Raw genomic sequence first — 56153 nt, 5'->3', positions numbered from 1 at the left:
CTAGATTGACCCACTCACATTCCGATTCAGTCAGAGCACTCGACAAGATCTCAACATTAATGGTTCCAAATTCGTCCCATCCATGAACAACGGTACTGGACGATGTCACTTCAAGAGACACATTGGAATCAAAGCTAAAGACTACTTGCCAAGCTAGGTTCGCCGTCTGCGTAGAGGGAAACCTGCAAGCCAGAAGCCGACGCCCCTGGAGCAGCTGAGCCACTTCACTCGGCTTCGCACCATTCCACTGCATCGGCAAATAACGCGTGCCGTCCGGAAGTACTTCAATCGTAGTGTAGGGTTTCATGTGGCTTGTCACCATTTGCCGGGATGTCGATACTCTTGCCGCCCGAGCTGTTCGTCTGGCGACCAAAGACGCCATTCTCTCCGATCTGTGCTCCAGGAGGAGCGCTGTCCCCGCGAACCGCGGGCCTTGTTTCTCCGGCGAGAGTCTTGAGGTCTTCGTCGTAGTTCCCGGTGCCACCGAACTCCGGCTTCAGATTGCCACTTGTATGCCGCGTGCCGTTCTTATTCGACCCTGCCAAGGGGCTGCTCTGATCACCTACCAGATCCACTGGCAATGCCGGTGGCTTCGTGCCACTGGGGGCTGCTATAGAGCCGGACGGATCAGCCGACTCATTTCGTTGAACCGTATCGATCAGGTTTGAAAGCAACCGACCGCCGTAGGCCACAGTTAGAATGACAGGAAGAGCTAGAGCATCGGCTATGGTATTGACCTCACCAGCACACCGCTTTTCATCGCACGTGACGGCCCGTCCATCAGGATCGGTGAATTTGTAAGGATTCCCGTTGGCATACCGGTACCGATTGAACTGCTCAACCGGTTTCTGATACGCCGTCACCGGATCAACCGACAGGAACACGCCCAACTGCGGATCCATGTACCGCTGCTGCATGTAACTCAGACCAGTGGCCGAGTCGCTCACATGCCCGGTATACCCCGGTCCATCCGTGACCGGACCACCCACCACGGCACCGTAGGGCTCGTAGTCATAGCGCTTGATTACGTTGCCGCTGGCATCGCTCTCGGCCACAACCGAGCCCAAAGCGTCCGTGTGGATGTAGGTGACCGTCGTCTGAGCAACTACGACTGGCGACAGGCCAAGGCCGATCAGCAGCACGCAGCACAGCCAAGCACCTATGGCGCCAAGCTGGCGAATTCGATCTTCAAATCCCCTAAAGCAGGTAGACACGCTGCCTGCAGCTCCCCCAAACCTGCGCATCCTTCCAATCCCTGAAAGAGCCTTGAAGCAAGGCTGGTATTCATGGCACAGGAATGGCCAGCTGCGGTTTCCGGGTCAGGAACAGTGCTAGGAGCTAGGCTCCTGAGAAGCCGGGGGGGGCAGCAGGCCGCGAGGTTCGGGAATCGCGGGCTGCTAGCCATGGGCTGGCACTACTGGGGGGCCGGCCAGCGGCCAGCACTACCAGAGCACAAAAAAAGCCCCAACTAGAGGCCGGGGCTTTTCATTGCAACTGGTGCCGGAAACAGGAGTCGAACCTGCGACCCAGCCGCCTACGACTCCAAATAAACCATTGCCTAGTCGCTGGACGCATCAGTCTGATTAGCGATAGCGCCAACGAAATCGATGATCTCTTCGATCTCGACGCCTCGTTGATTAGGCTCATCGTCAGATCCCAAACCGGTCTCCGAAAACTCTTGCACTAATGCATCGATCAGCGACTCGCGGTCCTGTTTGACAAGGTGCTTGATGCCCTCTTCAGGCAAGTGAAGGCTGTGCTTCGCTGCGATTTCAACCAACAGAGAATGCAGACGGGACGAGATAGACCGTTTCATTTCACTTCACCTTCGGGTCTCTCAACCCATCGCTGCTTCTTGGAATGGCAGTTATGACCTTCCCCTCACCATTCAGGACTACCTTCGCATCTTTCCCGGTGTAAGCAGTCCTGCCACCGACCTGCTCGGCGACCTTCGCAGGGTCTTTTACCGCCGATAGTATGGCCTTTGCAGAAACACCTCTGCCACCATCGCGGGAGATCGCCTGATTCAACCCATGCTTCGTGTACCCGGTGATCTTTCCCGCCACCGCGCCAGAGGTGCCCGTGACACCAGCAGCTCCTGCACCAATTTCGGCTGCCGTGGCAACTGCTCCTGGATTTGCCATTGCGACCAGACCTACCTCGGCCAGCACTGGAGCGGCCAGAACTGCTGTCAGTGCAGCGCCAATTGCCGGCCCGAGTCTGTCGCTTGGATTTTTGGGCGGTGGAGTAATCGGCTGCCCATTCGTGGCGTCGTTGACTACCTTGAAGGCTGCACCACTCTCCCGCCCGTCTGGATCCGTGAACCTGTACGGATTCCCGTTCGCGTACCGATAGCGATTGAACTGCCCAACCGGTTGCTCATACGCCGTCACAGGATCCACCGACAGGAACACACCCAGCTGCGGATCCATGTACCGCTGCTGCATGTAGCTCAGCCCGGTGGCCGCATCGCTCACATGCCCGGTATACCCCGGTCCGTCCGTGACCTGACCACCTACCACGGCGCCGTAGGGCTCGTAGTCATAGCGCTTGATCACGTTGCCGTTGGCATCGCTTTCAGCCTCGACCGAGCCCAACGCGTCCGTGTGGATGTACGTGACCGTCGTCTGGGCAACTGCGGCTGGCGACACGCCAAGGCCGATCAGCAGCACGCAGCACAGCCAAGCGCCTAAGGCACCCAGCTTGTGAATTTGATCTTCAACTCCCCTGAAGCTGGTCGACACACCGCCTGCAGTTCCCCCGAACCTGCGCATCCTTCCAATCCCTGAAAGTGCCTTGAAGCAAGGCCGTGTATTCATAGCACAGGAATGGCCGGGTGCGGTTTCCAGATCGGGAACAGGGCGCGGCGCTAAGCGCCTGGGAAGCCGGGCTGGCCGCGAGATTCGGAAATTAGGGGCTGCCAGCCATGGGCTGCCACTACTGGGGCCGGCATTCCGCCGGGCATGGCCCGGCGCTACCAAAGCACAAAAAAAGCCCCGGCCTAGGCCGGGGCTTTTCATGCAACTGGTGCCGGAAACAGGAGTCGAACCTGCGACCTACGCATTACGAATGCGCCGCTCTACCAACTGAGCTATTCCGGCCAAGCTGGTCATTGTAGTAGGTGCCTGGCACTTTGGTCAATCGCCAGAAGGCGATGCCATGGGGATCTACTGCCCTTCAAGACTTCTGCGGCGATCGAGCCGAACGCCGGCAACGCTCCCGAACCCGCAAACCGAACAGGTGCCGACCGCGCGCTGCACAAGGTGCTCCAACGAACATCAGCGTTGACCTTCAGAGGATACGTCCTCGTGGATCACCACTGGATCCTCCCTTTCCAAAGGGACGACCGGATCTGCAACGCTGAGGCCGCGCATGACGCCAAACCACGGAGCAATCGGGTCATCCGTCAGATGAAACACAGCCCTCAGGCGCACAGTTTTGTACCATTTGCCACTCAACAGAGATAGATCTCCCTCGAGAGCGACGGCGTTGACCACTACGTCATTGAGATATGACTGCTCATCTGGATAGAGCAACGCCACTCCACTTCTCGGCGCCAGATACCCGACAAGCCCAACCTGTCGACCAGCAGCGGACGCCGGATTCAACATAAGCCGCTGGAAACTTGAGTCACATCTCTGAGAATTTTTCACCCTGTAGTAGCAGGCATCCAATTTTGCTGAATCCTGCCCGGCATCATCTGTGCGCCTGCTACATGCAGGCACCGCAGCCAACATCGCGCACACAGCTACTACACCGATCATCAAGCCATGGTTCTTCATATTACTTCCCAATCTGCAACACAGGTGAAGACTCACTACTGAACTCAAATACACCATTAGGGGTTGTAAGGAAATGAGGAACACCAGGTGTAGTCCGATACCAGTTCACATCGCCTGGACTGAAGGGCGAATGGCTTCCTCCGTGGTCCCTCACGAGAGGATGCCCGTGAATAGAGCTTTCGCCACCGGTGGGAGCATTAACCGAACAGTCTATTCCCGACTAAAACATGTGAGGCACCACCACATACGCGCGAGTCAGTTCTCATCGCACTTCGTCCATCTGGGTCAACGAATCGATAAGGGCTTCCGTTCCCATAACGGTATCTATTGAACTGCACCACGGGAGCTTCGTAGGCAGTCACAGGATCCACACTCAGAAACATACCCAGCCCTGGATCCATGTACCGCTGCTGCATGTAGCTCAAGCCCGTCGAAGCATCACTTACATGACCGGTATAACCAGGCCCGTCAGCAACCGGCGTTCCGACCACCGCGCCATACGGCTCATAGACAGTCCGACGGATCACGTTGCCTGCCGCGTCAGTCTCAGCAACCGGCGACCCCAACGCATCGGTATGGATGTAGGTAACCGTTTCCGCAGCAACCTGATTGAACAGCCCACACAGAATCAGTGCAGCACCGGCAGCGGCTCGAACCAGCAGCGTCTTCATTCCTGCGTTCATGGCATCCACCTCAGTTCGACCAGGCCGAGCACGCCTGCGCATTGCAGGCACGCACCTTGTAGCCACCCTGGCAGCGCGTATCGAGGTCATACCCGATGCCTTCCGCCCTATAGGTCGCGCCCCCACTGCTTGAACGCATGTTGTAGTAGGTGGCACCTGGCGACGCGTTCCAGATGACCGAACAGATGTTGGGGCCGCTCTTCAGGATCTTCACACCCGTCGGCACCGGCGGTGCACTGGAAATCGCAACCAAGCCAGCAGCAGTACTGGCGCTGCAACCCGCCGGATTGCAGGAACGCCCGCGGTAGTAGAAGTTGCCGCCAGCGCCCTTGGTCAAGGAAACCGTCCGGTCCCCTGCAATCAGCGACCAGTTGGCGCCGTCAGTGCTCTCGTCGATTTCATAGCGCGTCGCGTCTGCCACTTCCAACAGGGAGATCGAGTACGCCGCGCCGATTCCCACCCCATCGGACACGCGCAGAACGGGGGTGGCCGGAGGCCCAATCACGCGCACGCCCGCAACTGCTGACCACGGCCCGCAACCGGCAACGTTGCAACCGCGCACCTGGTAGTCCCACTGGCCGGGCCAGCGACCACTACGGGCCACCGAGGTCGCGCCGTCGTCCTGCGCGAGGCCGAAGCCGCCACCATTGAGTTGTTCCATCAGCTGATAGCGTGTTGCAGTAGGAATTGCCGCCCACCCCATGCTCACGGTGGAGCTGTAGCTTGTACCGCCAAGGTTGATCCCTGTCGCCTGGACAGGCGGCAATGTCACCAGGATGGCACCTGTGGAACTCGCCGCACTGCACCCCGCGTCATTGCATGCGAAGGCGCGGTAGACATAACTGCCGGCAATTCGCCCGCTGATGGCCAGCTGACTGCCGCTGATCCGGTTGATCTCAGTCCATGCCCCTCCATTGAACTGCTCTTCGATGCGGTAGCTGCTGGCCTGGGCCACGCTCGACAGCGAGAGGATATAGCTGCCGTTGTAGCTTGCAGCAGGTACTGACAACGTCGGCACGGAAGGCGCGTACAGCGCCGTAATCGTCGCTTCGGCCGAGTAGGCCCCGCACCCCTGTGGATTGCACGCTTTGACCCGATAGCGATAGGCGCCCGCCGCCTTGCCGGTTACTTGATAGGTGCGGCCAGAACCATCAAAGGCCACGTTCCAGCCCGCGCCTACGGCTTCTTCAAGCACATAGCGAGCCGCACCCTGCACCACCGACCAGCTCAGCGAGTAGGTTCCGTTGACACCTTGTCCTGGTGCCGTGATCACGGGTGCAGCCGTGGGTGCAAGCTCCACCTGGATGGAGGCTTCCACGCCCCACGCGCCACAGACAGTGCCATTGCAGGCACGCCCTCGGTAGCGATACGCACCGGAGCTGCGCCCGGTCAACGCTACCGTCAACGCCGCTCCCTGATAGACGGTCTGCCACGCTCCCGTCACTGACTCCTGTACTTCGTAGCGCTGTGCACCTGCGACGGCAGTCCATTGCACGGCAAACGCACCGTTGCCGCTGTATCCCGGAACAGTCACCACCAGCGCCGCAGGAGCAATATCCACCGCACGCTTGGCAACTAGGCTGCCGTTGAGCTGGACATAGTCAAATCCCTTGGCCTGGCGCTGATCGTGCTGGTAGCGCAGCACGCCATCCTGTCCATAGAACGAGCGGATGTTGCCATTGGACGCACTGGCCAGGGTGCGACGTCCATGCGCGTCGTACTGATAGGCCTCCTTGCCATCGACCTCGCGCAGGCGATTGCCATAGTCGAAACGGAACGCCACGCCATTGCGCACCTTCAGGTTGCCCTGTGCGTCATACCCGAGCCCGGTCACGGTCGCACCACTGGCGACATCCCGCACGTTCGTCAACCGATTGTTGAAGTCGTACTCGAAGGCCTGCCGCCTTGCGCCCACATTGGCGGCGACGATGTTGTCCAGAACATTGTAGGCATAGCTTGCGTTCCCGAAGCTGGCAGCTGTCACGGCGGTCAGACGATCCAGACCGTCGTAGCGCATGTCGCGGTTTCCCGGAGCTGCTGGCAAGCCGTCGCTGATGGCCGCCACATTGCCATTGGCATCGTAATCGTAGCCATCATCGATGACCTTGCCGCCCGCGCTGCTATCCGTGCTCCTGTCGGGGAGGCCGCGCGCATTCTGCGTCATCTGATGGGCGACGCCGTTGCCATAGGTGAAGCCGCTCATGCCACCGTTCGCGTAGTAGCGCACGTTGGTGGCGTAGGTTCCGGCCCGTGTTGGTTGCCCCAGCGCATTCGGGCTGTAGCTGATCGTCAGGCCAGACGGCTGCACATGGGTGGCCAGGGCACCGTTCGCATCGTAGCCGTAGCCCAGTGCCCATACTTCGCCGCCGTCATACAGCACGCTCTCGGAGGTGGGCAGCCCGCGCAGGTTGTAGCTGTACTCATTGATGGTGCTGGCACCGTTGTTGCGGGTCTGCACGCGCTTCACTTTCCCACCCGGCCAATAACTCCAGTCCTGATCACCCTGGCCATCGGAGAAGCGCAACGTCACCAGGCGGTTCATGCTGTCGTAGCCACGGTCAGCCCGCGAAGGTGACGCATAGGCGCCTTCGCTCTCGCATTGGGGGCCCAGCAGCGCGAGGCCCGAGGCAGACCACAGCAGATTGCCTGCCGCGTCGTAGCCCATGCCGGTTGCACCGGTCTCGGGCTCCATGCTCTTGCACAGCCGCTGGGCGCCGTCATAGACATACTGTCGACGCACACTGATGCTGCCATCGCCATTGCGCCGCAGGATCGACAGCGGCTTGCCCAGCGTGTCGCGCTGGATTTCCGTCACCACGCCCTCGGCGTGGAGAATCCGGATGGGCGTGTCCTGGGCAGGCTTGCCATACATCAGATAGTCGGTGGTGGTGGCAATGCCGCGCGGATTGGTCACCCTTACGCTGCCTCCGCCAAGCTGCTCCGTCGTGGTGACCAGGCGGCCGAGCTCGCTGTCCTGCTCACTGCGGACAGGGCGACCAAGTGCGTCATAACCGGTGTAGGTGCCGGGCAGCGCCGAACGGAAGTCGGATGCCGCGCGCGTGGGATAGGAGGTGAAGATCGGCCGCCCATTGCTGTCATAGCGGGTCACTGTCTGGCGCAGGGTACCGCCGCGGTCCGCGGCGTCGAACGACTCTTCCAGCACCGGTCGCCACAGCCCGTCGTAGTACGTTACCGCGCGTGCATTGCCGGTACTGGACTCGCGTTTCCAGTGTCCTGCTTCCAGCCCGATCTCCGCGCCAGGCACCTGGAAGAACCGGGTAGTTGAAGGATTCCAGGCAACGCTGTCATTGGCAGCCTGGGTCGCCTGTACGATCCGTCCCATCCCGTCGTAATCGAAACTCCGGCTGGCCCCATTGGGCTCCACCGCCGTGCGCACCCAGCCGTTGTCATCGACCTGCAGCGAGGCACTGCTGCCGTCGGGGAAGGCAACACTCTGCGGCAAGCCCCGCTTCCAACTGCCAAGCGCAATGGCATTGCCCTTGCCGTCTGCCACGGAGGCGAGCGTTCCATCCGGGTGATACCCCAGTGTCTGCTGCAGCACGCCGAAGGCATAGGTCCGCTGCGGGCGTGCCAACGAGTCGAAGTCTGTACGTTCGGTCTCGATCTCAGCGCCACCGACGGTCTGCGTGCTGCGCGCGATCTGACCGAGGATCCAGCGACCGGTATCGTCGAAGTACGTGGTCCTCAGCGTCCTCGCGCGTCCCAGCGAATTGCTTTCGGTCTGCACGACCGGCCGAACATGCGCATCGAACTGATCGGTCGTGTTGATGAAGTTGACGCCATCCTGGCTGAGGACGGACTGCTTCACAGGGCGGATCTTGTTGGCGAAGGGGTCATCGGCCGCCGTCAGCGAACCATAGCTGTCAGGGAACGGCCCTCCTTGGACCTCAGCCGAACTCATGTAGGTGTTGGTGGTGACCTGGACGATCTGGCCATTGGGCGCGCGAATCGCCTCCTGCAACAACTGCCCCTCGTTCTCGTCGAACTTTCGTCCAAACACACTGTGGCGACGCGTCCCGTCCGGCTCCACGATCGTCGACACTGCGGAGTTGGCCAGACCCGAGTCGTATCCCCCAGACTCGTATGTCCAGGTCAGATTGCCCAACCCGGGCCCCGTCAGCGTCTTGCTGGTGATCGCGAAGAGGTCGAACGCATTGGAGGCACGCTGTGCGTAGCGCCCACCGCCCATGTCTGCGCAGGCCGTACTTTTTACACCCAGCCGGGTACGGCGCACATACTTGAACTCGAATTGTCCACGCGTTCCCGCTGGGTGGTTCGCGATCAAGGTAAACGCAGACTGCTCGAACATGGGCTTGGTACAGAGCTTGGGCTCTCCGTCCCAGCTCTGATACTCCGGATTCAGCCCCCCGAATCCGCCGTCCTGCCAGCTGTATTCGTAGCCGAATCGCGCGCCATCCGGCTGCTGTACAGCGCGCAGTGCAGGCCAACGCGCAAACCCCATTGCATTGTTGCCGTCGTTGTACTCGTAGCTCCAGGTCCGGCCATTGGCCGTCGCGCTGGCAATGCGGTCCCCGGCATAGGCGATGGAGATGGCGCGACCATCACTGCCGCGAATGCCAACCAGCTTGTCGCCCGAATAGTCATAGGCGACCCAGTTGCCATGGCGATCCTCAACCCGGCTGGCCATGAGCAGCACGCGCACCAGCTGCGAACCGACGCCTTGACCCAGCTCCATGAAGCCGGCCTTTCGCTCAATGCCCACATTGAAGAAGTACCGGTTTCCCGAGGCGTCCACACCCAGGAAGCCCTCCCCTGGATAACCGTTGGCCGTCGACGCCAGGCAGCTTAGGCGCATGTTGCCCCGAGTACCCCAGCGATAGGTTTCGCCATTGGTGGGCTTGGGGTTGGACGCGTTGGCGATCAGCAGCATCTCCTGCTCGCCCTGGTCGGGGACACGTACCTGCACGCCGGTCCAGATCTCGAAGGTGCCTACGCCGGTACGTGTCTTAGGGTAGAACGACTGCGAGCAACGCTGGGTAGCGCCGTTGCCCGACTCGTTCCATTTCCAGATGGAATCGAAGGTCGCATGCATGAAAGGGACTTCGATATCCCAGCTGCCGAATCCCCCCAATGGCTGCCGGTCCTTGAAGGACTGCACAGCGAGGCGACGCTGCAATCGCACCGGCAGCGCGTTGTTTCCTGGCAGGTCAATGTCGGTAACGACAAATTCTGTCGATCCGGAGCTCGGGCTGATGCTGTCCCCGAACAGGCTCGAGGTCAGCGGCGCCAGCCCTTCACCCGTCTTGATCCTCTTGTAGTACTCGGTATGTGGCGTCACCGGGCTGCTCGCCCAGCTCCACCCCGATGACATGACCAATGCCGCGCCCAACAACGCCTGCCACTGCCAGATACGCATGGAACGTCCCTTTGTCCAAATGCGTCGGCAATCACCAGACGTCCGGCAAGCCACCGACGTGTGCTGGCGTCATGTTCCGGCCGAAAAGCAGCTGCGCCGTCCCTTGCGCCCCCTGTACCACCGAGAAGCACAGCCTCCCTTCACGACAGCTTCATACGATATTCACCCAAAGTAAATACCCCTGATGAGCGCTTGGACGGGGTCCGTGTCCACAGCGTTGCCTAGCCGGCTGCCACCCGGTTCGCACACACCCGCCCCGCCGCGAAATCCCGCAGATTCCCCAGCGTGATCGCCGAGATCTCCTGCAGCGCCTCTACGGTGAAGAAGCCCTGGTGGCCGGTCACCAGCACGTTGGGGAAGGTCATCAACCGCTGGAAGGCCTCGTCGTCGATGATCTCTCCGGACAGGTCCTGGAAGAACAGCGCGCTCTCCTGCTCGTACACATCGATGGCCAGATGACCCAGCCGACGCAACTTCAGCGCGCGGATCACCGCATGGGTATCGACCAGCCCGCCGCGCGAGGTATTGACCAGCATCGCGCCCGGCTTCATCCGCACCAGTGAGGTGTCGTTGATCAGATGCTGGGTGTCCGGTGTCAAAGGGCAATGCAGCGACACAATGTCTGCGCGGGCCAGCAGTTCATCCATGCCTACCATCTCGCCCACATCCGCAAAGCCTGCCGACGGATACGGGTCGTGGCCCAGCACGGTGCAGCCCATGCCCTTGAAAATGCGCGCGGTGGCCAAGCCTATCTTGCCGGTGCCGACGATGCCGACCGTGCGGCCATGCAGGGTGCGCCCAAGCAGGCCATCCAGCATGAAATTGCCCTCGCGCACGCGGTTGTAGGCGCGGTGGGTCTGACGGTTGAGGGTCATCACCAGTGCCAGTGCATGCACGGCCACCGCTTCTGGCGAATAGGCCGGCACGCGGGCAACAAACAGGCCAAGCGCCTTTGCCGCTGCAAGATCCACATTGTTGAAGCCCGCGCAGCGCAGCAGCACTGCCCGCACACCCACTGCATGCAGGGCGTACAGCGTCGGTGCATCAAGTCGATCATTGACGAACACACAGACCGCCGCGCAATCCTGGGCCAGAGCAGCTGTAAGCACATCCAAGGCCGCATCGAAGTAGACAAACACGAAGCCTTCTCCAGCGGCGTCGCGCTGGTTGGCTTCCTCAAGGAAACGACGATCGTAAGGGCGGGCGCTGAAGACGGCGATCTGCATGGAAGAGCCTGTGTGGGATGCCACGCCGACCATACCGCAGCAACGCGCCTTCTGGGGACGGCACCGGCGATGTCCACATCGCCGGTGCCGTGTACCGCTTAGAACTTGTAGCCCAGCCCCAGCATCACGCCATTCTGGATCTGCCCGTCGCGGCGCTCGCCTACATAATCGGCCATGATCGAGAGACGCTCGCTGGCCCGGCTGGTCACACCCAGGTTCCAAGCCAGCACCTGCTCGCCCACGGCCTGGCTGCTGGCACCGAACACCAGATCCGGTGCAGCGGCGAAACCGGTGCTGTAACGGGCCTGCGAGTCGCCCAGTTCCTTCTGCCAGACCACGCGGGCGCGCGGCGTGATGCGCTCGCCGTTGTTGCCCTCGAAGGTCTTGAACAGCTGCAGGCCTGCGCCCACGCGGATGCTCTCCAGGCTGCCGCTGCGCCCCACCAAGGCACCCGCGCCCTGGCCTTCATTGAAGCGGGTGGCCGAGGTACGCGCGTAGTCCACCACCGGCAGCAACGGCTGGATCACCAGTCCCTTGCCGGTGGTGAAGGAGAACGCGTGCTCCGCCCGTGCGGAGATCGCATCGTTGCTGTACCTGGCGCGCAGTGGCTGCTGCAGGCCATCGATACCGCCGATGCTGCGGCGGGTATCGTGGCGCAGGTCGGTGTAGCGCACCGCTGCCGACAGGTAGCCCCGCGAGTAGGTCGCATCCAGGTAGCCGCCCACGTCCAGCGCGCGCACATCGCCGGTGAACCCGGCGCCGTCACTGGCCTTGGTCGACATGTCGGCCGCTGCCACGCTGACGCCGAGGGTAACGCGGTCATCGGCCACGCGGGTGTCGGCACCGATCACGATGCCGCCGATGTTGTGGCTGAGCCCCGCCACGCCACCGTCGGCATCGATGCGGCCATGGCTGGCGAAACCGCGGGCCCAGATGCCATGGTTGCGGCCAGCATCACCGCTGCCCGCAGCGCTGCCCGACGCCGGCTCGACCAGATGCATGGCGAGCTGGTTGAACAGGCTGCCATGGCGCATGCCCGGTTGAGATGAGACCGACTGCGCAACCTGCGAGGCCAGGCCGTCGGCATCACCGCCGCTGCGTAGTGCCGACTGGTGCTGCTGCACGACGTTGCCGATGCTGCCCACCAGCGCAGTGTCGGCCAGGCGCAGGCTGGCGTGCGCATCACCGCGCAGGGCTCCGGCCTGCTGTGCGATTACGTCGCGATCAGCGAACTGCAGTGCACCGAGCAGCGACTTCAGGCCTTTGTCCTGGCGATCGGAGGCGGTTGCCAATGCGCGGCCCAAGCCATCGCCCGAAGTGCCGTTGGCGAACAGCCCCACCTGGTCGAAGCCGGGGTTGGCGGTCAACCACAGACCATCGGCGGTCTGCTTCACATTGAAGCTCAACAGCGAGTTGTGGCGCGGGCGGAACACATCACCACCAGTGATGCTGGCACTGTAGCCGGTATCCCCCAAGCGCACGGCTTCTTCGAAACCACCTTGGTAGATCGGTCCTTCCACCAGATCGCGACGGAAGTCCTGGCCGTAGTAGCCCTGTGCCACGTTCAGTTCGAGGAAGGCGCCCTTGGAGATCACCAGCGCGCCGTCGGTCTGTTCGTCATCGAAGAAGGTGTCCACGCGCAGGCGGCCAGTGGCCGTGCCGCCGCCCTCGGTCACATCGAACAGCACCTTGCCGCCCGGCATGATATTGACGTAACCATGGGTGACCAGATCGCCACCGCGCGGCATCAGTGTGCCGAACACGCGCAGGCGATTGAAGCCGTCTTCACGGTAGGAAGGGCCAGTGCCTTCGCCCAGTGCATTGAGATCCATCGCCGTGCCGGCAACGTCGCCGTGGCCAACCAGCATGCCAGCCCCGAGCACGCGCACTTCCGAGGCGCGCAGGGCACCGCCTTCCAGGGCGATGGTGCCGTTGTCCACCAGCATGAAGTCCGCACCCGTGGTAGCGGACGTGCGCCAGGTGGCGCCATTGGTCACGCGGATCACACCCATGGCGTTGTCCAGCGTAGAGGCATCCAGATCCGCCAGACGCAGTTTGGACAGCAGCAGGTCCTGGATATCCGGGTCATTCAGGTAACCCTGCACCGACAGCGGGCCGATGCCCTGCGGACCGCGGCTCGAGGCGTTGTAGATGCTCTGCGCAAGGTTGATGTAGGTGGATTGCCAGTCGGTATTCCAGCGCGCGAAATCATCATCGACGAAGGCCTGCAGCTGGCGTCCGGTACGCAGGTAGCCTGGATTGATATCGCCGCTCACGTTCGCGCTCACATTCAACGTGTCGCCCGGATCGCGGTACCCGTTGGCGGTGATGATCCTGTTGCTGTAGATGTCCTGGCCCGGGAATGATTCCAGCTTGCTGCCGCTGCCATCCGGATCAAAGGTGATGGAGGCCCCCGTGCTGCGGGCTGGATCGCGGAACACCAGCAGCCCGTTCGGCTGTACCACTTCATACATGGCCTTGTGCAGCAGGCCGGCATCCATGCCGCCGCCATAGTTGCCGGTGTAGATCTGGGTCATGCGCGGCGACGGCGTGTAGATCACCTTGCCACCGCTGCTGGCCGCGTGGATCTGCACCGAGTCGATGATCGGCAGGTCGCCGGCCAGATAGCGCTCGACACCACCGGACTGCATGATCGAGCAGGATGAAATGCAGTTGCCGGACACGATGGTGTTGAGGCCGGAGGTGCGGATCACTCCCTGCAGCCACTCGCCGGCGATCAACGCGCCACCATTGGAGGTGCGCAATACCACTTCGCGGATCGGCCGGCCTTCGGCCTGCGCTTTGGCCAGCAGTGCCGGCAGGGACACCACGTCGGCGTAGGTCACATCGCCACTCAGGAAGATGCGATCGCCCAGCACGTGATAATTCATTGCCATGACGTCATCAGCCACGGACATGGTGGCGACACCCATCAGCCCGGCCAGGGCCAGGCTCAACTTCGAATACTTCATGTGTTCTCTCTCCACCCGCAACACGCGGGTAGAACGATCAACGCCGCAGCGGGGCGATCCCCCCCAGTGGATCCGGCGCCGAAAGATGAATACATTCACAATGAGAATTCGATCGATGCACACTCTTCCCCATCCGGTCATCGTCGCGTAAAACTCGATGACGCATCTGCCACCGACACGCGAGGCCTGCCCTGTCCACCCCGTCCCCCCTGCTCCATCGCGCGCCGCAGCTGCCCGCGCCTGCGGATGCCTTCATCGCGTTCGTACGCGAAGAACGCGCGCCGCTGTGCGCGTTCCTGCGCACGCGAGGGGTCGGGCCGGAAGATGCGGAGGACATCGCACAGGACTGCATGGAGCGGTTGATCCGCTATCGCGCGCAGGGCCCGGACGAACTGCGCCTGCTGCTGTATCGTATCGCCCGCAACCGCCTGGCAGACCGCGGCCGTTCGCCGCAGTCGCGGCCGCACCTGCCGCTGGCCGAGCACGATGGCAGCGACGAGCCTTCCAGTACCTCGCCCGATCCATTGCGCCAAGCCGAGTCCGGGCAGATGCTTTCCCTGCTGCGGCAGGCCCTGTTCAAACTGCCCGAGCGCGCGCGCGAGGTGTACCTGCTCAACCGGATCACGGGCATGAGCTATACACAGATTGCGCGGCACTGTGGAATCACTGCCAAGACCGTGGAAAAACATATTGCCCGCGCCCTGCAGGGCCTGCGCCAGGAATTGGGGCCGGATCCACTGCACAACGACAGGGACGCTGAATGAGCCGCCACCGGCACATGGAAGACGCCTCGGTGTTCGAACGCGCCAGCACCTGGGTGGCGCGGCTGGAAGCCCCGGACTGCACAGCGGACGAGCGTGAAGCGTTCGAAGACTGGCTGGCTGAGGACCCTGCCCATGTCAAAGCCTGGGTACAGGCCGAGACCCTGTTCCAGCAGGGCGAAGGGCTGGCCACCGACCCCTGGTTGCGGACCGCCGCAGCGCGCGCCGCGCGACCTGCCCGCCGTCGCCTGCTGCCCGGCCTGGCCGCGGCCGCCGGCATCTGCCTGGCCATCGGCATCGGCTGGATGGTTGCGGTGGATGGCAATCCGACACCGCAGCTGTACGCCAATGACACCCGCCTGCCGCGCCAGTTGACCCTGGCCGATGGCAGCGTGGCCACGCTTGATGCTGGCACCACGCTGCGCGCCAGCTTTGGCTGGCGACATCGCGAACTGGATCTGGAGCGCGGACGCCTGCAGCTGCAGGTGGCGCCATCGAGCAAGGCACTGCGGCTGCAGGCTGGCAACAGCACGATCCGCGACATCGGCACCACCTTCCAGGTCGAGCGCCTGCACGATGGCCTGGTCGAGGTCGCACTGCTGGAGGGCGCAGTGGAAGTCAGCAGCGGCACGGCCCAGCACATGCTGGCACCTGGCCAGCAGCTGCAGGTGCTGCCCTCCGGGCGCATCCAGCCTGGCCCGGCGCTGTCATCCAACGCGGCCGCCGAAGGGTGGCTGCACGGGCAACTGGTCTTTGATGCCACGCCACTGTCCATCGTGGTCGAGCGCATGAACCGCTATGGCCGCACGCCGCTGGTGATCGCCGATCCGGAGATCGCCGATCTGGCGGTAAGTGGCACGTTCCGCGCGGGGGATGCACAGGAGCTGCTGTCCGCACTGGAACTGGGCTGGTCCGTTGCTGGCCAGACGCGCCCGGATGGCGCGCTGGAACTGCGCCGCACGTACTGAGGAGGCCGGCAGTGAAGGCAGGTCCGGGTGCGCTGCAGTGGGGGCTGCTCCGCGCCTTGCTTTATCTGGCAGTGGGTATAGCGGCATTACCGGTGGCCGATGCCAGCGAGCCTGCCGGCACGCTGGAGATCGATGTGGGCGCCGGACCATTGGTCCCGGCATTGCAGCAATGGGCACGGCAGAGCGGTACCGCCCTGCTGTTCGACGCACGTGAGCTGGAGGGGCTGCGCACCAACGGTAGCCATGGCCAGCGTGATACGGCAACCGCACTGAAACAGCTGGTCGGCGGCCTGCCGGTGAACATCCTGCGCACATCCTCAGGCGCCTTTGTCATCCGCCGCGTTCACGCCGAACTACCGGCCAAGGTATCGAAAGCCCCGGCAGCGGCCCACGCCATACGCACCGTGCCCAACGCGCCCGATGCAGCACCGCAGGTGGAACTGGCACCGATCCACGTCACCGGCAGCCGCCTGCCGCGCACCTCGGTGCAGACAACGCTGCCGGTCACCACCATCGACCGCGACGACATCCTGCGCAGCGGCTACGGCAACCTGTTCGACCTGTTGCGGCACCTGCCGGGCATGAACGGCCATCCGGCCATGAGCACCTCGCGCAGCGGCGATTCGCAGTACCTGCCAGTAGGAGCGGCCGCGACAACCAGTCTCGACGGCATGGGACCGCGAGCGACGCTGTTCCTGGTCAATGGCCGGCGCCTGCCCCGCTATCCAATGGTGTCGCTGGAACAAGGCGGACTGACCGATCTGGGCGGCATTCCGCTGAGCTTCGTCGATCGCATCGAACTGGTCCGCGGTGGCGCCTCCGCCATCTACGGTGCCGACGCGATGTCCGGCGTGGTCAACATCATCCTGCGCGACCAGGCCGATGGTCCCGAAGCCATGCTGCAGACCGGGCTCAGCGGCCGCGGCGATGCCGGGCAGTACCGGGTGCAGGCAGCCACCGGTGGCCTGCGCGAGAACGGCGACCGCTGGTTTGCGGGCCTTGACCTGCATCGTGTCGAACATGTGGCCGGTGATCGCCGCGACTGGCATGCGGAAACCTCGCTGTATCCGATCGGCGCGATCTTCGGCAACTGGTACGTGCCGGCCCGGCGCTGCGAGCCCCCGTTGAAGCGCCGCGAGGATGGCTGCTGGTTCGACAGTGCCCGCCCGCGCTCGCTGCAACCGGCCTCGGATACCGCATCGGCCTACCTGCATTACCGGCACGAACGCGGTGAAGGACGCTATGCCTATGTCGAAGCACGCGCCAGCCACAACCGGCAGCGCTTCGACCTGGGTCCAACCGCCATCGCCGTGGTCGCGCGCGGAATCACCTTCAACAGCGTCATGCATGAAGCCGGCAATGTGCGCCCCAGCGTTCGCGCCACCGATACGGATGTCACCTTCGGCATCGGCCGCGACCAAGGCCGGCGCAGCTGGGAAGCGGGAATCAGCGGCCAACGCAGCGGAGTCACGCTGTCCACCGCAGGCACCGTACGTGCGACCCGGTTGCTGGAAGCCACGCAGTCGCGACGGTTCCTGCCCGGCTTCGACGCACCACCTGCCGCCGAAGCAGAGGCATTGTTCCCATCGATCCGCAACCGCGGCAGTACCGAACAATGGCAGGGCTGGTGGGGTATGCAGCGCGAACTGATGCCGCTGCCCGGTGGCCCTGCGCAGCTGGCCACCGGCATCGACCTGCGCCATGAGCGCTGGACATCGCGTCCCGACGCGCTACTCAGCCAGGGTGACCTCGCATTGGGGCTGCCACAGCAGCAACGTCGCCTGTCGCGGCAGAGCAGCGGCGTCTACGCCGAGCTCGGCCTGCCGCTTGCGCCCACGCTGCGCGCGGATCTGGCCGCTCGCTGGGATCGTGATGGCGGTTTCATGGCGTTCTCGCCCCGGGCCGGCCTGCGCTGGAGCCCGACGCCGCAGTGGTCGTTCCTGCTGGCCAGTGGACGCGGCTATCGCGCTCCCAGCCTGTTTGAACAGCGGCGACCGCCCGGCTACTTCGGCTCGATCACGCTGCCCGCCTCCAGCGCGCTGCCGGAATGCGCGATGACCATCAGTGATGGTCGTTGCAGCGTCACCGCCGAGGTGGTGGAGAACGACGCACTGAAAGCCGAGCGCTCGCGCAGTCATTCGCTGGCCGCCACCTGGACACCCAACGACACCTTCTCACTGTCGCTGACCCACAACATCGTCGAACTGCGCAACGAGATCCTGGCCCTGCAGCCATCCGACGCAGCGTGGAACCGCAGCACCTGGCAGCTGGACGAAGACGGCCAGCTGCGCAGCCTGCGCCTGTCCTTCGACAACATCGGGCGCACCACGTCCCGCAACTGGGTGCTGCGCGGCGAGTACCGTATCGATGCCGGCAGCAACGGCCAGTGGCTGTTCTCGCTCGATGCATTGAAGCAGCAGGAACTGCGTCGTCGCCGCGACCATGAGCCTGCGGTGGACCTGCGCGGCCATGTGACGCCGGAGATCGCCGCCGTACTGAACGTGCAATGGCAGAACAGCAATTGGGATATCGCGCTGCGTGGCAACCAGACCGGACGCACGCGTGCGTGGCTGCCCGGTGCCGAGTGCCCGCAGGAGCAGATCGAACTGAGCCACTGCATGAACCCGCGGCAGCTTCGCTGGAACCTGCACCTCGCACGCCGGCTGGGCCCCCGCATTGTCGCCGCGGTGGATGTGCACAACGTGCTCGACACGCAGCCGGTGAACTATCTGGTCGGCAACGGCGGACAGATGCCCGGGCTGGACGACCCACTCGGCCGATACTATCTTCTGACCCTGCAATTCCGCTGAAGCGTAGTAACCTACGCGCCCTGCTCCACCGGTCTGCCACCTCCACCCCATGAAGGCCTATCTCTGGTTCTGGGGCGCGTTCCTGCTGTTCTTCGCGTTGCCTTTTCCCTGCATCCTCTATTTCGGCACGTCATGGCCGGTGGCGCTGGCTGATCGCAGTGCACCGTGGCTGGCAGTGCTGCTGCTGGCGTTGTCGCTGGCCTTGTGGCTGGTCCTGCTGCTCGCCTTCCTGCACTACCTGCTGCTCGGCCCACCACGTGCCCTGCATCGGGTGCGCTCGATCCTCGCCAACGGTGAGCCACGCACTACACTGATCAAGCAGGCCGAACAGACTGGCGTGCATGTGCGTGGCTTCGCGCAGTGGAAGCTGCAGTTGGCCTTCCAGAACCTGTCCGGCACGCCGATCAGCGAGCAGATGCTGGTGGTCGACAGCAAACCCCAGCTGCAGCGCTTCGTCGTCGGCAATCACCTCGATGCACGCCTGAGCCGCACGCCAGGCGAATTCCCCAACGTGGTGCTCGACGGCGCCCATCCCGAGCTGGATGTTGCCAGCCTGTGGCGGCGTGGGATCGGCGGTGGCATCGCCATCGTGGTGGTTGCCAGTGCCTATGTATTCACCTACCGGCTGCAGAGCGAAGGCCTGGGCTGGACCTTCCTGTCGTTCGGCCACCCGTTGCTGGTGTGCCCGCTGGTGCTGTGCGGCTACGCACTGGGCCTGCGCCTGCTCGGCCGACTGCTGCACGCCGATGCACGTGGCGATGCGCTGAAGTACCGTGGCATCGGTGTGGAGGCCAGGGTGCTGAAGGTGCGCCAGACCGGCACATATCTCAACGAACAGCCGCAGGTGGAATTCCAGCTGGAGTACACCGACCGCGAAGGCGCTATGCGGCAGGCCAGCGTGCGTCGCTTCATCCCGCTGATCGAACTGGCCAACATCCCGCGCGAGCACGTGACGCTGCTGTACGACCCGGATGATCGTGGAAACGTACGCATGGAGGAGGTATGAAACAGCCTCCCTCCACCCGACTGGTGTTCTCGCTGGTGCTGCTGGTACTGGCGGGCGTGGCCGTTGCTGGCGGCGGATTGCAGACGATCGGCGAAACGCTGGGCCATTCGGTGCAGCGCGACCGGTTGCCAGCCCCCACCGGTACGCAGCCGTCGCGCGAGAATCCCGCATCACTTGCGCCGATTCCCGATCCACGGCCGATTTCCATTCCCGAACGCAGCAACCGTCTGTTCGATGCGGACTACCTGCAGGCCGCACGCCAGGCGCTGGAGCAGCTGCCGGCGCTGGCCGGACAGCGATTGACCGTGTTCCACAGCATCCACTTCTACGACGACGGGCGCATCAACCTCGATCTGGTCGACCCCCAACAGCCAACCCACGTCGACAGCTACCATTTCGAACGCGGCCAGTGGCGCAAGGGCAATCCCGTGAACCCACAACAGTTCGCTCCCACCATCAGCCTGCAGCGCAGCAGCACGCCTCTGGCCAACATCGATTTCGATGCCGTGCCACGCGTAGCCCAGGCGCTGCAGGAAAAACGCAACGCATTGCAGAACCCAGCCTCCGAAGTCGGCCATGTCTACGTAGTCGTACGCAAGGCGGGCAAGCTGGTGTGGCTGCCGGATGAAATCGCCGGAGACCGCGAATCGGTGCGCCTGCAGTTCGATGCGCAGGGTGCCCTGCGCGGTGTGAGCCGCCGGTAGCCGACGAAAAAAGGGGACGGAGGGGATTAAGTCGTATGTGGCATCAGGTCGTACACGACTTAATCCCCACCGTCCCCTTTCTGCTACTTCACCGAGCGCGCGATGGCGTACTGCGCGCCGTAGTACGTGGACAACACCAGCAGGCTGGCCAACGGCAGGCCGCCGGCGAAGCGGTCCCAGGCCAGCAGTGAATCGCTGGCCACGAACAGCAATGCACCTGCCGCGGCCCAGCGGGCGCTTCGGGCTTCCACGGCATCGGGCTGCGGGCTGCGCCACTGCCGTGCCAGGGCCAGCACCGCCATCGACGCCAGCACCACCACATACGCCAGTACCGGAATGCGCATCGGCGCCGGCAGGTGCGGCCACAGGCCCAGCACGTTGAGCACGGCAAACGCACCGAGCAGCACACCGGCGCCGACCAGCCCACGCCCGGCACGCAGGCCATCGCGGAAGGCGACGATGTAGCAGACGTGCGCCAGCAGGAAGGCGACCAGGCCCGGCACGAACGCGTCCACCGGCAGCATCAGCGCAATGTCGCCCACGCACGAGAGCAGCATGCCGGCCAGCACCGCGCGGCGGTAGAACGGCTGTGCGGGATCGTGCACGCGCCAGGCGATGGCAGCGATCAGCAGCGTGGTGGCCGGCTTGGCCAGCCAGTGCAGCCAGCGCCCATCACCCTGCAGGAAGGCCCCGACGATGGCGAGGATTGCCATCAGCAGGATCAGACCATCGCGGGCGCGCGGTTTCATCGCGCCTTCCACAGCTCTGCGAGGCGGTCAGGCTTGCCGGCAATGCGCTCCAGCACCGGATACTGCAGGCCACCGTGGTAGGCGATGCTCATCGTTTCGATGCGATCGAACTGCTTCACCAGCAACACGATCGGCGCCTTGTCCTTTGCTGCGGCCGCCACTGCATCCTTCAAGCGCTGGCTGCTGTATTCGCGGCCACCAACCGCGATTACCTTCATGCCGGGTGCAAGACCGGCGTTGAACGCCGGGCTGTCCCAGATCACGTCACCGACCGTGCCGTTGTCGAGCACGGTCGCGCCCAGCGAATAGGCCAGCAACGCGGCCTTGGCGCGCTTCTCCTGCGCCTTGTAGGCATCGTTCGGGGCATCGCGATAGACCAGCTTCCAGCCCGCCAGTTCGAGGCCGCCGGTCAACGAACCATGGCCGTCCAGGCGCCCGCGCAGGAACGTGGCCCAGTCATACGGCGCGATGCCGTTCAAGGTCGCGACTACATCATCGAAGGTGTACGGATTGACGTCCCAATCGCCATTACCGACGCCGAAAAACGCACGTGCGAAGTCGTCCAGGCTGCGCCGGTTGCCACTCAGTTCGCGCAGCTTGCCCTCCACTTCCAGCCACAGCATCTGGCCGCCGGAGTAGTAGTCCTCGCTCATCTGGTAGTTGCGATAAGGCAGCGTACGGCGCTGAGCAATGGTCGGGTCGTTGGTGGTGTCCTGCAGCGGGCGCCAGGCCAGGCCCGGACGGCCACGGTCGTAGGTCGCGGCCACGTTGGCCAGCATGTCGCGTGCCTGGTCGGTGGACCACAGCCCCGAGCGTGCGGCCAGCACCTGTCCCCAGAACTGGGTCTGCCCCTCATACACCCACAGCAGGCTGTCGCCCATCGGCACGTTGAAGTTGGCAGTGGCCAAGTCCGCGCCGCGGCGGTACTTGCCGTTCCAGGAGTGGGTGTATTCGTGCGGCAGCAGATCGCGCATCCACGCGCTCTTTTCCCACTCGGTGAAGTAGCCCGGCTCGGCGCTGTTTTCGCTGGAACGGTGGTGTTCCAGACCGATGCCGCCGAGGCGGTCGGTCAACGCCAGCAGGAACTCGTAGTGGTTGTAATGGCGCGCGCCATAGAGCTTGTCGGCCTGCTGCACCAGCGCGCGGTGCAGCTTGATCTGTTCGTCGGTCGGCTTCAGCGACTTGGCGTCGTCGGCGAACACGTTCAGATGCACCGGCACCTTCGCGCCGGGGTCGAGGTCGATGCGCTGGTGGTGCTCGCCGGCAAACAGCGGCGAATCGACCAGGTGGTCATAGGAGATCGGCTTGAACACCACGGTGTCACCGTCGCGGCGCGCGGTCTCCAACGCGGTGGCGAACGACCAGCCCTTGGGCAGGGTCACGCTGGCCTGCGCCTGCAGCTGCCGCGCATCGACACCGGCCGGATACAGCGAGTTGGCGTTCCACTGCAGGTTGAGCATTTCCGGGGTCATCACCACCCGGCCCTGGCTGCCGCCCTGCGAGGACAGGAAATCGAAGTGGGCGACAATCTCGCTCACGCCCTCGGGCACGTTCACCTTGAACGCATAGACGTTGAACTGGTCGCGCTGCCAGGCCAGCGGCTTGCCGTTGGCAGTCACACGCAGGCCGGCCAGCTTGTCGATCGGGCCGGTCGGCGAATGGTTGCCTGGAATCCACTGCGGGTACAGCAGGGTCATCGGGCCGGGCTTGGCCGGCACCGTGGCAGTCACCTTGAAGATGCGCCGGGCCAGATCGCGCGCGTCCACATCGATGCGCAGCAGGCCGGGGGCCGCCGCGTTCGCCTGTGGCGAGGTCTGCGCCAGCGCAGGCGTGGCGGCCAGCGCGAACAGCACGGACATCACCAGGGCACGGATCTTCATCGGGCAGGTTCCAGCAGCGGTAGAACCTTTGATGCTAGGCCTGTCGAGTGCGCGGCCCCATGGCCGAAGGTCATGGTCGGTGGCGCTCCGGCCTGATGTGGCAAAACGCCATCCGGCAGTGCGAACCAAGGTTCGCACCCACCAGAGTCAGGCCCGATCAGTCGACCAGGCGCAGGCGCAGTTCCTTCGGCAGTGCGAACACCATCGATTCCGGCTCGCCATCCAGCTCACCGACGCCGTTGGCACCCAGCTCGGCCAGCCGCGCCAGCACGCCATCGACCAGCACCTGCGGCGCCGAGGCACCAGCGGTCACGCCGATGTGCTGCTTGCCCACCACCCACGCCGGGTCGATCTCGTGCGCACCGTCGATCAGGTACGACTCCACGCCTTCGCGGCGGGCCAGCTCACTCAGGCGGTTGGAGTTGGAGCTGTTCGGCGAACCGACCACCAGCACCAGATCGCAGCGCTTGGCCAGGTCGCGCACGGCATCCTGGCGGTTCTGGGTGGCGTAGCAGATATCGTCGTTCTTCGGCCCTTGCATTGCCGGGAAGCGCTCGCGCAGCGCATCGATGATGCCGCGCGTGTCGTCCACCGACAACGTGGTCTGGGTGGTGTAGGCGAAGTTTTCCGGCTGCTTGATCTGCAGCGTGGCAACCTGCTCCACGTCTTCCACCAGATAGATCTGGCCGGTACCGGCTTCGCGGTTCCACTGGCCCATGGTGCCTTCCACTTCGGGGTGACCGGCGTGGCCGATCAGCACCACGTCACGGCCAGCACGGCAGTGGCGGGCAACTTCGAAGTGGACCTTCGTCACCAGCGGGCAGGTGGCGTCGAACACCTTCAGGCCACGGCGTTCGGCTTCCTGGCGCACGGCCTGGGACACGCCGTGCGCACTGAAGATGACCGTGTTGTTGTCCGGCACTTCATCCAGTTCCTCGACGAAGATCGCGCCGCGCTGCTTCAGGTCATCGACCACGAAGCGGTTGTGCACCACCTCATGGCGGACATAGATGGGCGCGCCCAGCGTTTCGATCGCGCGCTTGACGATCTCGATCGCACGATCGACGCCGGCACAGAATCCACGCGGGTTGGCGAGCAGCACATCCATCAGTTCAGTCTCCCGGCAGCGGCCGGCTTACGGTTTCGGATTGGCATTATCCGCCTTTTTGGCGGACTTGCCGTCGAACAGGCCGAACAGGGCGATGCCGACGGCACCGACCACGATGGCCGAATCGGCGATGTTGAACGAGGGCCAGGTGTAGCTGCCCACGTACCACTGGATGAAATCGACCACGTGGCCGTGCACCTGGCGGTCGATCACGTTTCCGATGGCGCCGCCGATGATCAGCGCATACGGCACCGCCGCCTTCCAGTTGCCACGGGCGGTGCCGCGCAGCCACCAGGCCATCAGGCCACTGATGGCGATCGCCAGCACGGTGAAGAAGTGCTTCTGCCAGCCACCGGCGTCGCTCAGGAAACTGAACGCCGCACCGGTGTTGTAGGTGCGGTACCAGTTCCAGAAGCCGTCGATGACCACCACCGGCTGGAACTCCGGCAGGCTCGACAGGACCCACGCCTTGGACCACTGGTCCAGGCCGATGATGGCCGCCGACAGCAGCAGCCAGACCAGGGCGTTCGGATGCGGACGGGGCGCGGCCATCAGAACCAGCTCCGCACTTCACCGGCGCCGGTGATGTTGCTCACGCAGCGGCCGCACAGTTCCGGATGGTCGGCGTTGCTGCCGACGTCGGCGCGGTGGTGCCAGCAGCGCACGCACTTGGCCTTGGTGGTCGGCTGGGCACTGACGAATACCTCGTCGGTGGTTGCCGGGCGCACCTGCACGTCGCCGCTGATGAACAGGAAACGCAGTTCATCGGCCAGCGGCTGCCAGCGCGCGGCCTGCTCTTCGCTGGCGGCGATGGTGATCTCCGCTTCCAGCGCGGCACCGATGGCGCCGTTGGCACGCATCGGCTCGAGCACCTTGGCCACCTGCTCGCGCACGGCCAGCAGCTGGTCGAAGTCGGCGGCGTTGAGCTGGGCATCGGCCGGCAGCGGCGCCAGGCCGTCGTACCAGGTGGTGAACAGCACATGCTCGGCGCGTTCGCCCGGCAGGTAGCCCCACAGCTCGTCGGCGGTGAAGGTCAGGATCGGCGCGACCCAGCGGGTGAATGCTTCGGCGATGTGGTACATCGCGCTCTGTGCCGAACGGCGACCGCTGGAATCGGTCGGCATCGTGTACAGGCGATCCTTGGTCACGTCCAGGTACAGCGAGCCCAGGTCCACGCTGCAGAAGTTCAGCAGCAGCTGCACGATCTCGGCCATGTTGTAGCCGTCGTAGGCCGCCTTGATCTTCTCCTGCAGCTCCCACGCGCGATGCACGATCCAGCGGTCCAGCGCGACCATCTGGTCCAGCGGTTGCAGGTGCTGGGCCGGATCGAAACCGTCCAGGTTGCCGAGCAGGAAGCGCGCGGTGTTGCGCAGGCGGCGGTAGGCGTCGGCGTTGCGCTTGAGGATTTCCTGCGACAGCGACATCTCGTTGCTGTAGTCGGCCGAGGCGATCCACAGGCGCAGGATGTCCGCGCCCAGCTTGTTCATGATGTCCTGCGGCTCGATGCCGTTGCCCAGCGACTTGGACATCTTGCGGCCGTGCTCGTCCACGGTGAAGCCGTGGGTCAGGCACTGCTTGTACGGCGCGCGTTTGTCGATCGCCACGCCGGTCAGCAGCGAGGACTGGAACCAGCCGCGGTGCTGGTCGGAACCTTCAAGGTACAGGTCGGCCGGCTTGCCGAAGCCACGCGCCGCAAGCACGCCTTCATGGGTCACGCCCGAGTCGAACCAGACATCGAGGATGTCGGTGACCTTCTCGTAGTCGGCCGCTTCAGCGCCCAGCAGTTCGGCGGCATCCAGCGAATACCACACGTCGATGCCCTCGGCTTCGACGCGGTCGGCGACCTGCTGCATCAGCTCCACCGAACGCGGGTGGATCTCGCCGGTCTGGCGATGAGTGAACAGTGCGATCGGCACGCCCCAGGTGCGCTGGCGCGAGATGGTCCAGTCCGGGCGGCCATCGACCATGCTCTGGATGCGTGCCTTGCCCCAGCTCGGGAACCAGCCCACGTTGTCGATGGCGGCCAGCGCATCGTTGCGCAGGTTGGCCTTGTCCATCGAGATGAACCACTGCGGGGTGGCGCGGAACACCACCGGCGTCTTGTGGCGCCAGCAATGCGGGTAGCTGTGGCGGATCGGGTGGAAGGCCAGCAGCGCGCCGTTGTCGCGCAGCACGCCGACGATGGCCTCCTGCGCCTTCCACAGGTGCTGGCCGGCCAGCACCACGTCACCGGCCGGCGGGGTCGATTCCAGGTACACGCCACGGCCATCGATCGGGGTCACCTGGCCGGCGTTGTACTTGTCCAGCAGGCCGTACTTCTGGCTGACCACGTAATCTTCCTGGCCGTGGCCGGGGGCGGTGTGCACCGCACCGGTACCGTCCTCATCGGACACATGCTCGCCGTTGAGCACCAGGATCCCGCGCTCCGGGTAGAACGGGTGCGCCAGCAGCTGGTTTTCCAGCGCCGAACCGTCCGCCTCACCGTGCAGCACCACCGCTTCCACGCCGTAGCGCTGCAGTGCGCGCTCGGCCAGGGCGGCAGCCAGCACCAGCCAGCGGCGCTTGCCGTTGTTGGCCGGGCCTTCGGCCAGCACGTAGCGGATGTCCGCGCCCAGCGAAACGGCCAGCGAAGCCGGCAGCGTCCACGGCGTGGTGGTCCAGATCGGCACAGCCACTTCGACATCGGCCGGCACGCTCACGCCGAACGCCTGGCCGATGGCCTGCGCGTCGCGCGCGGTGTAGGCCACGTCGATCGCCGGCGATTCCTTTTCCTGGTACTCGATCTCGGCCTCGGCCAGCGCCGAGCCACAGTCGAAGCACCAGTACACCGGCTTCGCACCACGCAGCAGGTGGCCGTTGGCCACGACCTTGGCCAGCGCACGGATCTCGTTGGCTTCGAAGTCGAAGCTCAGGGTCTTGTACGGGTTGTCCCAGTCACCGGTCACGCCCAGGCGCTTGAAGTCCACGCGCTGGATGTTGATCTGCTCTTCGGCGAACTCACGGCACTTCTGCCGGAACTCGACGGCGTCGAGCTTGGTGCCGACCTTGCCCCACTTCTTCTCGACCGCGATCTCGATCGGCAGGCCGTGGCAGTCCCAACCCGGCACGTAGGGCGCATCGAAGCCGGCCAGGTAGCGCGACTTGACGATGATGTCCTTCAGGATCTTGTTGACCGCGTGGCCCAGGTGGATGCGGCCGTTGGCGTACGGCGGCCCGTCGTGCAGCACGAACAGCGGGCGGCCGGCGGCGTTGTCGCGCAGCTGCTGGTAGAGCCCCTGCTCTTCCCACCGCGCCAGAATGCCCGGCTCGCGCTTGGGCAGGTCGCCGCGCATCGGGAATTCGGTGGCTGGCAGGTTCAGGGTGGTCTTGTAGTCCTGGCTCACGCAGTGGCTCGCAATCTATGTTCGGAAAGGATGGCGCGCGCCTGTTCGGCGTCACGGTGCATCTGGTCGGTCAGCGCCGCCAGATCATTGAATTTTTCTTCGTCGCGCAGCTTGGCGACGAATTCGACTTCGATGTGGCGCCCGTACAGATCGCCCTGGAAATCGAACAGGTGGGCTTCCAGCAACGGCTCCACACCCTCCACTGTCGGCCGCGTGCCGAAGCTGGATACCGAAGGCCACGGCTGGTCGAACACGCCGTGCACCCAGGTTGCGTAGATGCCCGACAACGCCGGGGTCTTCGGGAAACGCAGGTTGGCAGTGGGGAAGCCCAGCGTACGGCCAAGCTGGCGCCCACGCACCACCCGGCCGCTGATCGCATACGGGCGGCCGAGCAGGTCGCCCGCACGGGCGAAGTCGCCGTCCTGCAGCAACTGGCGGATGCGGGTGCTGGAAATGCGCTCGCCATGCAGGTCGACCGCTTCGATCTCGCCAGCGCTGAAACCGAGCTCGGCGCCGAGCTTCTGCAGCAGGGCCAGGTCGCCGCGACGGCGGTTGCCGAAACAGAACTCCGGACCGATCCAGACCTCACGCGCACTCAGGCGATTGACCAGCAGCTGGCGCACGAACGTCTCGGCCGGCATCGCCGCCATCGCTGCGTCGAAACGCAGCAGGCCGATCGCATCGACGCCGAGCTCGCGCAGGATCTCGACCTTGCTGCGCGCCAGGGTCAGCCGCGGCGGCGGCATGCCCTGGGCGAAGAATTCACGCGGCAACGGCTCGAACGCCACGGCAACCGCGGCCACGCCCAAGGCGCGCGCGCGGGCAACCGCGTGGCGGACCAGCGCACGATGGCCCAGATGGAGGCCGTCGAATGCACCGATACAGACCACGCTTCCGTTGGGGAACAGCTCCCCGCCCTCGACGCTTCTGAACAGCCTGCTCATCAACTCTCGTTCCGGCCCAACCGGGGCCGCCGCTTCAATGGTGTAACCCTGAAGTATAGCCGCCACGGGCCGTGATCAATGCCCGCGCAGGTCGCGCGGGCGGAAGCCCATCGCCACCATGGCCACCGCATAGGTCGCGCCACCGCCACCGACCAGCAGTGCCAGTGCGCCGATCCGCTCCCATGCACCCATTGCCGAGAAGCCCGGCAGCCAGTACAGCAGGGCCAGCAGTACGCCGACCATGGCCGCGCAGGCCAGCAGCAGGCGTACCAGATAGCCGCCCCAACCCGGCCGACGCTGGTAGACATCGGTCTTGCCCAGCCAGTACCAGAGCAGGCCAAGGTTCAGGTAACTGGACAGCGCGCTGGCAATGCCCAGCGCCAGGTGCAGGCCCGGCTGCTTGCCGATGGCGGCCATCACGCCCTGCGCCTTCAGTTCGTCCGGCACCATCACCTGGTACAGCACCGCCAGCAGGGCGAAGTTGAACACCATGTTGGCCACCAGTGCGACCACGCCGGCGCGCACCGGGGTCTTGGTGTCCTGGCGCGCATAGAACGCCGGCAGCACCACCTTCAGCAAGGCGAACGCCGGCAGGCCGAAGCTCAAGCCGTACACCGACAGCGCGGTCATGCGGGTATCGAAGGCGCTGAACTGGCCGTGCTGGAAGATGGTCGCGATCAGCGGTTCAGCCAGCAGCAGCAGGCCCAGCATGGCTGGCACCGAAATCAGCAGGGTCATGCGCAGGCCCCAGTCCAGCGAGCGCGAGAAGCCCTCGCGGTCGGTGCTCACGTGATGACGAGCCAGCGCCGGCAGGATCACCGTACCCAGCGCCACGCCGAACACGCCCAGCGGCAGCTCCAGGAAGCGATCGGCCAGCGACAGCCAGGACTGCGAGCCGTCGGTCAGCTTGGCGGCGATGACGGTGTCCAGCAGCAGGTTGATCTGTGCCACCGAGGAACCAAACAGGGTCGGCACCATCAGCGTCATCACCTTGCGCACGCCCGGATGGGTCCATCCCCAGCGCGGCAGGGTCAACAGGTTGATGCCTTTCAGCGAGGGCAGCTGGAACAGCAGCTGCAGGATGCCTGCGGCCAGCACCGCCCAGCCCAGGGCCAGGATCTGCTTTTCCGGGGTACCGCCCAACCGCGGGGCCAGCCACAGCGCACCGGCGATCATGCACAGGTTGAGGATGACCGGGGTCAGCGCCGGCATGGCGAAGCGCTGGAAGCTGTTCAGCGCACCACCGGCCAGTGCGGTCAGCGAGACAAACAGCAGGAACGGGAAGGTCAGGCGGAACAGGTCGACCAGCAGGCCCTGCTTCACCGGGTCGGTATCAACGCCACTTGAGAAGACCGAGGCCAGCTGCGGGGCGAAGATCAGCGCCAGCGCGGTCACCAGCATCAGGATGCCGCCCAGGGTACCGGCGGTGCGGGCCATCAGTTCGCGCAGCTCGGCGTGGCTGCGGGTTTCCTTCACTTCCGTGAACACCGGCACGAATGCGGTGGCGAAGGAGCCCTCGGCGAACAATCGCCGCAGGAAATTGGGTACCCTGAAGGCAACCCAGAACGCATCGGTGACCGCATTGGTGCCGAACGTGGTGGTGATCACCTGGTCACGGACAAGTCCGAGCACCCGCGAGACCATGGTCATGCTGCTGAACGACAGCAGGCCTCGCAACATCTTCGGTGAACTCACTCAGCGTCCCTCTTGACAATCGACTTGACGTGCATTTCTCGGGCCATCATACTAGCTAGCTAGCTGTTCCCATAACACCGATTTTTTCAGGAAACCACCACCGTGGCCAATATCAAGTCCGCCAAGAAGCGCGCCAAGCAGACCGTCGTGCGCAACGCGCGCAACGTGGCTCAGCGCTCGATGCTGCGCACCGCTGTCAAGAAAGTGATCAAGGCGCTGGACGCCAACGATGCCGCCGGCGCCCAAGCCGCCTTCGCCGTTGCCCAGCCGATCCTGGATCGCTTCAGCGCGCGTGGCCTGATCCACAAGAACAAGGCTGCCCGCCACAAGAGCCGCCTGAATGACCGCATCAAGGCCCTCGCGGCCGCCTGATCCGGTTGGTTGCCGGGGCTTCGGTTCCGGCAGCACGCAAAAGCCCGGCTTCGGCCGGGTTTTTTGTTGCCTGCACGCCCGGGGCCAGATCCCTTTTCCAGCGGAAAAGGGATCTGACCCCAACAACAAAAAAACCCGGCCGAAGCCGGGTTTTTCACGCGGAACCACAACGTCATCGTTACGCGTTGCGGGCAGCTTCCAGCTCATCTTCCTTCTGGCGATCAAAGAACGCCATGATCCGGCTCATGATCGGGAAGGTGCCTTCGCGACCCAGCGCGGAAACCAGGAACCACGGCTCCTTCCAGCCCAGCTCAGCGACGATCTGCTCGGCCGCAGCCTTGGCCTCGTCCTCGAACATCAGGTCAGCCTTGTTCAGCACCAGCCAGCGCGGCTTCTGCAGCAGCTCCGGGTCATGCTTCTCCAGCTCACGCTCGATGGCACGTACCTGCTCGACCGGGGAAATGCCTTCCACGCCGCCTTCCATGGGGGAAATGTCCACCAGGTGCAGCAGCAGGCGGGTGCGCTGCAGATGGCGCAGGAACTGCGCGCCCAGGCCGGCACCGTCGGCGGCGCCTTCGATCAGGCCCGGAATGTCGGCAATCACGAAGCTGCGGTAGTTCTCCACCTTCACCACACCCAGGTTCGGGTACAGCGTGGTGAACGGGTAATCGGCCACCTTAGGCGTCGCCGCCGAAACGGCACGGATCAGGGTGCTCTTGCCAGCGTTGGGGAAACCCAGCAGGCCGACATCGGCCAGCAGCTTCAGCTCCAGCTTCAGCGTGCGCTCTTCGCCCGGCTCGCCCGGCAGCGCCTGGCGCGGCGAGCGGTTGGTCGAGCTCTTGAAGTGCATGTTGCCGAGGCCACCACGACCGCCCTGCGCCACCAGCAGGCGGTCGCCATGCTGGGTCAGGTCGCCGATGACTTCGTCGGTGGCCACGTTGATGATCACGGTGCCAACCGGCACGGTGATGGTCAGGTCTTCGCCACCCTTGCCATAGGCCTGGCGGCCCATGCCGTTCTCGCCGCGCTGCGCCTTGAAGATGCGGTCATGGCGGAAGTCGACCAGGGTGTTCAGGTTTTCGTCGGCGCGGATGTACACGCTGCCGCCCGCACCGCCGTCGCCGCCGTCCGGGCCGCCGAGCGGAATGAACTTCTCGCGACGGAAGCCAATGCAGCCGTTGCCGCCGTTGCCGGCGAACACTTCGATTTCTGCTTCGTCTACCAGTTTCATTGTTTCGATGCCTGCGATGGGCGCGGCCTGCGTGCCGCCGCCTTGCTTGAATGTCGGGCCGGATGTGCTCCGGCTGCCGGGGCCGCGCCCCGCGATCGGGCCGTGCCCGTTGTACCACTGATTCCAACGAAAAGCCCCGCCGAAGCGGGGCTCTTCATGCAGCGTGCGATTCGACCAGCAACACCATGCCGGGGCATGGCAGCCAGCCAAGCCTTATCAGGCTTCGACCGACACGACGCTGACGGTGCGACGCTTCTTGGCGCCCTTGACCGAGAACTCCACCTTGCCGTCCACGAGGGCGAACAGGGTGTGGTCACGGCCCAGGCCAACGCCGGAACCCGGGTGGAACTGGGTGCCGCGCTGACGCACGATGATGTTGCCGGCTTCGATGGCCTGGCCACCGAAGATCTTGACGCCGAGGTACTTCGGGTTGGAGTCGCGACCGTTGCGCGAAGAGCCTACGCCTTTTTTATGTGCCATGACCTATCTCCTTACTTGCTGCCACCGGCAATGCCGGTGATCTCGATTTCGGTGTAGTACTGACGGTGACCCTGACGCTTCATGTGGTGCTTGCGGCGACGGAACTTGATGATCCGGACCTTGTCAGCACGACCCTGGGACAGGACGGTGGCAGTGACCGCAGCGCCGCTCAGGGCGTCGCCGATCTTGATGCCATCGCTGTCGCCGAGCAGCAGGATGTTGTCGAACTTGATCTCGCTGCCGACTTCGACTTCGAGCTTTTCAATGCGGAGCTTTTCGCCCTGCGCCACGCGGTATTGCTTACCGCCGGTGACCAGTACTGCGTACATGACCAGACTTCCTCTGTAGTTATTGTGGTCTATGGACTGCCGCCATCGAGGGCGGACAGGAGCGGAATTGTACGTGGACCACCGGGGACGGGTCAAGTCAACCCCTGAACGGCTCTGGAGGCCGGGCCGGAACGGGGTCAGATCCCTTTTCACCGTGTGAAAAGGGATCTGACCCCCGCCTGTCGGGCGGTCTCAGCAGGTGAGACTCCGGGCTGGCATTGTCGCCCATTGCCCCCATCTGGTCACCTCGGTAGGCTGACCGATTGCCGTTCCCTGCTGGCCCGGCATCCAGCCAACGCCCCCACAACCGGATCCCCCATGGCGATGGATTTCATCCGCATCCGCGGCGCGCGGACGCACAACCTGAAGAACCTCGACCTCGACCTGCCCCGCGACAAGCTGATCGTGATCACCGGCCTGTCCGGTTCGGGCAAGTCCTCGCTGGCGTTCGACACCATCTATGCAGAAGGCCAGCGCCGCTACGTCGAGTCGCTGTCGGCCTATGCGCGCCAGTTCCTGAGCGTGATGGAAAAGCCAGACCTGGACCACATCGAAGGCCTGTCTCCGGCCATCTCGATCGAGCAGAAGTCGACCTCGCACAACCCGCGTTCGACGGTCGGCACGATCACCGAGATCTACGATTACCTGCGCCTGCTGTATGCCCGCGTCGGCACTCCGCGCTGCCCGGACCATGGCTACCCGCTGGAAGCGCAGACGGTCAGCCAGATGGTCGACCACGTGCTGACGCTGGATCCGGAGCAGCGCTACATGCTGCTGGCGCCGGTGATCCGCGACCGCAAGGGCGAGCACGCCCAGGTGTTCGACCAGCTGCGCGCGCAGGGCTTCGTACGCGTGCGCGTGGATGGCGAGCTGTACGAGATCGACGAGGTTCCAGCGCTCGCACTGCGCCAGAAGCACACCATCGAAGCGGTGATCGACCGCTTCCGCCCGCGCGAGGACATCAAGCAGCGCCTGGCCGAGAGCTTCGAGACTGCGCTGAAGCTGGGCGACGGCATGGCCTCGGTGCAGAGCCTGGACACTGCCGACAGCACGCCGACGCTGTTCTCCTCCAAGTATTCCTGCCCGGTCTGCGATTACTCGCTGCCTGAGCTGGAACCGCGCCTGTTCTCGTTCAATGCGCCGATGGGCGCCTGCCCCGGCTGCGATGGCCTGGGCATGGCCGAGTTCTTCGATCCCTCGCGCGTGGTCGTGCACCCGGAGCTGTCGCTGGCCGCCGGCGCCGTGCGTGGCTGGGACCGTCGCAACGCCTATTACTTCCAGCTGATCGCCTCGCTGGCCAAGCACTACAAGTTCGATGTCGACGCGGCGTGGAATTCGTTGCCGGACAGCGTGCAGCAAGCCGTGCTGTATGGCAGCGGCGATGAAGCGATCACCTTCACCTACTTCACCGAAGCCGGTGGCCGTACCCAGCGCAAGCACCGCTTCGAGGGCATCATTCCCAACCTCGAACGCCGCTACAAGGAAACCGAGTCGCCGGCGGTGCGCGAGGAGCTGTCCAAGTACATCAGCGAACGGCCGTGCCCGGAATGCAACGGCGCGCGCCTGAACAAGGCCGCGCGCAACGTGTTCGTGGCCGACCGCCCGCTGCCCGAGCTGGTGGTGCTGCCGATCGACGAGGCACTGAAGTTCTTCAGTGAACTGAGCCTGCCGGGCTGGCGTGGCGAGATCGCCGCGAAGATCGTCAAGGAGATCGGCGAACGCCTCGGCTTCCTGGTCGATGTCGGCCTGGATTACCTGACCCTGGAGCGCAAGGCCGACACCCTGTCCGGTGGCGAGGCACAGCGCATCCGCCTGGCCAGCCAGATCGGTGCCGGCCTGGTCGGCGTGATGTACGTGCTCGACGAGCCATCGATCGGCCTGCACCAGCGCGACAACGAACGCCTGCTCGGTACGCTCACCCGCCTGCGCGACCTGGGCAACACGGTGATCGTGGTCGAGCATGACGAGGACGCGATCCGCCTGGCGGACTACGTGCTGGACATCGGTCCGGGCGCGGGCGTGCACGGTGGTGAGATCGTCGGCCAGGGCACCCTGCAGGACATCCTGGAGGCACCGCGCTCGCTGACCGGCCAGTACCTGTCCGGCAAGCGTGCGATCGAGATCCCCGCGCGCCGGCACAAGCCGAACCCGAAGATGACGCTGCACCTGCGCGGCGCCAGCGGCAACAACCTGAAGGGCGTGGACCTGGCGATTCCGTCGGGCCTGCTGACCTGCGTGACCGGCGTGTCCGGCTCGGGCAAGTCGACCCTGATCAACGACACCCTGTTCTCGCTGGCTGCCAACGAGATCAACGGTGCCTCGCACCCGATCGCCCCCTACAAGGAGATCGATGGCCTGGATCTGTTCGACAAGGTGGTGGACATCGACCAGTCGCCGATCGGCCGCACCCCGCGCTCGAACCCGGCCACCTACACCGGTCTGTTCACCCCCCTGCGCGAACTGTTCGCCCAGGTGCCCGAAGCACGTGCACGCGGCTACTCGCCGGGCCGCTTCAGCTTCAACGTGCGCGGTGGCCGCTGCGAGGCCTGCCAGGGCGATGGTCTGATCAAGGTCGAGATGCACTTCCTGCCGGACGTGTATGTGCCCTGCGATGTCTGCCACGGCAAGCGCTACAACCGCGAGACGCTGGAGATCGTCTACAAGGGCTTCAACATCAGCGACGTGCTGGAAATGACCGTCGAGGATGCACTGAAGCTGTTCGAGCCCGTGCCATCGATCGCGCGCAAGCTGGAGACACTGGTCGACGTCGGCCTGAGCTACATCAAGCTGGGCCAGAGCGCGACCACGCTGTCCGGCGGTGAAGCGCAGCGCGTGAAGCTGTCCAAGGAACTGTCGCGCCGCGATACCGGGCGCACCCTGTACATCCTCGACGAGCCGACCACCGGCCTGCACTTCCACGACATCGAAGCGCTGCTGGGCGTGTTGCACAAGCTGCGCGACGAAGGCAACACGGTGGTGGTGATCGAGCACAACCTGGACGTGATCAAGACCGCCGACTGGATCGTCGATCTGGGTCCGGAAGGTGGCCATCGCGGTGGCACCATCCTGGTCACTGGCACGCCGGAAGACGTGGCGGCCTGCCCGCAGTCGTATACCGGCCAGTTCCTGGCCCGCATGCTGCCCTCCACCTGCGCCCGCCCGGACCAGCCCGCCGCCGTGGCCAACAAGCCCGATGCGCGCCCGCCGCGCAAGGTCAAGCCGGAGAAGCCGGCGAAGAAGGCGGCCGCTGCCAAGAGCACCGGCAAGGCCAGCAAGACCGCTTCGCCCCGCAAGAAGAAGGATGCCTGATGAGCAACGAGCACAAGATCCTGGCACGCGTTCCGATCAGCGTGCGCTGGCGTGACATGGACAGCATGGGCCATGTGAACAACGCCAAGTACATCTCCTACCTGGAAGAAGCGCGCGTGCGCTGGATGCTGGGTGTGGAAGGCGTGTCGATGACCGACCGCATCGCACCGGTGGTGGCCGCGACCAACGTCAACTACCGGCTGCCGATCGTATGGCCCAACGACATCCTGGTTGAACTGTTCGTCGAGCGCCTGGGCAACAGCAGCGTGACCATCGGCCACCGCATCGTCGACCAGCAGGACGAGTCGAAGCTGTATTCGGATGGCAACGTGGTGGTGGTGTGGATGGATACGCAGACCGGCAAGAGCGCACCGTTGCCGGACGCGATCCGCAGCGCCTCCAGCTGACATGCCCTGGTAGGTGCCGACCTTGGTCGGCACGCTTCGGCGGCAATGAGGTTGCCGGCCAGCGGCCGGCGCTACCGATCCCGTTCAAAGGACTGACATGATCCACCAGACTGAACTGCGCGACCTGCTGCCCGGCATGGTCCCCTTCCCCACCGACGTCTTCACTGCCGACCAGGCCTGGCTCGGCCAGCACCTGCTGCCGCTGCTGAAGATCGACCTGGGCGTACTGCGACCGGAACTGGCCGGCCAGGTGGCAACAATGCTGTGCCCGATCGAGCCGTATGACGGCTGCATCGGCGAGACCACCGAAGAGCACCACAACGCGTTCACCGGCACCAACTGGATCGCCTTCGAGCTGACCGCTTGCAACGAGATGCGCTTCCTCGGCAACGAGGGTTATTTCATCGGCGATGCTGTGCAGGACAAGGATGCGCAGGAGCACATCGCGCAGATGCGCGAGAGCTACGCCAAGGCCCGCGATTACCATGCCACGCACGGTCGCCTCGCCTGCTACTCGCGCTACGGCAAGGGTGAGCCCAGCGAGCGCGATTATCTGGATACGCTGGGGGGACAGATTTCCTGCGGCAACTGGATCGAGACGGCTGACATCCCGAACGCCTTCACTCTGGAATTCACCGACGCCGCCAACGACCGGCATGCGCCGGATGATGCGGAGCTGGCAATCATCCGCCGCGATGGCAACACGTTCTTCGCAGTGGCCGAAGTGGCCGGCTACAACTGGTGCGCTACTGGCGCCGATGCGATCGTGATGCTGTACGAGCCGGTAAGCCGCACGGTGCTGTTCTCGTACGACTGGTCGTAAAGCCTCACCGCGCTACGCGCTCGCCGGGCATGGCCCGGCGGAACGGGCAGTGCATCACGGGGCAGCCTTGCGCACGGTCAGCGTCGCGCTCGCTTCACTGCCGCCTTCCAGTTGCAGCCGCAGCGGCAGCGCCTGGCCTTCCTTCAACGGGCCCTTGCCCTGCATCAGCATCAGGTGCAGGCCACCGGGCTTGAGTTCGGCGCGCGCGCCCGGTGCCAGCGGCAGGCGCTCGATCGCGCGCATCCGGCTGACGCCATCGACAATCGTGGTCTCGTGCAGCGACACATCAGCGAAGCCGCTGCTGGTCGCCCCGGTGATCGCCACCGCCTTGCTGCAGCCGTTGTGGATCACGCCGTAGCCGGCGGTCATCGGCATCGCCGGGTTCGGCGGCAGCCGCGCCCAGCCCTGCTCCACCTTGACGCAGTCCGGTTCCGCCGCCGACGCCGATGCTGCGGCCGCACACAGAACCAACAGTACGCCAACGAATGGTTTGGTTATCATCGCCCAGGTTCCTTCTTCGCAACGAGACCGCAGCATGACGACGCTCATCGAGGTGATCAACCATGGCCCCATCCGCGAACTACGCCTGGCGCGGCCGCCGGTCAACGCGCTGGACACCGAACTGTGCCGGCAGTTGATCCATGCCATCGAGCTGGCCATGGCTGAAGACGCGCACGGCATCGTGCTGTCGGGCAGCGAGCGCGTCTTCACGGGCGGCATGGACGTGCCGCACCTGCTCTCGCATGGCGATGACAAGCACAAGCTTCTGGACACCTGGAACGCTTTCTTCGGCGCCGTGCGCACACTTGCCGAGAGCCGCATTCCGGTGGTCGCGGCGATCACCGGCCACGCGCCGGCCGGTGGCTGCGTGCTGGCCCTGTGCTGCGATTACCGGGTGATGGCGCGCAGCGCCGATCCGTCGCGCCCGTATGCGATCGGCCTGAACGAAGTGCAGGTGGGCCTGATCGCGCCGGAGGGCATCCAGCGCCTGCTGCGCCGCGCAGTCGGCGTGCACCGCGCCGGCGTCCTGCTGACCACCGGTTCGCTGGTGCCTGCCGAACAGGCCGTGCAGATCGGTCTGGTCGATGAACTGGCCGAGGGCGACCTGGTGGTGGCACGTGCGGTGGCCTGGCTGCAGAACCTGCTCAAGCAACCGCGCCAGCCGATGCTGCTGACCCGCGCGATTGCCCGTGCCGACCTGCACGTGGCGCTGCAACCGGACCTGATCCAGCTCGACCGCTTCGTCGAGGCCTGGTTCGCCCCGGATGCGCAGAACGCCCTGCAGGCGCTGGTCGCCCGGCTGGGCAAGTAACGGTCGCCCGCGCCCGGGGTGGCGCCCGGGGTCAGATCCCTTTCGCAATGCGAAAGGGATCTGACCCCTGACCGGTATAATCAGGCCTTCTTCATTGCTGTGGCCGCCCCCTTGAACGACACGCCCGAACCCGTCGTCTCCGAGCTGATCGACCTGCTCACCCTGGAGCGGCTGGAGGACAACCTGTTCCGCGGGCAGAGCCGCGACATCGGAACCAAGTACGTGTTCGGCGGGCAGGTGCTGGGCCAGGCGCTGGCTGCGGCACAGGCCACGGTCGACAACGGCCGCCACGTGCACTCGCTGCACGCCTACTTCCTGCGCGCCGGCAACATCGACCACCCGATCGTCTACGACGTGGACCGTACCCGCGACGGCGGCAGCTTCTCGGTGCGCCGGGTCACTGCGATCCAGCACGGCAAGGTGATCTTCTTCTGCGCGGCCTCGTTCCAGCAGGCCGAAACCGGTGCCGAGCATCAGCACAAGATGCCCGAGGTGCCGCAGCCGGAAGACATCGAGCCGAACCGGCCGCTGCCGGCTGAAGTGCTGGAACGGCTGCCGATCAAGGTGCAGCGCTGGCTGTCGCGCGGCGGCCCGTTCGAGTTCCGCCATGTCTATCCGCGCGATGAACTCAATCCGCCCAAGCGCCCGCCCTACCACCAGGTGTGGCTGCGCCTGAGCGAGCCGGTCGGCGATGCGCCCGAGCTGCACCAGGCACTGCTGGCCTATGCCTCGGACTTCCACCTGCTGGGCACCGCCACGTTCCCGCACGGCATCAGCTACTACCACCCGCACGTGCAGATGGCCTCGCTCGACCACGCGATCTGGTTCCACCGCCCGTTCCGCGCCGACGACTGGCTGCTGTACTCGCTGGACAGCCCCAGCGCGCAGGATTCGCGCGGTCTGGCCCGCGGCCAGTTCTTCACCCGCAACGGCGTACTCGTCGCCAGCACCGCGCAGGAAGGCCTGATCCGCGTCGTTCCCGACCAGGCAGCAGCGGCCGCCGTGCCGGCCAAGGATTGATCCGATGCGTCAGATTTTCAGCAGCCAGCGCGTGGAAACCGTCGAAGGCGTCGCCGAGCTCCTGCGCGAGCATGGCATCGAGGTCAAGGTGACCAATGGGCGCTCGTACAAGACCCGTCGACGTGGCCAGTTCAGCTATACCGAACTGGGCAACGCCAACGCCTACCCCGCTGTGTGGATCGTGCGTGCCGACGACCAGCCGCGCGCCCGCGAGATCCTGCGCGACGCACGCCTGCTCGACACCACCCGCCGCGATCATCCCACCGCCGAGTTCGCTTTCCGCGATGACGTCGCCGCCCCCAGCGGCGGCCGCGGCTGGGCCTGGCGCATCCGCATCGGCCTGCTGGTGATCATCGCCGGCGTGGCGCTGGTGATCGGCCTGCGCCATCGGGGCGCCCCGGCGCCGGTCGCACCGGCCGCTGCCCCGCAGGCCCAGCCGCAGCCGACGCAACCGGCCCCGCAGGCGGCACCGGAAGAGGAAGAAGTGCGGGTCCGGATCCAGCCCGCAAAGTAACCGGGTGCGGTAGCGCCGGGCCATGCCCGGCGAGCGCAGCGGCCTGCATCAGCAGCCGTGTCGCCCTGTAGAAGGGCCGCCGGCATGGCCCGGCGCTACCGTGACAAATGACCGGTCACAAACCGGCACGCGGCTCCGTCATGGGACACAATCCCAGCAGGAGAGCCGCCGCCATGACGACCTTCGCCGCATCGATCGACCAGACCCTGGAACGCGAACTGCCTGCGGCCGCTGGCGGCTGCCAGCATGCCTATGGCCGCATCGTGCTGGCCTGCCAGAACACGGTCACCGCCATCGCGCTGGCCATTACCCGCGACCGCCAGGCCAGTGAGGACATCGCCCAGGAAGCGTTCGTGAAGGGCTGGCAGCAGCTGCATCAGCTGCGCAGCTCGACCAGCTTCCTGCCCTGGCTGCGGCAGATCACCCGCAACCTGGCCCGCGACTGGCTGCGCGCGCAGCGCGGCCGGCCACTGACCGGCGAGGCGGCCGAAGTGGCACTGGGCATGGCCGCCGATCCAACCCCGGGGGCCGCCGACCGCCTGCAGCGGGTGGAAGAAGAGATCGCCGCCGAGGACATCATCTCCGCCCTTCCCGCCGACAGCCGCGAAGTGCTGTTGCTGTACTACCGCGAAGGCCAGCGTTCGCAGCAGGTGGCCGACCTGCTCGGGCTCAGTGATGCGGCCGTGCGCAAGCGCCTGTCGCGCGCCCGCGCGCTGGTGCGCGATGGCCTGCTGCAGCGCTTCGGCGAATTCGCCCGCAACAGTGCGCCGAGCGCGGCATTCGCCACCGCCGTGGTGTCGATGGTGCTGGTGGCCGCGCCCGGCACGGCCAGCGCCGCGATCCTGCTCGGCACCGGCGTCGGCATCGGCGGCAGCAAGCTTGGCCTCGGCGGCGCCAGCGCTGCGGGCGGAACCGCGATGGGCTCGTTGACCGCCACGCTGGGCCAACTGCACGTGCTGCCGGCCGAAAGCTGGGGGGCGGTCATTGGCGGCGTGGTCGGTGGTGCGATCGGCAGCTATCTGGGCGGACGCTTCCTGATGTCGTACACCGAAACGGCGTCCGAGCGCGCCGACGTGCGCCGCTTCCTCTACCTCAACATCATCACGGGCATGTTCTGGTGCCTGGCGATCCTGCTTGCGGTACTGCTGCAGACACCGGTCTGGGCACAGCTGACGGTACTGGCCGTGGGTCTGGGGGTGGTCAACTACCAGTGCCTGGTGCCGCTGCAACGGGTGATGGCACCGATGATCGCGCGCGATTCGGCACGGCGCGGGCGCACCGGGACCAACTGGAAGTACGAATCCATGTATGGCCGCACCGGCATCATCGCGATGAACCTGATGGTCATCGCGCTGGTGCTGTATTCGCTGGCACGCAGCGGCCGCCTGTAGCGGACAACGCCGGCAGTGCGCCGGCGTTGTCGTCGATCATTGCAATGAAACTCAGCGCTGCGGCTTCGGCGCGGCACCGTCACGCGGGCCGCCGTGGCGCGGGCCACCGTGCATCGGGCCCTTGGCGGCATCGAACTCGGCCTTGCTCAGCTGGCCATCCTTGTTGGTGTCGGCGGCGGCGAACCAGGCATCACGATGCTGCTTCATGCGCAGCTCGCGGTCAGCCTTGTCCAGGTAACCGTCCTTGTTGAGGTCGAGCTGATCGAAGCGCGCGGCCAGGCGCGGATCGGCCTTGGCTTCCTCGCGGCTGATGCGGCCGTCCTTGTTGACGTCCAGCTTGGCCCAGCGCTCACCGCCGTGGCCACCACGGCGACCATGCTGCCAGCGCGGCAGCTCATCGCGCGAGAGCTTGCCGTCCTTGTTCTTGTCCAGCTCGTCGAACTTCGCGGCCAGGCGCGGGTTGGCAGCGGCCTCGCTGCGGTCGATGACGCCGTCGCCGTTGGTGTCCAGCTTGGCCGGGCGCTGCGCCGGCGTGGTCGGGGTGTCGGCCGCGAGCGCGATACCGGTAGCGGAAGTGCCGAGCAGCAGGGCCAGCAGCAGGGGGGTACGGATCATGGGGTCACTCCTGGGGATGGGGATTGCGTCGGGGTGATCACTTCACCCTCGGGAGACAACAACGCCCGGGCGCGACATCGGTTGACGCCGCTGCCGATTCCATTCATCCGGCGGACAGTCGCCGCCACTGCGACAGGCTGGGGCTATGCTGTGCCCATGGCGATTCACGGCGACAGAGACGACGAACTGCGACTTTTCCAGACCGGCGAGCACCCCTGCGGGTACTGGTCGGACCGGGCGGCACGCGACCTGGTGCTGGACCCGCACGACCGTCGTCTCGGCGGCCTGTACCCGCTGGCATTGAGCTGGGGCTTCCGCCGCAGCGGCGACCTGGTCTACCGCCCGCACTGCGCACACTGCCAGGCCTGCGTGGCGGTGCGTATTCCGGTGGCTCGCTTCGCCCCCGACCGCAGCCAGCGCCGCTGTGCCGCCCGCAATGAAGACCTGGAAGTGCGGATCACCGCCGCCACCGCCCGCGACGACCTGTTCGCGCTGTATCACCGCTACCTCACCCATCGCCACGCCAATGGCGGCATGGATGACCACGGCCCGCACGAGTTCGAGCAGTTCCTGATCGGCAGCTGGTCACACACCCGCTTCATGGAAATGCGCCTGCCGGGCCAAGATGGCCAGCCCAGCCAGCTGCTGGGTGTGGCGGTGACCGACGTCACCGAGCATGGCCTGTCGGCGGTCTACACCTTCTTCGACCCGGACCATGCCGCGCGTGGGCTGGGCACCTTCGCGATCCTGCAGCAGATCGAATGGGCCCGCCGCGAGGGCCTGCCGCACGTGTACCTGGGCTACTGGATCCGCGGGCATCAGAAGATGGACTACAAACGGCGCTATCGACCGCTGGAAGCCTACGACGGCCGCCGCTGGCACGATTTCGACGACGAACTGGACGGACGCTGACAAACCACTGACACCGGGCCGGGTGCACAATACGGCGCATGAACCTCCGACCCCAGATCCTCGCCCTGGCCCTGCTCTGCGGCGCCACCGCCCCCGCCTTCGCCACTTCCCCTGCGATGACCGAAAAGCCGTCCGCTGCGCTGCGCCTGGCCACCTACAACACCTCGCTGTACTCCGATGAGACCGGTGGCCTGATCAAGGAGCTGGAAGGTGACAGCGAGCACGCGCGCAAGATCGCCGCGGTGCTGCAGCAGGCGCGCCCGGACCTGGTGCTGCTGAACGAATTCGATTTCGACGACGCCCACCGCGCCGCCGACCTGTTCCAGAAACGCTACCTGGAAGTGGCCCAGCCCGGCGGCGGCAAGCCGCTGCACTTCGCCTACCGCTACCTGGCCCCGGTCAACACCGGCGTGCCCAGCGGCCTGGACCTGGACAACAACGGCGTGGTCGGCGGCGAAGGCCGAGGCCGCGGCAACGACGCGTGGGGCTACGGCCTGCATCCAGGCCAATACGGCATGCTGGTGCTGTCGCGCTACCCGATCGATGAAGCCAAGGTGCGCAGCTTCCAGCTGCTGAGGTGGAGTGCGATGCCAGGCGCGATCCGCCCGGTCGATCCGCGCACCGGCAAGAGTTTCTACAACGACCACGTGTGGTCGCAGCTGCGGCTGTCGTCGAAGTCGCATTGGGACGTGCCGGTGAAGACCCCGGCCGGCGTGGTGCACGCGCTGGTCTCGCACCCGACGCCGCCAGTGTTCGATGGCCCGGAAAAGCGCAATGCCGCGCGCAACCACGACGAACTGCGCCTGTGGCAGGAATACCTGTCCAAGGGTGACAAGCCGTGGCTGTGCGACGACAAGGGCCAGTGCGGCGGCCTGGCGCAGGACGCGCGCTTCGTGATCCTCGGCGACCTCAACAACGACCCGGTGGATGGTGATGGCCGCCATGAGGCGATCGTCGAACTGATCGAGAACGCCCGCGTGCTGCGCTACCCCACCCCGCGCAGCGTCGGTGCCGAACAGACCAGCCTGGCCTATGCGGCCAAGGGCATCGAGCGCAAGGGCGCACCGTTCCACGCCACCGGCGATTTCGGCCCGAAGTCCGGCACCATGCGCCTGGACTACGTGCTTCCCTCGACCGGTTTCGAGTACATCGGCAGCGGCGTGTTCTGGCCGGCCAATGAAAGCCCGGAAGCGAAGATCGCCGACGGCAGCGACCACCACCTGGTGTGGGTGGATGTGAAGCCGTAACCGGTGTCGGTGGGTACCGACCAACGGTCGGTACCCACCGAAATGCGGTCGCCGGGCATGGCCCGGCGCTACCGGTTTACGGGCGCAGTTCGACGCCGATGGCGTCGGCAGCATCACGCGCGATGGCGCGCGCTTCGTCGATGGTTTCCGCGCGCGCCAGGGTCACGCCCACGCGGCGGTGACCATGCACGCTCGGCTTGCCGAACAGGCGCACGGCGGTATCCGGCACCTGCAGTGCGGCGGCGACGTTGTTGAAGTACGGCACGCCCTCACCATGCGCCAGCAGCGCGCACGAGGCCGACGGTCCGCTCTGGCGGATCACCGGAATCGGCAGGCCGAGGATGGCGCGCGCGTGCAGCGCGAACTCGCTCAGTTCCTGCGATACCAGCGTCACCAGGCCGGTGTCGTGCGGGCGCGGCGACACTTCGCTGAACCACACCTCGTCGCCCTTCACGAACAACTCGACGCCGAACAGGCCCCAGCCGCCGAGGTCATCGGTGATCGCACGCGAGATCTCTTCGGCACGCGCCAGCGCCTTGCTCGACATCGGCTGCGGCTGCCAGCTCTCGCGGTAGTCGCCGTCCTTCTGCAGATGGCCGATCGGCGCACAGAACGAGGTGCCACCGGCATGGCGCACGGTCAGCAGGGTGATCTCGTAATCGAAGTCGATGAAGCCCTCGACGATGCAGCGACCGGCACCGGCACGACCACCGGTCTGTGCGTACTCCCACGCTGGGGCGATGTCCGCCTCGCTGCGCAGGGTGCTCTGGCCCTTGCCCGAGGACGACATCACCGGCTTGACCACGCACGGCAGGCCGATGGCAGCCACGGCTGCACGGTACTCGGCTTCGGTATCGACGAAGCGGTACGGCGAGGTCGGCAGGCCCAGGGTTTCGGCGGCGAGGCGGCGGATGCCCTCGCGGTCCATGGTCAGGCGTGCGGCGCGTGCGGTCGGGATCACCCGCAGGCCCTGCTCCTGTTCCAGCTGCACCAGGGTCTCGGTGTGGATGGCCTCGATCTCCGGCACCACCAGGTGTGGCTGCTCTTGGGCGATCAGCGCACGCAGGGCCATCGCATCCAGCATGTCGATCACGTGCGAGCGGTGCGCCACCTGCATGGCCGGGGCATCGGCATAGCGGTCGGCGGCGATCACTTCCACGCCCAGCCGCTGCAGCTCGATGGCCACCTCCTTGCCGAGTTCGCCCGAGCCCAGCAGCAGCACGCGGGTGGCAGAGGGGGACAACGGAGTTCCAAGCTTGGCCATGGCGGTTCCAGCAGCAATGTGAAGGCGGGTGGGCATTCTAGCTGGCCGGGCACCCAGGCCATGGCATCCGACGAACGGTCGCCCTTATGTGATATCACTTTGATATCTTCATTTCGAACCCTCAAGGACGTACCGCCATGAAAGAGAAGTCGCTGTCTTCCCTCAACGGCCTCGGCACGCTGGCCGGCGCCCTGCTTGTCGCCCTCGCCGGCGGCGCCCTGTTCGTACTGGGGGTGGCAGCCAAGGCCAGCACCGGCTCCCCGAACCTGCTGCTGATGCTGGTCGGCATCCTGGTGGCGGCGCTGGCGATCTTCGCTCTGGCCGGCCTGTACACGGTCCAGCCCAACCAGGCGGCCGTGCTGAGCCTGTTCGGCAAATACGTGGGCACGGTGAAGGACAACGGCCTGCGCTGGAACAACCCCTTCTACAGCAAGCGCCGGGTCAGCCAGCGCGTGCGCAATTTCGAGAGCGGCAAGCTGAAGGTCAACGAGCTCGATGGCAGCCCGATCGAGATCGCTGCGGTGATCGTGTGGCAGGTGGTCGATGCGTCTGAAGCGGTCTACAACGTGGACGACTACGAGAGCTTCGTGCACATCCAGTCCGAATCGGCGCTGCGTGCGATGGCCACCAGTTACCCCTACGACCAGCACGAAGAAGGCCAGCTCGCGCTGCGCAGCCACGCCAGCGAGATCTCCCAGCACCTGAAGAACGAACTGGCCGAGCGCCTGGCCGATGCCGGCGTGCAGGTGATCGACGCACGCATCAGCCACCTCGCCTACGCCGCCGAAATCGCCCAGGCGATGCTGCAGCGCCAGCAGGCCAATGCGGTGATCGCCGCACGTACGCGCATCGTTGCCGGTGCGGTCGGCATGGTGGAGATGGCACTGGCCGAACTGCAGAAGAATGGCGTGGTGCAGCTGGATGAGGAACGCAAGGCGCACATGGTCAGCAACCTGTTGACCGTGCTGTGCTCGGACCGCGGCACCCAGCCGATCGTCAACGCCGGCTCGCTGTACTGAGCCACCCTCGCAACGGGGCGCCCCACCGCCCCGCCAGGAGCCCCCATGAGTGAGAAGAAAGCCTATCCGCTGCGCATCAATGCCGAGGTCCTGGCCGCGGCGCAGCGCTGGGCTGATGACGAACTGCGCAGCCTCAACGCTCAGATCGAATACGTGCTGCGCGACGCGCTGCGCAAGGCAGGACGCCTGCCCAAACCCAAGGCATCGCCGGAGGACAAGGAATGAGCAAGCGCTGGAGCTACCAGACGATCGAGGTCAAGACCTCCATGATGGGCGTACTCAAGGCCGAGGATGTCCAGGCCGAGCTGGGCCGGCAGGGCCAGCTGGGCTGGGAACTGGTCAACATCATCATCCCCGCGCCGATGCGCCCGGCCATGCTGGTGTTCAAGAAGGAATCCTGAGCCATGAGCGGCAGCGATCCGAAACCGTTTGAAGTGGCCGAGAGCTCGCCACTGCGCGTGCTCTGGGTGGTCCTTCCATTGCTTGCGGCGTTCGTGGCCTGCGTGTATGCGCAGTTGTACAAGGCACCGGCCACTGCACCCTGGATCGAAGTGACGCTCTCCCCGCCCTGGTTCCGGATGGGTGGCAGCGCAGCGTGGAGCCTGGTGGTGATCGCGCTGATGGGCATCGGGCTGGGCACGGCCTTCTTCCGGCGCCGGGTGGAACTGGCCGGTGACGTGCTGGATGTGCGCTCGACGATGTACCGTCGGCGTGTGCCGGTGGCACAGCTGCGGCTGGACCAGGCCGAGGTGGTCGATCTCAGCCGTGATCGTCGCTATGGCATCCGCTTCAAGACCAACGGCTATTCGATGCCCGGCTTCCATTCCGGCCATTTCCGCCTGCAGGGCGGTGGCAAGGGTTTCGCGCTGGTCACCGACCGTGCACGTGTTCTCGCTCTTCCGGTCAGCGATGGCAGCACGCTGCTGCTCAGCCTGGACCGGCCGCAGGCGCTGCTCGATGCCCTGCGCAAGGTGGCCGCCACCGCGCTGCCGCAGTAAGCTGGATCGATGCACCGCACCACGCCGCTGTTGATCAATACCGAAGCCATCGAGTTGTGGCCCGCCAACCTGCTGCGCGCGCGCAGCAACCTCGATGCACGCCTGCTGGCGCGTGCGCGCTGGGTGCTGCGACGCAAACGCGATGGCCGCTACCTTGCGGCGGTACTGGCGCATGGCGTGCACTCGCTGGTACCGAGCCTGCCGCGCGAGCCCGGGGTCGAGGAAGCGCTGGCGCTGCTGGACGCGGCAGTGGCACGCCCGTTCGGCGCTGCGTTGGAAGAGCAATGGCTGCCGCTGGCCGGGCTGCAGCATCGCCTGCAGCAGCTGGGTCTGGATGCACAGCGCTATGCAGACGACAGCGGCCTTCCACTGGAACCCGAGCCCTGCCTGTTGCACTTCGCCGGCCGTGATCGTTTCGCCCGCCCGTTGTGGCTGCGCCGCGGTGCCGCGCAGGGTTGGCGCCGCATGCGCCTGCACGCCGCGCGGGACGGCATTGCGCTGGACGCGATCTCCGGCTTCCGCAGCCATGCTTACCAGCTGGGCATCTTCGAACGGAAGCTGGCGCGCGGCTTGAGCGTGGCGGAGATTCTGAAGGTCAACGCCGCGCCGGGTTTCAGCGAACACCACAGCGGCCACGCGCTGGACATCGGCACACCGGGCGATGCGCCGGCCGAAGAATCGTTCGAAGCCACCGACGCGTTCGCGTGGCTGCAGGCACATGCCGGCGAGCATGGTTTCCACTTGAGCTACCCGCGCGACAACCCACACGGGATCGTCTACGAACCGTGGCATTGGTGCTGGGGACCGGCCAACGGCTGAGCCCCTCGTGGCGGCTGCACGGCGAAATTCATGGAGCTGTCCGGGCGGATTCCGCGTGCGTCCGCCACGAAATGGAACAAGAAGGCAAAGGCAAAGCTCGAAGCCTCTACAACGGATCAGCGTGCAGCTGTTGGGTCCGCCTTCAAGCGAGCCGAGCACCGCAGGTCCGGCGAGGGCGAAGAGGTGCGGGTGTCTGAGCGCAGCGAGTTCCCGCACCGCCCCTCGACGGGCCGAGGAGCACAGGGCACCGGTGCGCAGCACCGGCTCGCCGCCGGCGGCGCGTTTCTTTTGGTTACTTTTCTTTTCGCGCGAAAAGAAAAGTAACGCCCATGAACGGTGCAGATCGCATCAGCATGGATTGAAGCGACAATCTCGACTCAGTTACCGCCTCAACGCATTGATCGCCAGCAGCACCCATCCGGCCATCATGCTGGTGCCACCGATCGGCGCCAGCCGCGTCGGCCACTGCCACAACGCGCCGCCCACCAGGCTGCCGGAAAACAGCAGCACGCCCAGCAGCAGCACGTACAGCGCCAGGTGCGCGATCGCGCCCTGCGCACGTGGCCCCAGCGCCACCAGCACCGCGCCATGCGCGAACGCATACAACGCCGCCATGTTCAGATGCTGCTGCGCCAGCGGATCGGCAGCACCGTGCGAAGCATAGGCGGACAGACCGATCGAAGCCGCCGCCAGCAACGCCCCCAGACAGGCCAGCAGCGAGGGCTTACGTGCGCGTCGTTCAACATTGAACATGACTGCTCCTTGCGCAGCGCCCGATGCCGGGCGCGGGATGAAAAAAAACGCGCCGCAGGAAGCGGCGCGTTTTCGTGTCCAGCACTACATGGGTCAGCCGAGGCTTACTTGACGGCCCAGTAGATGTCGTACGTGGCTTCCGGAGTGAACGACTTGTCGAGGCCGTCCTTCCAGGTTTCGTACGGACGGTCGATGACTTCGTTGCCCGAGGTCACGGCCCAGGCACGCAGGCCGCTGCGCGCCACGTCCAGACCCGCCATGTGGCCGGTGTAGGCCGCATGTGCCGAACGGTGCGGAGCAACGTGCACGTACTTGACCGGAGCACCGCCGTCGATCTTGACGGTCAGGGCTTCAGCAGTTGCACCTTCAGCACCCTTCTTCTTCACCGGCTGGGCGATGTCGAAGGCGTACTTCTCAGCACCGAAGTCGGTGGTGATGATGCGGAACGGGCCGGCGGCTTCGAGGCCATTGGCCTCCATCACGCGCTTGATCCACTCCTGGTTGTCCTTGATGGACTTGGTGATGCTGTCCTGGCCGCGGTCCACGTTACCGGCGTTGACGACCAGCAGGTCTTCAGCCGGCACATCGACGATGGCCAGATCGGTCAGCGGGGCTTCCGGGGTGCGGTAGTCCACGTTCGGAACGCTGGCCAGCATGTTGGCCATGCGCGACAGGCCCATCTTGATGTCGTCGCCGATCTGGCGGCTGACATAAAGACCGGCGTAACGGCCGAACAGGTCGAAGCCGTACTTCACCGAGTAGTCCTGGGTGATCTTGACGTTGCGACCGCCCTTGCCGGTCGGCTCCAGGGTGAAGGTGGTGACCTTGTCGTGACCCTTGGTGGCGTCGTCGATGTTGATCACAACACGCTTGTTTTCCTCGGCTTCGGTGATCTTCCAGGAACCGGTGCCCAGGTCCTTGGAGGTGAAGTCGAGGGTGGCACCGGTACCGGAGACCGGGCCGGACAGCTTCAGTTCAACGGCGGGATCGCGCAGTACCAGCGGGTTCCAGTCCTTGAAGCGGCGCAGACTGCTGACCGTGTCGTACACGATCGTCATCTTGCGGTTGGTCTCGATGCTTTCGGTGATGTGACGCTCGCCCGGCAGACATACGCCAATGATGACGAACAGGCCAGCCACGATCCCCAAGGCGATCAGGAACTCGATAATACGGGTCATTCAGAGAGTCTCCGGGGCCGATCCCACGGCCGGGTTGATTGAAGCGAAGCGCCAATCCTAGCAGGCTTCGCGGGCATTGTTTATCGGGATTGGCGCACCGGTTTCCCTGCCGGCTGCGTATTTGTATGGACAAAGAATTCGAAGGGTAACGCATACCGGTGCCCGGCATGTAGGGGTCAACCCCGGCCAGGGTCCGGGGTTGCGGTCCAAGTCGTTGTCCGGGAACGATTTTCCTCAGACCAGCTGCAGTTCGAACGCCTTCAGTACGGCACGCGTACGGTCGCGGACGCCCAGCTTGGAGAGAATGTTGGACACGTGGTTCTTGATCGTGCCTTCGGCCACGCCCAGCGAATTGGCGATCTCCTTGTTGGAGAAACCACTGGCCATCAGCCGCAGGATCTCGGTCTCGCGGTCGGTCAACGGATCCGGGCGATCCAGGCTGACGAAGTCGTTGCGCATGTGCTCCAGGCCGGACAACAGGCGCTGGGTCACCGCCGGCTGCACCAGCGAGCCCCCGTCGGCCACCGTGCGGATGGCGCCGACCAGCTGTGCCAGAGTCACGTCCTTGAGCAGATAGCCCTTGGCACCGGCCTTGAGCCCGGCCAGCACCAGCTGATCGTCATCGAAGGTGGTGAGGATGATGGTCGGCGGCAGTTGTTCCTGCCGGGACAGCATCTGCAGCGCCTCCAGCCCGGACATCACCGGCATGCGCATGTCCATCAGCACCACGTCCGGGCGCACCTGCGGGATCAGCTCAACCGCCTGCCGGCCATCGCCGGCTTCGGCCACCACTTCGATACCGTCGTCGAGCGCCAGCAGGGAGCGGATTCCCTGCCGCACCAGGGTTTGGTCGTCGACCAGGCAGACGCGAATCATCAACGCACTCCTTCAGGAACCTTGGTAAGGGCGGCCACCAGCACCGTTGCCGGCACCGTCGCCCGCAGGCGGAAGCCTTCGCCGGGACGGGTCTCGACCTGCAGCTGGCCACCACATTGTTGCAGGCGCTCGCGCATGCCGCGCAAGCCATTGCCGACATTGACCATTTCCGCGCCGACACCGTCGTCGCGGGCCTCGATCACGACCCGGTCGGGGGCTTCACGGTACACCTTGATCCACAGGTGGCGCGCACCGGCATGGCGCACGGCGTTGGTGATGATCTCCTGGGTGCAGCGCAGCAGTACGTGGGCCCGCTGCGGGTCCTCCACGTTCAGCGAGTCCTCGATCTCCAGCTGGATGTCCAGCGAGGGCACGTTCTCGGTCAGCGGCCGCAGCGCGGCAGCCAGGTCGATGGCACCGGTCTCGCGCAGTTGGCTGACCACCTCGCGGACGTTGCCCAGCAGCAGCTTGGCCAGGCCATGCGAACGCTTTACATGCTCCAGTGCCTGGCCCTCGGCCAGGTGGCTGGCCACTTCCAGGTTCAGGGTCAGCGCGGTCAACTGGTGGCCGAGCAGGTCGTGCAGCTCGCGCGAAATGCGGGTGCGTTCGTTGACCCGGGCACTTTCAGCCAGCAGGGCGCGGGTCGCGCGCAGCTCCGCGTTCAGCCGGCGCTGCTCGTCGCGGGCCTCGGTCTGCTGGCGGGCGACCAGGCTGGTCACGAAGATGAACATGGAGAAGCCGCCGTACAGCAGCGACTGCATCACCGCCTCGAACAGCGGGAAGCGCAGCAGCATGTAGTAGACCGGGGCCACCGCCAGCTGGCTGACCAGCAGCCACAGCACGCCCAGCCGCACCGACAGCATCCAGGGAATGACCCCGGCGGCGACCATCATCAGGATGCTGCCCAGGCCCGAGCCACTGAGGAAGCTCACCGCCAGCGCCGAGACGGTCAACAGCAGTAGCAGCCCGCGGTCCAGCCAGGTGGTATGGCTGTCGCTGCGCAGAATGCGGGTCAGCCAGTAGTAGGCGGTGCCGAAGGACAGATAGGCGACGAACAGCAGGATCGCCCAACCGCCCATGTCGTTGCGGCTGTGCAGGTTCTCGAACTGCGAATACGCCAGCGGCAGTCCGACCATGACCCAGGTGAACAGGCCGGCCAGGCGGAGGACGCGTGTATGGCTGAGGACTCCCAACATGCCAGCACTCTACGGGCCCAGCCTGCGTCCCGCACCCCACGGAAGTCATGCCCGCCCGGTCGCCTGTTCATGCCGCAGCCCACCCCGGGCATGCAATAATCGTGCGCAGGGTCCTTTGATGGACCAACCGCGTTACCCCACGGAGTCACAATGTCGATTGTCATCCGCGACGTGCGCGAGCACGAGCTCGATTCCGTCCTGGCTTTGAACAACAACGCTGGCCTGGCCATCCTTCCCCTGGATGCGGCACGCCTGCGCCTGTTCTATGAAACCGCTGAATATTTCCGCGTCGCCGAGCGCGACGGCAACCTGGCCGGCTTCCTGATCGGCTTCGGCAGCGACAGCCAGCACGACAGCAGCAACTTCGCCTGGTTCAAGCAGCAACTGGACACCCCGTTCTTCTATATCGACCGCATCGTGGTCGCCAGCCGCCGTCGCGGCGGTGGCGTCGGCCGTGCGTTCTATGCCGACGCGCAGAGCTTCGCCGAGCTGCGCTATCCGCAGATGACCTGCGAGGTCTTCCTCGACCACGGCGCCGATGCCGCCCTGCTCTTCCACGGCAGCTTCGGCTTCCGCGAGCTGGGCCAGAACACCATGCCGCACGTCGATGTGCGCGCCAGCATGCTGGCCAAGGAACTGTGCAGCTACCCGTGGGTCCAGGAGACCTACGGTGACAAGCTGCCGGATGTGGCATGGACACGTGCCCGGCAGCTGCCGGCACAGGCACAGCGGCCGACGGGGACCTGAGCGTGGCGGTGAATTTCGATTACGAACAGGCCGGTGAACTGAAGATCGGCCAGGTGGGCATCGCCAACCTGCGCATCCGCACCCTTGATGTCGAGCGCCTCGTACAGGAAATGCACGAGCGCGTGACCCGCGCGCCGAAGCTGTTCGGCCGCGCGGCGGTGATCCTCGACTTCGGCGGCCTCAGCCAGGTGCCGGACGTGGCCACCGCGCAGGCGCTGGTCGATGGCCTGCGCAGTGCCGGCGTGCTGCCGGTGGCACTGGCCTATGGCACCAGCGCGGTCGACCTGCTCTCGCAGCAGCTCGGACTGCCGCTGCTGGCCAAGTTCCGCGCCCAGTACGAACGTGCCGAGGCCGAACCGGCTCCGCCACCGCCCGCACCGGAACCGCGCCGGGCCGCGCGCGCCGAACCGAAGCCGGCACCGGCCACGCCGGTAGCCAAGGTCGCCGATGCGGCCGCACCGCAACCGGGCCGCATGCAGCTGGGCAACGTGCGCTCGGGCCAGCAGCTGTACGCGGAAAACTGCGACCTGACCGTGATGGCCACCGTCGGCGCTGGCGCCGAAGTCATCGCCGACGGCAGCATCCATATCTACGGGACCCTGCGCGGCCGCGCGCTGGCAGGGGCCCAGGGCAACACCGCGGCACGCATCTTCTGCCGTGATTTCCATGCGGAACTGGTCGCCATTGCAGGCCACTACAAGGTACTGGACGATGTCCCGGACACCCTGCGCGGCAAGGCCGTGCAGGTGTGGCTGGAACAGGACCAGATCAAGATCGCTGCGCTGGACTGACGCAGCACCCAAACAGAATCATCAGGAGAAGTCCTTTGGCTGAAATCATCGTAGTCACCTCCGGCAAGGGCGGCGTCGGCAAGACCACTTCCAGCGCAAGCCTGGCCTGCGGCCTGGCACGGCGCGGCAAGAAGGTGGCGGTGATCGACTTCGACGTCGGCCTGCGCAACCTCGATCTGATCATGGGCTGCGAACGCCGCGTGGTGTACGACTTCGTCAACGTCGTGCACGGCGAAGCGACCCTCAAGCAGGCCCTGATCAAGGACAAGCGCTTCGACAATCTGTACGTGCTGGCTGCCTCGCAGACCCGCGACAAGGATGCGCTGACCCAGGAAGGCGTGGGCAAGGTCCTGAAGGACCTGGCCGCCGACGGCTTCGACTACATCATCTGCGACTCCCCGGCCGGCATCGAGAAGGGCGCCTTCCTGGCGATGTACTTCGCCGACCGCGCCGTGGTCGTGGTGAACCCGGAAGTGTCCTCGGTACGCGACTCGGACCGCATCATCGGCCTGCTCGACTCGAAGACCCACAAGGCCGAGTCCGGCCAGGACGTGCCGGCCTTCCTGCTGCTGACCCGCTACACCCCGGTGCGCGTGGAAAGCGGCGAGATGCTCAGCATCGCCGACGTCGAGGAAGTGCTTGGACTGAAGGCGATCGGCGTGATCCCCGAGTCGGGTGACGTGCTCAACGCCTCCAACAAAGGCGAGCCGGTCATCCTGGATGTCGAGTCCGCTGCCGGCCAGGCCTACGACGACGCCGTCGCGCGCATCCTCGGCGAAGAACGCCCGATGCGCTTCACCAACGTCGAGAAGAAGGGCTTCTTCAGCAAGCTGTTCGGAGGGTAAGCATGGGCCTGTTTGATTTCCTCAAAGCGAAGAAGACCACCGCCGAAACCGCCAAGAACCGCCTGCAGATCATCATCGCGCAGGAACGCAGCAACCGCGGCGGTCCCGATTACCTGCCGCTGCTGCAGCGCGAGCTGCTGGAAGTGATCAAGAAGTACGTCAACATCGACGTCGATGCGGTGAAGGTCGACCTGGTCAAGGATGGCCAGCACGATGTGCTGGACATCTCCGTGGCGCTGCCGGAAGGCCCGGACAAACCCTGACCCCTGCCCCGCCCGTGCCTGCATGGGCGGGGCTGCATGACCTGCATGACCGACACCACGCCCGAACCGAACGTCACCCGCGTCGGCGATATCGCCTTCGCCGATGCGCAGCGCCTGCTCGCCGCACACGACCTGCGGCTGCACCACGTCGCCGCCGGCGCGCCGATTCCCGGCAGCTACTGGGGCGAGCCCGAGGCCGGCATCATCGCCAGCGACGTGTACGTGCGCGATGACACCCCCGTGCACTCGATGCTGCACGAGGCCTGCCACCTGATCGTGCTGCCGCCCGAGCGCCGCGCGCAGGTGCATACCGATGCCACCGACTCGGTGCCCGAAGAGGACGCCACCTGCTACCTGCAGATCGTGCTGGCCGGCCACCTGCCCGGTGTCGGCAGCGAACAGCTGATGGCTGACATGGATGCGTGGGGGTATACGTATCGGTTGGGATCTACGAAGGCGTGGTTCGAGCAGGACGCGGAAGACGCGAAAGCATGGTTGATCGAACGCGGGTTGCCGGTAGCGTGAACCACCGTGAACCGGGGTCAGATCCCTTCGTCCTGAATCATCGGTAGTGCCGGCCGCTGGCCGGCAACCTCATGAACCAGTGAAGCATCACCTGGTTGCCGGCCAGCGGCCGGCACTACCCATCAACCCTGCCCCGCCAGCGCGCGCAGGGTGATGCCGACGATGTAGGCCAGGTAGGTGCCGGTGGCATAGCCCATCGTGCCCAGCAGCACACCCACCGGTGCCAACGCCGGATGGAACGCGGCCGCCACCACTGGCGCCGACGCGGGTCCGCCGATATTCGATTGCGAACCGATGGCAAAGTAGAAGAACGGCACTTTCAGCAGCTTGCCCAGGCACCACAGCAGCACGATGTGCACGCTGATCCAGATGATGCCAAGCAGGAACAGCCACGGGCGGTCCAGCAACGCCAGCAGATCCATCTGCATCCCGATGCAGGCGATCAGGAAATACAGCAGCAGCGAGCCCAGCCGCGAGGCACCCGCGCCTTCCAGCGTGCGTGCGCGGGTGAAGCTCAGGCTCAGGCCCAGCGTGGTCGACAGTACCACCACCCAGACAAACGGTGCGTCCAGGCTGAACTGCGAGGCCCAGCTGACGTTGAGCTTGAACCATGCCGCCAACGGCGCACCGATCGCATGCGAGAGGCCGACGCCGCCGAAAGCCACCGCCACGATCAGCATCAGGTCGGTCAGGCTGGGAATGCGCTCGTGTTCGGCCTGGAAGCGCGCGATGCGCTCCTTCAGCTCATCGATCGCCGAGGTATCGGCACCACTGCGCGCGTCGATCTTCGCCGCGCGCCCAGCAAGGAAAATGAGCGCCGCCATCCACACATAGCCCACGCCGACATC

The 56153-nt window shown here is 65.3% G+C and carries 53 protein-coding genes and 1 tRNA gene (2 of these 54 running past the window's edge); 26 read left to right on the top strand and 28 right to left on the bottom strand.

The features are described from left to right. From ACZK2G_RS06300 to ACZK2G_RS06255, 10 genes are all read right to left on the bottom strand, one after another. Positions 1-307, bottom strand: partial view of a hypothetical protein gene (locus ACZK2G_RS06300; protein ID WP_478474961.1) — the 5' portion only. The gene continues 233 nt to the left of window position 1, outside the view; 307 of the gene's 540 nt are visible here — the first part of the coding sequence; it begins with the start codon at positions 305-307; its stop codon lies off the left edge, out of view. Continuing rightward, positions 285-1142 carry an RHS repeat-associated core domain-containing protein gene (locus ACZK2G_RS06295; RefSeq protein ID WP_478474959.1) on the bottom strand — a complete coding sequence of 286 codons (858 nt, stop codon included), beginning with the start codon at positions 1140-1142 and terminating at the stop codon, positions 285-287. Before ACZK2G_RS06295 ends, ACZK2G_RS06300 begins: the two co-directional genes overlap by 23 nt. 416 nt (positions 1143-1558) lie before the next feature. Further along, the gene (locus ACZK2G_RS06290) at positions 1559-1816 is read right to left on the bottom strand and encodes a hypothetical protein (RefSeq protein WP_046983285.1); all 258 of its coding nucleotides are present in this window, start codon (positions 1814-1816) and stop codon (positions 1559-1561) included. Position 1817: 1 nt separating this feature from the next. After that, complete coding sequence (locus tag ACZK2G_RS06285; RefSeq protein WP_478474958.1) at positions 1818-2744, bottom strand: RHS repeat-associated core domain-containing protein; 927 nt, start codon at positions 2742-2744, stop codon at positions 1818-1820. 281 nt (positions 2745-3025) lie between these two features. After that, positions 3026-3101: transfer RNA gene (locus ACZK2G_RS06280), tRNA-Thr, on the bottom strand. Positions 3102-3278: 177 nt separating this feature from the next. Continuing rightward, positions 3279-3782: a hypothetical protein gene (locus ACZK2G_RS06275; protein ID WP_428709278.1), complete on the bottom strand. Its 504-nt coding sequence runs from the start codon at positions 3780-3782 to the stop codon at positions 3279-3281. 197 nt (positions 3783-3979) lie between these two features. Continuing rightward, positions 3980-4453 carry an RHS repeat-associated core domain-containing protein gene (locus ACZK2G_RS06270; protein ID WP_478474956.1) on the bottom strand — a complete coding sequence of 158 codons (474 nt, stop codon included), beginning with the start codon at positions 4451-4453 and terminating at the stop codon, positions 3980-3982. A 22-nt stretch (positions 4454-4475) separates the two neighbouring features. Further along, the gene (locus ACZK2G_RS06265; protein ID WP_478474954.1) at positions 4476-9863 is read right to left on the bottom strand and encodes a hypothetical protein; all 5388 of its coding nucleotides are present in this window, start codon (positions 9861-9863) and stop codon (positions 4476-4478) included. A gap of 221 nt (positions 9864-10084) precedes the next feature. Next, positions 10085-11089 (bottom strand): 2-hydroxyacid dehydrogenase, encoded by a 1005-nt coding sequence (locus ACZK2G_RS06260; protein WP_478474953.1) that lies wholly within the window; start codon positions 11087-11089, stop codon positions 10085-10087. Between the two features lie 98 nt (positions 11090-11187). After that, complete coding sequence (locus tag ACZK2G_RS06255) at positions 11188-14061, bottom strand: autotransporter outer membrane beta-barrel domain-containing protein (RefSeq protein ID WP_478474952.1); 2874 nt, start codon at positions 14059-14061, stop codon at positions 11188-11190. A gap of 230 nt (positions 14062-14291) precedes the next feature. Here ACZK2G_RS06255 and ACZK2G_RS06250 point away from each other — a divergent pair, with 230 nt between their 5' ends. Genes ACZK2G_RS06250 through ACZK2G_RS06230 form a run of 5 tightly spaced genes read left to right on the top strand, consistent with a single transcriptional unit; the run spans position 14292 to position 20310 of the window. Then, positions 14292-14825, top strand: a complete 534-nt coding sequence (locus tag ACZK2G_RS06250; protein WP_136638348.1) for an RNA polymerase sigma factor — start codon at positions 14292-14294, stop codon at positions 14823-14825. Continuing rightward, the gene (locus tag ACZK2G_RS06245; RefSeq protein WP_046983294.1) at positions 14822-15790 is read left to right on the top strand and encodes a FecR family protein; all 969 of its coding nucleotides are present in this window, start codon (positions 14822-14824) and stop codon (positions 15788-15790) included. The genes ACZK2G_RS06250 and ACZK2G_RS06245 overlap by 4 nt, the downstream gene beginning before the upstream one ends. An 11-nt stretch (positions 15791-15801) precedes the next feature. Continuing rightward, positions 15802-18600, top strand: a complete 2799-nt coding sequence (locus ACZK2G_RS06240) for a TonB-dependent receptor plug domain-containing protein (RefSeq protein ID WP_478474949.1) — start codon at positions 15802-15804, stop codon at positions 18598-18600. 49 nt (positions 18601-18649) lie between these two features. Beyond that, positions 18650-19606: a hypothetical protein gene (locus ACZK2G_RS06235; RefSeq protein WP_478474947.1), complete on the top strand. Its 957-nt coding sequence runs from the start codon at positions 18650-18652 to the stop codon at positions 19604-19606. After that, positions 19603-20310, top strand: a complete 708-nt coding sequence (locus ACZK2G_RS06230) for a hypothetical protein (protein WP_478474945.1) — start codon at positions 19603-19605, stop codon at positions 20308-20310. The genes ACZK2G_RS06235 and ACZK2G_RS06230 overlap by 4 nt, the downstream gene beginning before the upstream one ends. An 83-nt stretch (positions 20311-20393) precedes the next feature. On the opposite strand, the gene ACZK2G_RS06225 is transcribed toward ACZK2G_RS06230, so the two are convergent. The 7 genes from ACZK2G_RS06225 to murJ all read right to left on the bottom strand — a co-directional run bounded on the left by ACZK2G_RS06225 (position 20394) and on the right by murJ (position 30054). After that, on the bottom strand, positions 20394-21059 hold the full coding sequence (locus tag ACZK2G_RS06225; RefSeq protein ID WP_478474944.1) for a lysoplasmalogenase: 666 nt from the start codon (positions 21057-21059) through the stop codon (positions 20394-20396). Next, positions 21056-22939, bottom strand: coding sequence for a M61 family metallopeptidase (locus tag ACZK2G_RS06220; RefSeq protein WP_478474942.1), 1884 nt, complete (start codon positions 22937-22939; stop codon positions 21056-21058). Before ACZK2G_RS06220 ends, ACZK2G_RS06225 begins: the two co-directional genes overlap by 4 nt. A gap of 157 nt (positions 22940-23096) precedes the next feature. Continuing rightward, positions 23097-24047 carry a 4-hydroxy-3-methylbut-2-enyl diphosphate reductase gene (gene ispH, locus ACZK2G_RS06215; protein WP_004148461.1) on the bottom strand — a complete coding sequence of 317 codons (951 nt, stop codon included), beginning with the start codon at positions 24045-24047 and terminating at the stop codon, positions 23097-23099. Positions 24048-24074: 27 nt separating this feature from the next. Next, complete coding sequence (gene lspA / locus ACZK2G_RS06210; RefSeq protein WP_046983300.1) at positions 24075-24599, bottom strand: signal peptidase II; 525 nt, start codon at positions 24597-24599, stop codon at positions 24075-24077. After that, positions 24599-27430 (bottom strand): isoleucine--tRNA ligase, encoded by a 2832-nt coding sequence (ileS, locus tag ACZK2G_RS06205; RefSeq protein WP_046983301.1) that lies wholly within the window; start codon positions 27428-27430, stop codon positions 24599-24601. The genes lspA and ileS overlap by 1 nt, the downstream gene beginning before the upstream one ends. Then, positions 27427-28374, bottom strand: a complete 948-nt coding sequence (locus ACZK2G_RS06200; RefSeq protein ID WP_478474939.1) for a bifunctional riboflavin kinase/FAD synthetase — start codon at positions 28372-28374, stop codon at positions 27427-27429. Before ACZK2G_RS06200 ends, ileS begins: the two co-directional genes overlap by 4 nt. A 75-nt stretch (positions 28375-28449) precedes the next feature. Next, positions 28450-30054: a murein biosynthesis integral membrane protein MurJ gene (gene murJ / locus ACZK2G_RS06195; protein WP_046983303.1), complete on the bottom strand. Its 1605-nt coding sequence runs from the start codon at positions 30052-30054 to the stop codon at positions 28450-28452. Positions 30055-30171: 117 nt separating this feature from the next. Between murJ and rpsT the strand changes: the two genes are divergently transcribed. Beyond that, positions 30172-30441, top strand: coding sequence for a 30S ribosomal protein S20 (rpsT, locus tag ACZK2G_RS06190; RefSeq protein WP_004148449.1), 270 nt, complete (start codon positions 30172-30174; stop codon positions 30439-30441). A 178-nt stretch (positions 30442-30619) separates the two neighbouring features. Here rpsT and cgtA read toward each other — a convergent pair whose 3' ends face one another. The 3 genes from cgtA to rplU form a co-directional block, all read right to left on the bottom strand. Beyond that, positions 30620-31672, bottom strand: coding sequence for an Obg family GTPase CgtA (gene cgtA, locus ACZK2G_RS06185; protein ID WP_253079762.1), 1053 nt, complete (start codon positions 31670-31672; stop codon positions 30620-30622). 216 nt (positions 31673-31888) lie between these two features. Further along, positions 31889-32152 (bottom strand): 50S ribosomal protein L27, encoded by a 264-nt coding sequence (rpmA, locus tag ACZK2G_RS06180; protein WP_004148333.1) that lies wholly within the window; start codon positions 32150-32152, stop codon positions 31889-31891. A gap of 11 nt (positions 32153-32163) precedes the next feature. Beyond that, positions 32164-32481 carry a 50S ribosomal protein L21 gene (rplU, locus tag ACZK2G_RS06175; RefSeq protein ID WP_004148331.1) on the bottom strand — a complete coding sequence of 106 codons (318 nt, stop codon included), beginning with the start codon at positions 32479-32481 and terminating at the stop codon, positions 32164-32166. 318 nt (positions 32482-32799) lie between these two features. On the opposite strand from rplU, the gene uvrA reads away from it, so the two are divergent. The 3 genes from uvrA (at position 32800) to ACZK2G_RS06160 (ending at position 37020) form a co-directional block, all read left to right on the top strand. Continuing rightward, positions 32800-35790: an excinuclease ABC subunit UvrA gene (gene uvrA, locus ACZK2G_RS06170; RefSeq protein WP_478474936.1), complete on the top strand. Its 2991-nt coding sequence runs from the start codon at positions 32800-32802 to the stop codon at positions 35788-35790. Next, the gene (locus ACZK2G_RS06165; RefSeq protein ID WP_136638357.1) at positions 35790-36197 is read left to right on the top strand and encodes an acyl-CoA thioesterase; all 408 of its coding nucleotides are present in this window, start codon (positions 35790-35792) and stop codon (positions 36195-36197) included. Before uvrA ends, ACZK2G_RS06165 begins: the two co-directional genes overlap by 1 nt. A gap of 97 nt (positions 36198-36294) precedes the next feature. After that, positions 36295-37020 (top strand): enolase, encoded by a 726-nt coding sequence (locus ACZK2G_RS06160; RefSeq protein WP_478474933.1) that lies wholly within the window; start codon positions 36295-36297, stop codon positions 37018-37020. A 54-nt stretch (positions 37021-37074) separates the two neighbouring features. Here ACZK2G_RS06160 and ACZK2G_RS06155 read toward each other — a convergent pair whose 3' ends face one another. Further along, on the bottom strand, positions 37075-37521 hold the full coding sequence (locus ACZK2G_RS06155) for a copper chaperone PCu(A)C (protein WP_136638359.1): 447 nt from the start codon (positions 37519-37521) through the stop codon (positions 37075-37077). A gap of 34 nt (positions 37522-37555) precedes the next feature. On the opposite strand from ACZK2G_RS06155, the gene ACZK2G_RS06150 reads away from it, so the two are divergent. The 4 genes from ACZK2G_RS06150 to ACZK2G_RS06135 all read left to right on the top strand — a co-directional run bounded on the left by ACZK2G_RS06150 (position 37556) and on the right by ACZK2G_RS06135 (position 41257). Next, on the top strand, positions 37556-38332 hold the full coding sequence (locus ACZK2G_RS06150) for an enoyl-CoA hydratase/isomerase family protein (protein WP_012510409.1): 777 nt from the start codon (positions 37556-37558) through the stop codon (positions 38330-38332). A gap of 99 nt (positions 38333-38431) precedes the next feature. Then, positions 38432-39352, top strand: a complete 921-nt coding sequence (gene tesB / locus ACZK2G_RS06145; protein ID WP_004148214.1) for an acyl-CoA thioesterase II — start codon at positions 38432-38434, stop codon at positions 39350-39352. A 4-nt stretch (positions 39353-39356) separates the two neighbouring features. Further along, positions 39357-39866: a pathogenicity-like protein gene (locus tag ACZK2G_RS06140; protein WP_046988009.1), complete on the top strand. Its 510-nt coding sequence runs from the start codon at positions 39357-39359 to the stop codon at positions 39864-39866. 173 nt (positions 39867-40039) lie between these two features. Further along, positions 40040-41257, top strand: a complete 1218-nt coding sequence (locus tag ACZK2G_RS06135; RefSeq protein WP_253079759.1) for an RNA polymerase sigma factor — start codon at positions 40040-40042, stop codon at positions 41255-41257. Between the two features lie 51 nt (positions 41258-41308). Here the strand turns inward: ACZK2G_RS06135 and ACZK2G_RS06130 are convergent, their stop codons facing one another. Next, positions 41309-41872: an EF-hand domain-containing protein gene (locus ACZK2G_RS06130; protein ID WP_136638361.1), complete on the bottom strand. Its 564-nt coding sequence runs from the start codon at positions 41870-41872 to the stop codon at positions 41309-41311. Between the two features lie 156 nt (positions 41873-42028). Here ACZK2G_RS06130 and ACZK2G_RS06125 point away from each other — a divergent pair, with 156 nt between their 5' ends. Both ACZK2G_RS06125 and ACZK2G_RS06120 read left to right on the top strand, forming a co-directional pair. Then, positions 42029-42784, top strand: coding sequence for an arginyltransferase (locus tag ACZK2G_RS06125; protein ID WP_046985248.1), 756 nt, complete (start codon positions 42029-42031; stop codon positions 42782-42784). 38 nt (positions 42785-42822) lie between these two features. Then, the gene (locus ACZK2G_RS06120) at positions 42823-44031 is read left to right on the top strand and encodes an endonuclease/exonuclease/phosphatase family protein (RefSeq protein WP_046985247.1); all 1209 of its coding nucleotides are present in this window, start codon (positions 42823-42825) and stop codon (positions 44029-44031) included. A gap of 76 nt (positions 44032-44107) precedes the next feature. Here ACZK2G_RS06120 and purT read toward each other — a convergent pair whose 3' ends face one another. Next, positions 44108-45295 (bottom strand): formate-dependent phosphoribosylglycinamide formyltransferase, encoded by a 1188-nt coding sequence (purT, locus tag ACZK2G_RS06115; RefSeq protein ID WP_046985246.1) that lies wholly within the window; start codon positions 45293-45295, stop codon positions 44108-44110. 137 nt (positions 45296-45432) lie between these two features. Here purT and ACZK2G_RS06110 point away from each other — a divergent pair, with 137 nt between their 5' ends. The 6 genes from ACZK2G_RS06110 to ACZK2G_RS06085 are packed head-to-tail and all read left to right on the top strand — an operon-like array spanning position 45433 to position 48455. Further along, positions 45433-46314: an SPFH domain-containing protein gene (locus ACZK2G_RS06110; RefSeq protein ID WP_004148136.1), complete on the top strand. Its 882-nt coding sequence runs from the start codon at positions 45433-45435 to the stop codon at positions 46312-46314. A gap of 45 nt (positions 46315-46359) precedes the next feature. Next, a complete protein-coding gene (locus ACZK2G_RS06105) occupies positions 46360-46539 on the top strand; it encodes a type II toxin-antitoxin system antitoxin (protein WP_004148134.1) in 180 nt (59 codons plus the stop codon). Then, positions 46536-46715, top strand: a complete 180-nt coding sequence (locus ACZK2G_RS06100; protein ID WP_004148133.1) for a DUF4177 domain-containing protein — start codon at positions 46536-46538, stop codon at positions 46713-46715. Before ACZK2G_RS06105 ends, ACZK2G_RS06100 begins: the two co-directional genes overlap by 4 nt. 3 nt (positions 46716-46718) lie before the next feature. Continuing rightward, positions 46719-47312: a PH domain-containing protein gene (locus ACZK2G_RS06095; protein WP_046985245.1), complete on the top strand. Its 594-nt coding sequence runs from the start codon at positions 46719-46721 to the stop codon at positions 47310-47312. 9 nt (positions 47313-47321) lie between these two features. Beyond that, entirely contained in the window at positions 47322-48131 is an 810-nt protein-coding gene (locus tag ACZK2G_RS06090) for a M15 family metallopeptidase (protein WP_046985244.1), read from the top strand. A gap of 30 nt (positions 48132-48161) precedes the next feature. Then, positions 48162-48455: a hypothetical protein gene (locus ACZK2G_RS06085; protein ID WP_478474929.1), complete on the top strand. Its 294-nt coding sequence runs from the start codon at positions 48162-48164 to the stop codon at positions 48453-48455. A 57-nt stretch (positions 48456-48512) separates the two neighbouring features. On the opposite strand, the gene ACZK2G_RS06080 is transcribed toward ACZK2G_RS06085, so the two are convergent. The 4 genes from ACZK2G_RS06080 to ACZK2G_RS06065 all read right to left on the bottom strand — a co-directional run bounded on the left by ACZK2G_RS06080 (position 48513) and on the right by ACZK2G_RS06065 (position 52134). Beyond that, positions 48513-48884: a DUF423 domain-containing protein gene (locus ACZK2G_RS06080; protein WP_478474928.1), complete on the bottom strand. Its 372-nt coding sequence runs from the start codon at positions 48882-48884 to the stop codon at positions 48513-48515. 104 nt (positions 48885-48988) lie between these two features. Further along, positions 48989-50062, bottom strand: a complete 1074-nt coding sequence (locus tag ACZK2G_RS06075) for a polyketide cyclase (RefSeq protein WP_046985241.1) — start codon at positions 50060-50062, stop codon at positions 48989-48991. Positions 50063-50296: 234 nt separating this feature from the next. Beyond that, positions 50297-50938 (bottom strand): response regulator, encoded by a 642-nt coding sequence (locus tag ACZK2G_RS06070; RefSeq protein WP_004148082.1) that lies wholly within the window; start codon positions 50936-50938, stop codon positions 50297-50299. After that, entirely contained in the window at positions 50938-52134 is a 1197-nt protein-coding gene (locus ACZK2G_RS06065; protein ID WP_046985240.1) for a sensor histidine kinase, read from the bottom strand. Before ACZK2G_RS06065 ends, ACZK2G_RS06070 begins: the two co-directional genes overlap by 1 nt. A 150-nt stretch (positions 52135-52284) precedes the next feature. Between ACZK2G_RS06065 and ACZK2G_RS06060 the strand changes: the two genes are divergently transcribed. The 5 genes from ACZK2G_RS06060 to ACZK2G_RS06040 are packed head-to-tail and all read left to right on the top strand — an operon-like array spanning position 52285 to position 55305. Continuing rightward, the gene (locus tag ACZK2G_RS06060; protein ID WP_004148078.1) at positions 52285-52881 is read left to right on the top strand and encodes a GNAT family N-acetyltransferase; all 597 of its coding nucleotides are present in this window, start codon (positions 52285-52287) and stop codon (positions 52879-52881) included. Next, a complete protein-coding gene (gene minC / locus ACZK2G_RS06055) occupies positions 52827-53672 on the top strand; it encodes a septum site-determining protein MinC (protein ID WP_046985239.1) in 846 nt (281 codons plus the stop codon). Before ACZK2G_RS06060 ends, minC begins: the two co-directional genes overlap by 55 nt. A gap of 35 nt (positions 53673-53707) precedes the next feature. Then, positions 53708-54517, top strand: coding sequence for a septum site-determining protein MinD (gene minD, locus ACZK2G_RS06050; RefSeq protein WP_004148075.1), 810 nt, complete (start codon positions 53708-53710; stop codon positions 54515-54517). Positions 54518-54519: 2 nt separating this feature from the next. Continuing rightward, the gene (gene minE / locus ACZK2G_RS06045; protein ID WP_004148073.1) at positions 54520-54780 is read left to right on the top strand and encodes a cell division topological specificity factor MinE; all 261 of its coding nucleotides are present in this window, start codon (positions 54520-54522) and stop codon (positions 54778-54780) included. A gap of 45 nt (positions 54781-54825) precedes the next feature. Then, the gene (locus ACZK2G_RS06040) at positions 54826-55305 is read left to right on the top strand and encodes a hypothetical protein (protein WP_032969226.1); all 480 of its coding nucleotides are present in this window, start codon (positions 54826-54828) and stop codon (positions 55303-55305) included. A 122-nt stretch (positions 55306-55427) separates the two neighbouring features. Here the strand turns inward: ACZK2G_RS06040 and ACZK2G_RS06035 are convergent, their stop codons facing one another. Then, a protein-coding gene (locus ACZK2G_RS06035) for a DUF819 family protein (RefSeq protein WP_046985238.1) crosses the window boundary here: on the bottom strand, positions 55428-56153 show its 3' portion. It continues 504 nt past the right edge of the window; the window shows 726 of its 1230 coding nt (coding positions 505-1230); its start codon lies off the right edge, out of view; the stop codon is at positions 55428-55430.

This window comes from Stenotrophomonas sp. 107298_Sma (assembly GCF_056480345.1).
Note: the sequence above shows the minus strand (reverse complement) of the source record. Positions and strands in the feature narration are given on the sequence as shown.

What these genes read in the sequence shown, in the direction of transcription:
- ACZK2G_RS06290 (WP_046983285.1), bottom strand. Translation starts at nt 1,816, where the DNA reads ATGAAACGGTCTATCTCGTCCCGTCTGCATTCTCTGTTGGTTGAAATC.
- ACZK2G_RS06275 (WP_428709278.1), bottom strand. Translation starts at nt 3,782, where the DNA reads ATGAAGAACCATGGCTTGATGATCGGTGTAGTAGCTGTGTGCGCGATG.
- ACZK2G_RS06270 (WP_478474956.1), bottom strand. Translation starts at nt 4,453, where the DNA reads ATGAAGACGCTGCTGGTTCGAGCCGCTGCCGGTGCTGCACTGATTCTG.
- ACZK2G_RS06265 (WP_478474954.1), bottom strand. Translation starts at nt 9,863, where the DNA reads ATGCGTATCTGGCAGTGGCAGGCGTTGTTGGGCGCGGCATTGGTCATG.
- ACZK2G_RS06260 (WP_478474953.1), bottom strand. Translation starts at nt 11,089, where the DNA reads ATGCAGATCGCCGTCTTCAGCGCCCGCCCTTACGATCGTCGTTTCCTT.
- ACZK2G_RS06255 (WP_478474952.1), bottom strand. Translation starts at nt 14,061, where the DNA reads ATGAAGTATTCGAAGTTGAGCCTGGCCCTGGCCGGGCTGATGGGTGTC.
- ACZK2G_RS06245 (WP_046983294.1), top strand. Translation starts at nt 14,822, where the DNA reads ATGAGCCGCCACCGGCACATGGAAGACGCCTCGGTGTTCGAACGCGCC.
- ACZK2G_RS06235 (WP_478474947.1), top strand. Translation starts at nt 18,650, where the DNA reads ATGAAGGCCTATCTCTGGTTCTGGGGCGCGTTCCTGCTGTTCTTCGCG.
- ACZK2G_RS06230 (WP_478474945.1), top strand. Translation starts at nt 19,603, where the DNA reads ATGAAACAGCCTCCCTCCACCCGACTGGTGTTCTCGCTGGTGCTGCTG.
- ACZK2G_RS06225 (WP_478474944.1), bottom strand. Translation starts at nt 21,059, where the DNA reads ATGAAACCGCGCGCCCGCGATGGTCTGATCCTGCTGATGGCAATCCTC.
- ACZK2G_RS06220 (WP_478474942.1), bottom strand. Translation starts at nt 22,939, where the DNA reads ATGAAGATCCGTGCCCTGGTGATGTCCGTGCTGTTCGCGCTGGCCGCC.
- ispH (WP_004148461.1), bottom strand. Translation starts at nt 24,047, where the DNA reads ATGGATGTGCTGCTCGCCAACCCGCGTGGATTCTGTGCCGGCGTCGAT.
- lspA (WP_046983300.1), bottom strand. Translation starts at nt 24,599, where the DNA reads ATGGCCGCGCCCCGTCCGCATCCGAACGCCCTGGTCTGGCTGCTGCTG.
- ACZK2G_RS06200 (WP_478474939.1), bottom strand. Translation starts at nt 28,374, where the DNA reads ATGAGCAGGCTGTTCAGAAGCGTCGAGGGCGGGGAGCTGTTCCCCAAC.
- murJ (WP_046983303.1), bottom strand. Translation starts at nt 30,054, where the DNA reads ATGTTGCGAGGCCTGCTGTCGTTCAGCAGCATGACCATGGTCTCGCGG.
- cgtA (WP_253079762.1), bottom strand. Translation starts at nt 31,672, where the DNA reads ATGAAACTGGTAGACGAAGCAGAAATCGAAGTGTTCGCCGGCAACGGC.
- rpmA (WP_004148333.1), bottom strand. Translation starts at nt 32,152, where the DNA reads ATGGCACATAAAAAAGGCGTAGGCTCTTCGCGCAACGGTCGCGACTCC.
- rplU (WP_004148331.1), bottom strand. Translation starts at nt 32,481, where the DNA reads ATGTACGCAGTACTGGTCACCGGCGGTAAGCAATACCGCGTGGCGCAG.
- uvrA (WP_478474936.1), top strand. Translation starts at nt 32,800, where the DNA reads ATGGCGATGGATTTCATCCGCATCCGCGGCGCGCGGACGCACAACCTG.
- ACZK2G_RS06165 (WP_136638357.1), top strand. Translation starts at nt 35,790, where the DNA reads ATGAGCAACGAGCACAAGATCCTGGCACGCGTTCCGATCAGCGTGCGC.
- ACZK2G_RS06160 (WP_478474933.1), top strand. Translation starts at nt 36,295, where the DNA reads ATGATCCACCAGACTGAACTGCGCGACCTGCTGCCCGGCATGGTCCCC.
- ACZK2G_RS06155 (WP_136638359.1), bottom strand. Translation starts at nt 37,521, where the DNA reads ATGATAACCAAACCATTCGTTGGCGTACTGTTGGTTCTGTGTGCGGCC.
- ACZK2G_RS06150 (WP_012510409.1), top strand. Translation starts at nt 37,556, where the DNA reads ATGACGACGCTCATCGAGGTGATCAACCATGGCCCCATCCGCGAACTA.
- ACZK2G_RS06140 (WP_046988009.1), top strand. Translation starts at nt 39,357, where the DNA reads ATGCGTCAGATTTTCAGCAGCCAGCGCGTGGAAACCGTCGAAGGCGTC.
- ACZK2G_RS06135 (WP_253079759.1), top strand. Translation starts at nt 40,040, where the DNA reads ATGACGACCTTCGCCGCATCGATCGACCAGACCCTGGAACGCGAACTG.
- ACZK2G_RS06130 (WP_136638361.1), bottom strand. Translation starts at nt 41,872, where the DNA reads ATGATCCGTACCCCCCTGCTGCTGGCCCTGCTGCTCGGCACTTCCGCT.
- ACZK2G_RS06125 (WP_046985248.1), top strand. Translation starts at nt 42,029, where the DNA reads ATGGCGATTCACGGCGACAGAGACGACGAACTGCGACTTTTCCAGACC.
- ACZK2G_RS06120 (WP_046985247.1), top strand. Translation starts at nt 42,823, where the DNA reads ATGAACCTCCGACCCCAGATCCTCGCCCTGGCCCTGCTCTGCGGCGCC.
- purT (WP_046985246.1), bottom strand. Translation starts at nt 45,295, where the DNA reads ATGGCCAAGCTTGGAACTCCGTTGTCCCCCTCTGCCACCCGCGTGCTG.
- ACZK2G_RS06110 (WP_004148136.1), top strand. Translation starts at nt 45,433, where the DNA reads ATGAAAGAGAAGTCGCTGTCTTCCCTCAACGGCCTCGGCACGCTGGCC.
- ACZK2G_RS06105 (WP_004148134.1), top strand. Translation starts at nt 46,360, where the DNA reads ATGAGTGAGAAGAAAGCCTATCCGCTGCGCATCAATGCCGAGGTCCTG.
- ACZK2G_RS06100 (WP_004148133.1), top strand. Translation starts at nt 46,536, where the DNA reads ATGAGCAAGCGCTGGAGCTACCAGACGATCGAGGTCAAGACCTCCATG.
- ACZK2G_RS06095 (WP_046985245.1), top strand. Translation starts at nt 46,719, where the DNA reads ATGAGCGGCAGCGATCCGAAACCGTTTGAAGTGGCCGAGAGCTCGCCA.
- ACZK2G_RS06090 (WP_046985244.1), top strand. Translation starts at nt 47,322, where the DNA reads ATGCACCGCACCACGCCGCTGTTGATCAATACCGAAGCCATCGAGTTG.
- ACZK2G_RS06085 (WP_478474929.1), top strand. Translation starts at nt 48,162, where the DNA reads ATGGAGCTGTCCGGGCGGATTCCGCGTGCGTCCGCCACGAAATGGAAC.
- ACZK2G_RS06080 (WP_478474928.1), bottom strand. Translation starts at nt 48,884, where the DNA reads ATGTTCAATGTTGAACGACGCGCACGTAAGCCCTCGCTGCTGGCCTGT.
- ACZK2G_RS06075 (WP_046985241.1), bottom strand. Translation starts at nt 50,062, where the DNA reads ATGACCCGTATTATCGAGTTCCTGATCGCCTTGGGGATCGTGGCTGGC.
- ACZK2G_RS06070 (WP_004148082.1), bottom strand. Translation starts at nt 50,938, where the DNA reads ATGATTCGCGTCTGCCTGGTCGACGACCAAACCCTGGTGCGGCAGGGA.
- ACZK2G_RS06065 (WP_046985240.1), bottom strand. Translation starts at nt 52,134, where the DNA reads ATGTTGGGAGTCCTCAGCCATACACGCGTCCTCCGCCTGGCCGGCCTG.
- ACZK2G_RS06060 (WP_004148078.1), top strand. Translation starts at nt 52,285, where the DNA reads ATGTCGATTGTCATCCGCGACGTGCGCGAGCACGAGCTCGATTCCGTC.
- minC (WP_046985239.1), top strand. Translation starts at nt 52,827, where the DNA reads ATGGACACGTGCCCGGCAGCTGCCGGCACAGGCACAGCGGCCGACGGG.
- minE (WP_004148073.1), top strand. Translation starts at nt 54,520, where the DNA reads ATGGGCCTGTTTGATTTCCTCAAAGCGAAGAAGACCACCGCCGAAACC.
- ACZK2G_RS06040 (WP_032969226.1), top strand. Translation starts at nt 54,826, where the DNA reads ATGACCGACACCACGCCCGAACCGAACGTCACCCGCGTCGGCGATATC.